The 46,569-nt window shown below is 64.3% G+C and carries 42 protein-coding genes and 1 pseudogene; 26 read left to right on the top strand and 17 right to left on the bottom strand.

Annotated elements, in window-relative coordinates; translation table 11 throughout:
* Nucleotides 1-208: 208 nt before the first annotated feature.
* The 3 genes from QHC67_RS13225 to QHC67_RS13215 are packed head-to-tail and all read right to left on the bottom strand — an operon-like array spanning nt 209 to nt 4,646.
* Nucleotides 209-1,987 carry an IlvD/Edd family dehydratase gene (locus tag QHC67_RS13225; protein ID WP_319295033.1) on the bottom strand — a complete coding sequence of 593 codons (1,779 nt, stop codon included), beginning with the start codon at nt 1,985-1,987 and terminating at the stop codon, nt 209-211.
* Nucleotides 1,988-2,001: 14 nt separating this feature from the next.
* Complete coding sequence (locus QHC67_RS13220) at nt 2,002-3,588, bottom strand: aldehyde dehydrogenase (NADP(+)) (RefSeq protein ID WP_319295031.1); 1,587 nt, start codon at nt 3,586-3,588, stop codon at nt 2,002-2,004.
* A 41-nt stretch (nt 3,589-3,629) separates the two neighbouring features.
* Complete coding sequence (locus QHC67_RS13215) at nt 3,630-4,646, bottom strand: sugar kinase (protein ID WP_319295029.1); 1,017 nt, start codon at nt 4,644-4,646, stop codon at nt 3,630-3,632.
* 118 nt (nt 4,647-4,764) lie between these two features.
* Here QHC67_RS13215 and QHC67_RS13210 point away from each other — a divergent pair, with 118 nt between their 5' ends.
* Genes QHC67_RS13210 through QHC67_RS13195 form a run of 4 tightly spaced genes read left to right on the top strand, consistent with a single transcriptional unit; the run spans nt 4,765 to nt 8,979 of the window.
* The gene (locus tag QHC67_RS13210) at nt 4,765-5,910 is read left to right on the top strand and encodes a fumarylacetoacetate hydrolase family protein (protein ID WP_319295027.1); all 1,146 of its coding nucleotides are present in this window, start codon (nt 4,765-4,767) and stop codon (nt 5,908-5,910) included.
* Nucleotides 5,907-6,668, top strand: coding sequence for an SDR family oxidoreductase (locus QHC67_RS13205; RefSeq protein WP_319295025.1), 762 nt, complete (start codon nt 5,907-5,909; stop codon nt 6,666-6,668). The genes QHC67_RS13210 and QHC67_RS13205 overlap by 4 nt, the downstream gene beginning before the upstream one ends.
* Before the next feature lie 4 nt (nt 6,669-6,672).
* A complete protein-coding gene (locus QHC67_RS13200) occupies nt 6,673-7,545 on the top strand; it encodes an SMP-30/gluconolactonase/LRE family protein (protein ID WP_319295023.1) in 873 nt (290 codons plus the stop codon).
* Between the two features lie 24 nt (nt 7,546-7,569).
* Nucleotides 7,570-8,979, top strand: a complete 1,410-nt coding sequence (locus QHC67_RS13195) for a sugar porter family MFS transporter (RefSeq protein WP_319295021.1) — start codon at nt 7,570-7,572, stop codon at nt 8,977-8,979.
* Between the two features lie 39 nt (nt 8,980-9,018).
* Here QHC67_RS13195 and QHC67_RS13190 read toward each other — a convergent pair whose 3' ends face one another.
* From QHC67_RS13190 to QHC67_RS13180, 3 genes are read right to left on the bottom strand one after another with little or no spacing between them, the layout of a single operon-like run.
* Nucleotides 9,019-10,083: a LacI family DNA-binding transcriptional regulator gene (locus QHC67_RS13190; protein ID WP_319295019.1), complete on the bottom strand. Its 1,065-nt coding sequence runs from the start codon at nt 10,081-10,083 to the stop codon at nt 9,019-9,021.
* A complete protein-coding gene (locus QHC67_RS13185; RefSeq protein ID WP_319295017.1) occupies nt 10,083-10,256 on the bottom strand; it encodes a hypothetical protein in 174 nt (57 codons plus the stop codon). The genes QHC67_RS13190 and QHC67_RS13185 overlap by 1 nt, the downstream gene beginning before the upstream one ends.
* Nucleotides 10,256-12,409, bottom strand: a complete 2,154-nt coding sequence (locus tag QHC67_RS13180) for an alpha-glucuronidase family glycosyl hydrolase (protein WP_319295016.1) — start codon at nt 12,407-12,409, stop codon at nt 10,256-10,258. The genes QHC67_RS13185 and QHC67_RS13180 overlap by 1 nt, the downstream gene beginning before the upstream one ends.
* A 135-nt stretch (nt 12,410-12,544) precedes the next feature.
* On the opposite strand from QHC67_RS13180, the gene QHC67_RS13175 reads away from it, so the two are divergent.
* From QHC67_RS13175 to QHC67_RS13125, 10 genes and pseudogenes are all read left to right on the top strand, one after another.
* Nucleotides 12,545-14,926, top strand: a complete 2,382-nt coding sequence (locus tag QHC67_RS13175) for a glycoside hydrolase family 3 N-terminal domain-containing protein (RefSeq protein WP_319295014.1) — start codon at nt 12,545-12,547, stop codon at nt 14,924-14,926.
* Nucleotides 14,923-17,301: a glycoside hydrolase family 3 N-terminal domain-containing protein gene (locus tag QHC67_RS13170; RefSeq protein WP_319295012.1), complete on the top strand. Its 2,379-nt coding sequence runs from the start codon at nt 14,923-14,925 to the stop codon at nt 17,299-17,301. Before QHC67_RS13175 ends, QHC67_RS13170 begins: the two co-directional genes overlap by 4 nt.
* Nucleotides 17,302-17,314: 13 nt before the next feature.
* Nucleotides 17,315-18,526, top strand: coding sequence for a D-mannonate dehydratase ManD (manD, locus tag QHC67_RS13165; RefSeq protein ID WP_319295009.1), 1,212 nt, complete (start codon nt 17,315-17,317; stop codon nt 18,524-18,526).
* A gap of 101 nt (nt 18,527-18,627) precedes the next feature.
* The gene (locus QHC67_RS13160) at nt 18,628-19,854 is read left to right on the top strand and encodes an MFS transporter (RefSeq protein WP_319295039.1); all 1,227 of its coding nucleotides are present in this window, start codon (nt 18,628-18,630) and stop codon (nt 19,852-19,854) included.
* Complete coding sequence (uxaC, locus tag QHC67_RS13155) at nt 19,851-21,266, top strand: glucuronate isomerase (RefSeq protein ID WP_319295007.1); 1,416 nt, start codon at nt 19,851-19,853, stop codon at nt 21,264-21,266. The genes QHC67_RS13160 and uxaC overlap by 4 nt, the downstream gene beginning before the upstream one ends.
* Nucleotides 21,263-22,738 carry a mannitol dehydrogenase family protein gene (locus tag QHC67_RS13150; RefSeq protein WP_319295005.1) on the top strand — a complete coding sequence of 492 codons (1,476 nt, stop codon included), beginning with the start codon at nt 21,263-21,265 and terminating at the stop codon, nt 22,736-22,738. The genes uxaC and QHC67_RS13150 overlap by 4 nt, the downstream gene beginning before the upstream one ends.
* Nucleotides 22,735-24,368: pseudogene (locus QHC67_RS13145) on the top strand (DUF5597 domain-containing protein). Before QHC67_RS13150 ends, QHC67_RS13145 begins: the two are co-directional and overlap by 4 nt.
* A 12-nt stretch (nt 24,369-24,380) precedes the next feature.
* Entirely contained in the window at nt 24,381-25,625 is a 1,245-nt protein-coding gene (locus QHC67_RS13135; protein ID WP_413818541.1) for an SGNH/GDSL hydrolase family protein, read from the top strand.
* A gap of 133 nt (nt 25,626-25,758) precedes the next feature.
* The gene (locus QHC67_RS13130; protein ID WP_319294999.1) at nt 25,759-25,908 is read left to right on the top strand and encodes a hypothetical protein; all 150 of its coding nucleotides are present in this window, start codon (nt 25,759-25,761) and stop codon (nt 25,906-25,908) included.
* 33 nt (nt 25,909-25,941) lie between these two features.
* The gene (locus tag QHC67_RS13125; RefSeq protein ID WP_319294997.1) at nt 25,942-28,161 is read left to right on the top strand and encodes a fused MFS/spermidine synthase; all 2,220 of its coding nucleotides are present in this window, start codon (nt 25,942-25,944) and stop codon (nt 28,159-28,161) included.
* A gap of 27 nt (nt 28,162-28,188) precedes the next feature.
* On the opposite strand, the gene QHC67_RS13120 is transcribed toward QHC67_RS13125, so the two are convergent.
* The 3 genes from QHC67_RS13120 to QHC67_RS13110 form a co-directional block, all read right to left on the bottom strand.
* Nucleotides 28,189-29,001: a ferredoxin--NADP reductase gene (locus QHC67_RS13120; protein WP_319294995.1), complete on the bottom strand. Its 813-nt coding sequence runs from the start codon at nt 28,999-29,001 to the stop codon at nt 28,189-28,191.
* A gap of 198 nt (nt 29,002-29,199) precedes the next feature.
* The gene (locus QHC67_RS13115; RefSeq protein ID WP_319294993.1) at nt 29,200-30,702 is read right to left on the bottom strand and encodes a hypothetical protein; all 1,503 of its coding nucleotides are present in this window, start codon (nt 30,700-30,702) and stop codon (nt 29,200-29,202) included.
* A gap of 1 nt (nt 30,703) precedes the next feature.
* Nucleotides 30,704-31,873: a mechanosensitive ion channel family protein gene (locus QHC67_RS13110; protein WP_319294991.1), complete on the bottom strand. Its 1,170-nt coding sequence runs from the start codon at nt 31,871-31,873 to the stop codon at nt 30,704-30,706.
* Nucleotides 31,874-32,048: 175 nt separating this feature from the next.
* Here QHC67_RS13110 and QHC67_RS13105 point away from each other — a divergent pair, with 175 nt between their 5' ends.
* Nucleotides 32,049-32,606 (top strand): type 1 glutamine amidotransferase domain-containing protein, encoded by a 558-nt coding sequence (locus tag QHC67_RS13105; RefSeq protein WP_319294989.1) that lies wholly within the window; start codon nt 32,049-32,051, stop codon nt 32,604-32,606.
* On the opposite strand, the gene QHC67_RS13100 is transcribed toward QHC67_RS13105, so the two are convergent.
* From QHC67_RS13100 to QHC67_RS13090, 3 genes are read right to left on the bottom strand one after another with little or no spacing between them, the layout of a single operon-like run.
* On the bottom strand, nt 32,563-33,645 hold the full coding sequence (locus QHC67_RS13100; RefSeq protein WP_319294987.1) for an acyltransferase: 1,083 nt from the start codon (nt 33,643-33,645) through the stop codon (nt 32,563-32,565). The genes QHC67_RS13105 and QHC67_RS13100 overlap by 44 nt on opposite strands.
* The gene (locus tag QHC67_RS13095; protein WP_319294985.1) at nt 33,642-35,003 is read right to left on the bottom strand and encodes a putative O-glycosylation ligase, exosortase A system-associated; all 1,362 of its coding nucleotides are present in this window, start codon (nt 35,001-35,003) and stop codon (nt 33,642-33,644) included. The genes QHC67_RS13100 and QHC67_RS13095 overlap by 4 nt, the downstream gene beginning before the upstream one ends.
* The gene (locus QHC67_RS13090; protein WP_319294984.1) at nt 34,996-35,127 is read right to left on the bottom strand and encodes a hypothetical protein; all 132 of its coding nucleotides are present in this window, start codon (nt 35,125-35,127) and stop codon (nt 34,996-34,998) included. Before QHC67_RS13090 ends, QHC67_RS13095 begins: the two co-directional genes overlap by 8 nt.
* A 93-nt stretch (nt 35,128-35,220) precedes the next feature.
* Between QHC67_RS13090 and QHC67_RS13085 the strand changes: the two genes are divergently transcribed.
* Both QHC67_RS13085 and QHC67_RS13080 read left to right on the top strand, forming a co-directional pair.
* On the top strand, nt 35,221-36,444 hold the full coding sequence (locus QHC67_RS13085) for a TIGR04063 family PEP-CTERM/XrtA system glycosyltransferase (RefSeq protein WP_319294982.1): 1,224 nt from the start codon (nt 35,221-35,223) through the stop codon (nt 36,442-36,444).
* Complete coding sequence (locus QHC67_RS13080) at nt 36,441-37,454, top strand: hypothetical protein (protein WP_319294980.1); 1,014 nt, start codon at nt 36,441-36,443, stop codon at nt 37,452-37,454. Before QHC67_RS13085 ends, QHC67_RS13080 begins: the two co-directional genes overlap by 4 nt.
* Nucleotides 37,455-37,465: 11 nt before the next feature.
* On the opposite strand, the gene QHC67_RS13075 is transcribed toward QHC67_RS13080, so the two are convergent.
* Nucleotides 37,466-37,804, bottom strand: coding sequence for a hypothetical protein (locus QHC67_RS13075; RefSeq protein ID WP_319294978.1), 339 nt, complete (start codon nt 37,802-37,804; stop codon nt 37,466-37,468).
* On the bottom strand, nt 37,801-37,989 hold the full coding sequence (locus QHC67_RS13070; RefSeq protein WP_319294976.1) for a hypothetical protein: 189 nt from the start codon (nt 37,987-37,989) through the stop codon (nt 37,801-37,803). Before QHC67_RS13070 ends, QHC67_RS13075 begins: the two co-directional genes overlap by 4 nt.
* A 128-nt stretch (nt 37,990-38,117) precedes the next feature.
* Between QHC67_RS13070 and QHC67_RS13065 the strand changes: the two genes are divergently transcribed.
* Complete coding sequence (locus tag QHC67_RS13065) at nt 38,118-38,783, top strand: S24 family peptidase (RefSeq protein WP_319294975.1); 666 nt, start codon at nt 38,118-38,120, stop codon at nt 38,781-38,783.
* A gap of 151 nt (nt 38,784-38,934) precedes the next feature.
* On the opposite strand, the gene QHC67_RS13060 is transcribed toward QHC67_RS13065, so the two are convergent.
* The gene (locus tag QHC67_RS13060) at nt 38,935-39,843 is read right to left on the bottom strand and encodes a transposase (RefSeq protein ID WP_319294973.1); all 909 of its coding nucleotides are present in this window, start codon (nt 39,841-39,843) and stop codon (nt 38,935-38,937) included.
* Nucleotides 39,844-40,196: 353 nt separating this feature from the next.
* On the opposite strand from QHC67_RS13060, the gene QHC67_RS13055 reads away from it, so the two are divergent.
* On the top strand, nt 40,197-40,862 hold the full coding sequence (locus QHC67_RS13055) for an MBL fold metallo-hydrolase (protein WP_319294971.1): 666 nt from the start codon (nt 40,197-40,199) through the stop codon (nt 40,860-40,862).
* A 21-nt stretch (nt 40,863-40,883) separates the two neighbouring features.
* Here QHC67_RS13055 and QHC67_RS13050 read toward each other — a convergent pair whose 3' ends face one another.
* Nucleotides 40,884-41,315, bottom strand: a complete 432-nt coding sequence (locus QHC67_RS13050) for an MAPEG family protein (RefSeq protein ID WP_319294969.1) — start codon at nt 41,313-41,315, stop codon at nt 40,884-40,886.
* A gap of 234 nt (nt 41,316-41,549) precedes the next feature.
* Here QHC67_RS13050 and rpmF point away from each other — a divergent pair, with 234 nt between their 5' ends.
* The 6 genes from rpmF to QHC67_RS13020 all read left to right on the top strand — a co-directional run bounded on the left by rpmF (nt 41,550) and on the right by QHC67_RS13020 (nt 45,174).
* Nucleotides 41,550-41,729 carry a 50S ribosomal protein L32 gene (gene rpmF / locus QHC67_RS13045; protein ID WP_319294967.1) on the top strand — a complete coding sequence of 60 codons (180 nt, stop codon included), beginning with the start codon at nt 41,550-41,552 and terminating at the stop codon, nt 41,727-41,729.
* A gap of 36 nt (nt 41,730-41,765) precedes the next feature.
* Nucleotides 41,766-42,851: a phosphate acyltransferase PlsX gene (gene plsX / locus QHC67_RS13040; RefSeq protein WP_413818540.1), complete on the top strand. Its 1,086-nt coding sequence runs from the start codon at nt 41,766-41,768 to the stop codon at nt 42,849-42,851.
* Nucleotides 42,848-43,816 (top strand): beta-ketoacyl-ACP synthase III, encoded by a 969-nt coding sequence (locus QHC67_RS13035; protein ID WP_319294965.1) that lies wholly within the window; start codon nt 42,848-42,850, stop codon nt 43,814-43,816. Before plsX ends, QHC67_RS13035 begins: the two co-directional genes overlap by 4 nt.
* Before the next feature lie 160 nt (nt 43,817-43,976).
* The gene (locus tag QHC67_RS13030; RefSeq protein ID WP_319294963.1) at nt 43,977-44,273 is read left to right on the top strand and encodes an integration host factor subunit alpha; all 297 of its coding nucleotides are present in this window, start codon (nt 43,977-43,979) and stop codon (nt 44,271-44,273) included.
* A 50-nt stretch (nt 44,274-44,323) separates the two neighbouring features.
* Nucleotides 44,324-44,722, top strand: a complete 399-nt coding sequence (locus tag QHC67_RS13025; protein ID WP_319294961.1) for a MerR family transcriptional regulator — start codon at nt 44,324-44,326, stop codon at nt 44,720-44,722.
* Nucleotides 44,723-44,892: 170 nt separating this feature from the next.
* Nucleotides 44,893-45,174 carry a DUF427 domain-containing protein gene (locus QHC67_RS13020; RefSeq protein WP_319294959.1) on the top strand — a complete coding sequence of 94 codons (282 nt, stop codon included), beginning with the start codon at nt 44,893-44,895 and terminating at the stop codon, nt 45,172-45,174.
* Nucleotides 45,175-45,295: 121 nt separating this feature from the next.
* On the opposite strand, the gene QHC67_RS13015 is transcribed toward QHC67_RS13020, so the two are convergent.
* Nucleotides 45,296-45,718, bottom strand: a complete 423-nt coding sequence (locus QHC67_RS13015) for a hypothetical protein (RefSeq protein WP_319294957.1) — start codon at nt 45,716-45,718, stop codon at nt 45,296-45,298.
* A 161-nt stretch (nt 45,719-45,879) separates the two neighbouring features.
* Between QHC67_RS13015 and QHC67_RS13010 the strand changes: the two genes are divergently transcribed.
* Nucleotides 45,880-46,569: transposase (locus QHC67_RS13010; protein WP_319294955.1), on the top strand; the 690-nt coding region annotated here is incomplete at its 3' end.

Below are 46,569 nucleotides of genomic sequence, written 5' to 3'. Positions count from 1 at the left end.
CATCCTCACCTCCCGTCAGCCGCAATGAATCAAATCACGCAGCCATTGGCTAGGGGTTTTTGGAGGTCCCCACCTTTTTTTGGGTTGTCTGGTCTTGAGAGGACGCCAGCGAGTGAGGTGCCAAAGGACCCGCGCTCAGGCAGGAGCGCGGGTCCTTTCAAGAAAGGCTGCAGCAGGGCTTCGCGCCATCGGCTCGGCCACAGGAGCCTTAGTGATTATGGCGCGGCGATTTGCGCGAGATGCCGCGATATTTGACGGCCATCTCCAGCACAGCGCCGGTCGCCATCTGCCCCGTCTTTTCGCGGAACAGCTCTTCCCATGGCGTGTTCGACGCCGGGACTTCCGGCGGAGCCTCCTGCCGTCGCCGGGCGATCTCCGCTTCGTCGACCAGCGCGTCGCACCGCCCGCTGTTGACGTCGATCCGCAGGGTGTCGCCGGTGCGCAGCCACGCCAGCCCGCCGCCTGCCGCGCTTTCCGGCGAGATGTTGAGGATCGAGGGACTGTCTGAAGTCCCCGACTGCCGCCCGTCGCCCAGCGTCGGCAGCCACTGCACGCCGCGCTGGATCAGCGCGTCCGGCGGCTGCATGTTGACGACTTCCGCCGATCCGGGCCAGCCGATCGGACCTGCGCCGCGCATGACGAGGATGCAGTTCTCATCGATTTCAAGCGTCGGATCGTTGATCCGGTGATGATAATCCTCGCCGCCCTCGAAGACGATGGCTCTGCCCTCGAAAATGCCCTCGGCACCGGGGGTGGACAGATAGCGTGCGCGGAATTCCTGGCTGATGACGGACGTCTTCATGATCCCGAAGTCGAAGAGGTTGCCGGAGAGCACGAGGAACCCCGCCTTTTCACGCAACGGCGTGTCAAACGCGCGGATGACATCGCGGTCGCGCGCTTCCCGGCCGGCGAGATTCTCCGCTAGAGAGCGTCCCGTCACGGTCAGGCACTCGCCCGACAGCTTTCCCGCCTGCAACAGTTCCCACAGGATCGCGGGCACGCCGCCCGCCCGATGGAACTTCTCGCCCAGATATCGCCCGGCGGGCTGCATATCCAGCAGCAGCGGCAGGTCGTAGCCATGATCGGTCCAGTCGGAGGGATGCAGCTCGACGCCCGCATGGCGCGCCATCGCCATCACATGCGGCTGCGCATTGCTCGACCCGCCGAGCGCGCTCACCACCCGGATCGCGTTCAGGAAGCTCTCGCGCGTCAGCACATGCGACGGGCGCAAATCCTCATAGGCCATTTCGACGATGCGGCGGCCCGTCTCATACGCCATTTGCCCGCGCTCCCGATACGGCGCCGGGATCGCCGCGCAGCCGGTCAGCGATAGACCCAGCGCTTCGGCCACGGCGTTCATCGTGGAGGCCGTGCCCATCGTATTGCAATGCCCGGCCGATGGCGCGCTGTCGCAGGCGCGCTGCAGGAACTCCTCCTCGTCGATTTCGCCCGCCGCCAGCTTGCGGCGGCTGCGCCAGATCACGGTGCCCGACCCGACAAGCTCGCCCTCATGCCAGCCGTCGAGCATCGGCCCGCCCGACAGCACGATGGCCGGAATGTCGACGGTGCTCGCGGCCATGATCCCCGACGGCGTCGTCTTGTCGCAGCCGGTGGTCAGAACGACCGCGTCGATCGGATAGCCATAGAGAATTTCGACAAGCCCGAGATAAGCGAGATTGCGGTCGAGCGCCGCAGTCGGGCGGCGGCAATTCTCGAAGATCGGATGGACCGGAAATTCCATCGCAATGCCGCCCGCGTCGCGAATCCCGTCCCGCACCCGCTTCGCCAGATCGAGGTGAATGCGGTTGCACGGGCTAAGGTCGCTGCCGGTCTGCGCAATACCGATGATCGGCCGCCCCGATCGCAGTTCGGCGGGCGTGATCCCATAGTTCATGAACCGCTCCAGATAGAGCGCGACCATGTCCGACCGCTCGGGATCGGCGAACCAGTCCTGCGATCGGAAGCGGGGCTTGGCGGGCGAAGTCATGTCCGGTCCTCGGTTCAGGCCGTGGTCGATGGCAGGCGCAAAGCCCCATCGATCCGCTGCGGCACGCCCCACGGATTGCCGTCCGCCAAAGCCTGCGGGAGCAACGCGGTCGGAAAGCTCTGGTAGCATACCGGCCGCAGGAACCGATCGATCGCGAGGGTGCCGACGGAGGTGGTCCGGCCATCCGATGTCGCCGGATAGGGGCCGCCATGCACCATGGCATGGCTGACCTCCACGCCGGTCGGCCAGCCGTTCACCAATATTCGGCCGACTTTCCGCTCCAGCACCGGCACGAGCGCCGCCGCCAGCGGTTCGTCTTCGGGATCGAGGATCAGGGTAGCCGTTAGCTGTCCCTCCAGCGCCGCGATCACCCCAGAGGCTTCGCTCATGTCGCTGACCGTCACCACGATCGAGGAGGAGCCGAAGACTTCATGCGACAGTGCCGCGTCGCTCAGGAATTGCGCGGCGCTGGTGCTGAACAGTGCGCCGCGTGCCTGATTGACGCCCTCGCCGACGCAACCTCGCGCCACGGCCGTTACTGCCTCATGCGATTCCAGTGCGCCGACGCCTTTCTCGAAGCTGGCGTGGATGCCGGGGCTCAGCATCGGCTGCGGCTGGCTTGCCGCCATTGCCTCGCTGGCTGCATCGATGAACGCGTCGAGATCCGGCCCTTCGACCGCGATCAGGAGGCCGGGATTGGTGCAGAACTGGCCCGCGCCCATCGTCAGCGACTGAATGAAAGCGGGAGCCAGCGCAGCCCCCCGCGCCTTGAGCGCCGCAGGGAAGATGATGACGGGGTTGATCGAACTCATCTCGGCATAGACCGGGATCGGCTCGGCGCGGCCAGCCGCGATCCGCACCAGCGCAAGCCCGCCTGCACGCGATCCGGTGAAGCCCACAGCCTTGATGCGCGGATCGGCCACCAGCGCGCCGCCCAGTTCATTGCTCGGACCGGGCACGTAGGAGAAGACGCCCTCGGGCAGACCGCAGGCGGCAACGGCCTTCTGGATGGCGCGGGCGACCAGCTCGCCAGTGCCGGGATGGGCCGGGTGCCCCTTCACGACCACCGGGCAACCGGCGGCAAGCGCTGAGGCCGTGTCGCCGCCCGCCACGGAAAAGGCGAGGGGGAAGTTGCTCGCGCCGAAGACCGCGACCGGGCCGACCGACAGATGGCGGCGGCGCAGGTCGGGGCGAGGCATGGGCTGGCGATCCGGCATGGCGGGATCGATCGTCACCTGCGCCCAGCTTCCTTCCCGCAGCACCTGCGCGAACAGGCGCAATTGGCCAGCCGTGCGGCCCCGTTCGCCCTCCAGCCGCGCGCGCGGCAGGCCGCTTTCCGCCATGGCGCGCTCGATCAACAAGTCGCCGATGGCCACGATTTCGTCCGCAATTCTTTCCAGGAACGTTGCGCGGGCGTCAGGGGAGATGTCGGCAAAGGCGATAGCGGCCGCGTCCGCCAGCGCACATGCCTGCGCCGCTTCATCCGGTCCGGCGCTGCTGAAATCCGGCGTCAGGGTTTCGCCCGTCGCCGGATTGACGGCTTCAAAGCGAGCCGTGCTCTGGATTTCCGCTGCTCCTATGAGCGTGCTGCCGTTGATCATGTCATCGCCTTTTCGTTGAGTGGGGAGGGCAGGATCGGGCGCTATCGCCGCACATCGTAATGACCCTGCCGGAATGTCCGGACGTCGGCAGCGCTGGCCGTGCTGGCGTCGCCTATCGTGAAATGCTTGAGGCAGGCGAGCGCCAGCCCCTGTTCCGCCGCTTCTTCCAGCCCCTGGCCGAGCCCCGAGAGGATGCCCGCGGCAAAGGTGTCGCCTGTGCCGATGCGGTCGATGACGGCGTTCAGTGCAATCTCGCCAGTCTGGTAGAAGTCTTCGCACCCGTCGATGCGCGCCGAAAGGACGTAATTATCCGCGTCGATGGTCGTGCGCGCCGTCGAGGCGATGTGGGAGAGGTTCGGAAAGGCATCGAACAGCGCCATCGACGCGGAGCGGCGGCGATCCGGCCCCTTGCCGTCGAAGTCACGGCCGAGCAGCAGGCTGATGTCGCGATGATTGCCCAGGAACAGGTCCGCCAGCGCCACATAGTCCCGCAGGATCGAGCGCGGATCGCTGTCCCACTGGTCCCACAAGGTCGCGCGATAATTGCCGTCGAACGAAATCGAGAGACCAAGCTCCTTCGCCGCCCGCGCCGCCGCGAGACCGAGGCTGGCGCTGTCTGGACCCAGTGCGGGCGTGATGCCGGACAAATGAAGCCACTGCGCGCCGTCGAGCAGGCGCGGCCAGGCGAAATCCGCAGCGGTGGCGCGGGCGAAGGTCGATCCCGCCCGGTCGTAAAGGATGGACGAAGGGCGGATGCCAGCGCCGGGACTGAGATAATAGACGCCCAGTCGGCCCGGCGCACGGGCTATGCCCGACAGCGCAACGCCATGGCGGCGCAAGTGATCGACGGCGGCGTCACCCATCATGCCTTCGGGCAGGACGGAGATGAACCGGCTGTTGACGCCGACATGCGCAAGGGCAATCGCGACATTGGCCTCGGCTCCGCCAAAGTGCGCCTGCAAGGAAGGCGTATCGAACATGCGCCCATTCTTCGGTCCCGAGAAGCGCATGAGCAATTCGCCGAGGCAGGCTACAGATCCGGTGACAGCATTGGACATATTATACTCCGCATCCTTCCCGTTCTGCCGTATGATCTAGTTGTCTAACCCACTTGACAGCAGGGCCTTATCAATGTTGGTAGCGCTATCAAAGACGAGTGTCGAGTAGGAGTTGACGATGCCGGGGGTTTTTTCCTTACGTGACGATCTGCCGTCGGACTGGCGATCAGGTCGGTTCGTGGGCCGTGTCATGCAAGCAGCGGGGCCTAGCCCCATTTTGGTGGAAGACGGCATAGCTTACGACATGTCGCAAGTTGCGCCAACCGTCTCGATGCTGCTGGACCGGCTGCCGAGTCGGGGCGACACCGGACAGGCTCTGGGTGATCTCGACACGCTCGACCTGCCGTTATTGAGCCCGGTCGACCTCCAGTGCGTGAAAGCCTGCGGCGTGACTTTCGCTCTTTCCGCCATCGAGCGCGTGATCGAGGAACGCGCACGGGGCGACGCCCGCGCAGCGATCGACATTCGCACACGGCTGGAAGGCCGCGTCGGTGGATCGATCCGGGGGGTGGTGCCCGGTTCTCCCGAAGCCGCGGCGCTCAAGCAGGCGTTGATCGAGGACGGCCTGTGGTCGCAATATCTTGAGGTCGCGATCGGCCCCGACGCCGAAGTCTTCACCAAGGCGCCGGTCCTCGCGACAGTCGGCGCAGGCGCGGAGATCGGTATCCGCTCCGACTCGACATGGAATAATCCGGAGCCCGAGATCGTCCTGATCATGGACTCGCGCGGTACGCCGGTCGGCGCGACGCTCGGCAATGACGTCAACCTGCGCGATTTCGAGGGGCGGTCCGCGCTGCTGCTCGGCAAGGCCAAGGACAACAACGCCTCCTGCTCTCTGGGGCCGTTGATCCGCCTGTTCGACGAGGGCTTCAATATGGACGATGTTCGCGCCGCCGATGTGGAGTTGAGGATCGAGGGACCCGAAGGCTATGTGCTGGAAGGCGTCAGCAGCATGGCGCAGATCAGCCGCGATCCGACGGAGCTGGTTCGCCAGACGCTGAGCGAGCATCAGTATCCGGACGGCTTCGCGCTGTTCCTCGGCACGCTGTTCGCGCCGGTGCAGGACCGCGACGAGCCGGGACGCGGCTTCACGCACAAGGTCGGCGACATGGTGTCCATCGCAACGCCGCGCCTTGGACGGCTGGTGAACCGAGTCGTCACGTCGAACGATGCGCCGCCATGGGAGCAGGGGGTGGGCGCCCTGATGACCAACCTTGCGAGCCGCGGCCTTCTGGGCCAGCGCACCGAGGAAAGCGTGGCATGACCGGACGGGCGATCTACCCCAGCCTTGCGGGCAAGCGAGTCTTCATCAGCGGCGGCAGTAGCGGCATCGGCGAAGGGCTGGTCGAGGCATTCGTCCGGCAAGGCGCGCGCGTGGCGTTCGGCGACATCCTGGAAATGGAGGCGCAGGCGCTGATCTCGCGATTGTCGGACGCTACGTTCAAGCCTTCCTTCGATGTCTGTGACCTCACCGATGTTTCCGCCGTGAAGCGGGTGCTGGGCCAGGTGGACGAAGACCTTGGCGGCATCGACATTCTCGTCAATAATGCGGGTAATGACGACCGTCACTCCATCGAGGAGGTGACGCCGGAATATTGGGACGAGCGAATGGCCGTCAATCTGCGCCATATGTTCTTCGCGGCGCAGGCCGTCCTCCCCGCCATGCGCAAGGCTGGCGGCGGCGTCATCCTCAACTTCGGGTCGATAAGCTGGCATCTGGGCCTGCGCGATCTGGTGCTCTACCAGACGGCCAAGGCGGGGATCGAAGGACTGACGCGCAGCCTCGCCCGCGACCTGGGCCGCGACAACATCCGCGTGAACACCATCGTTCCCGGCAATGTGAAGACTCCGCGGCAGATGAAATGGTATACGCCGGAGGGCGAGGCGGAGATCGTCGCCGCCCAGTGCCTCGATGCGCGCATAGCCCCGGTCGATGTCGCCGCGCTCGCTCTGTTCCTGGCTTCGGACGACGCGCGCATGTGTACCGGCCACGACTATTTCGTCGATGCGGGCTGGCGCTGACGCGATGGAGAGCCAACCGCAACCGGTGCTGAAGCTGGGCGCCGCTCTGGGGGAAGGGCCGATCTGGGTAGGCCGCGACCGCGCCTTATGGTTCGTGGATATCAAGGCGCCTGCGATCTATCGTTTCGATCCAGAAACGGAGGATCTGGAGACCTGGGCCGCTCCCGCTCAGGTCGGATGGATCGTCCCGGCAGCGCGCGGCGACTTCATCGTGGGCCTGCAGACGGGCGTCCATCGCTTCGATCCCTCCACTTCGGCCTTCACTTTGCTGCACGATCCCGAAGCGCATTTGCCCGGCAACCGCCTGAACGACGCGACCGTCGATCACCGCGGCCGGATCTGGCTCGGCTCCATGGACGACGCGGAGGAGGCCGTGAGTGGCCGCATCTACCGAATGGACGAAGGGTCCACGACCGACACCGGCCTGTCTCCAGTGACGATCACGAATGGTCCCGCTGTCTCGCCGGACGGCACGATCCTCTATCATGTCGATACTCTGGGCCGGACGATCTGGCAGAGCCGGATAGGCGATGACGGCACGCTGGAAGGCACCGCGCCATTCGTGACGATCGAGGAGGGCGCTGGCCATCCCGATGGACCTGTCGTGGATGCGGAGGGGTGCGTCTGGATCGGCCTGTTCGGCGGATGGGGCGTCAGGCGGTACGACCCGGCCGGAGAGCTCATATCCCATGTCGCATTCCCCGTGGCCAACATCACGAAGATCGCGTTCGGCGGCGGCGACCTGTCGACCGTCTATGCCACGACCGCGCGCAAGGGCCTGAGTGAGGCGGAGCTGCAGGAACAGCCGTATGCGGGGGACCTTTTCGCATTCCGGCCGGGCGTCCGTGGTCTTGCCGCGCACCACGCGCTACTATGATAACATCGGAGAGAAGGACAAAAGATGCACGAGGGGAGCGCTGACAAGGTCAATATGGCTTTTGTCGCTGCAATCGTCGCAGTGGCGACGATCGGCGGTTTCATGTTCGGATATGACTCGGGGGTCATAAACGGCACGCAGGAAGGGCTGGAGCACGCTTTCAACCTGTCGAAGCTGGGCACCGGGTTCAATGTCGGCGCGATATTGATCGGCTGCGCCGTGGGCGCGTTCCTTGCGGGGCGGCTGGCGGACCTGATCGGTCGCCGGACGGTCATGATGATCGCTGCGCTGTTGTTCGTGGCAAGTGCATTGGCCGCGGGCGCCGCGACATCGTCGCTGCTGTTCATCCTTGCGCGACTGATCGGCGGGCTGGGCGTCGGCGCCGCCAGCGTTCTCTCGCCCGTCTATATCAGCGAAGTCACGCCCGCCGCCATTCGCGGTCGCCTGTCCTCGATCCAGCAGATCATGATCATCACCGGCCTTACCGGGGCGTTCGTCGCCAACTATGTGCTGGCGAACTCGGCCGGGGGCTCCATGGCGCCGCTGTGGATGGACCTGCCCGCGTGGCGCTGGATGTTCTGGATGCAGGTCATTCCGGCTGGCATCTACTTCGTCGCCTTGCTGTTCATTCCCGAAAGCCCCCGCTATCTGATGGTGCGCGGACGCGAAGCAGATGCGCGTAAAGTCCTGACGCGCCTCTTCGGCCCGATGGAAGCCGACCGGAAGGTCACGGAGATCAACGCGACCCTGGCCGCCGATCACCACCGGCCCAAATTCTCCGACCTGATCGACAAGACGAACGGCAAGGTGCGACCCATCGTCTGGACCGGCATCGGCCTCGCCATGTTCCAGCAGCTCGTGGGCATCAACATCGTGTTCTATTATGGCGCGGTGCTCTGGCAATCGGTCGGCTTCAGTGAAAACGACGCGCTGTTGATCAACATCCTGTCGGGCTCGCTGTCCATCCTGGCCTGCGTCGCGACGGTGTTCCTGATCGACAAGATCGGACGCAAGCCGCTGCTGTTGACGGGCTCGGCCGGTATGACCGTAACGCTTGCTCTGGTCGCGATCTGCTTCTCGACGGGCTCATTCGTGAACGGCAGCCTCCGCCTGTCCGACCAGATGGGCATGATCGCTCTGATCGCCGCCAATCTCTACGTGATCTTCTTCAATCTCAGCTGGGGCCCGGTCATGTGGGTCATGCTGGGCGAAATGTTTCCCAACCAGATACGCGGATCTGGCCTCGCCATCGCGGGCTTTGCCCAGTGGATGGCGAACTTCCTGATCTCGCTCAGCTTCCCGGCGCTCGCCGCCGGTATCGGGCTGCCCGTAACCTATGGCTTCTACGCCCTTGCCGCATTTCTCTCTTTCTTCTTCGTGCGCAAGATGGTGCACGAGACCAAGGGACGCGAACTGGAGGACATGGTCGGCTAAGCAAGGCCCGCCCTGCGCGAGCCAATGCGCTGTCGGGTGCTACGGCTTGCGCGGGCGTCGCCGGGGTGCGGCGTCCGACTGTCGGCGGACCAGGCTGTAGTCGAGAAGGATGTGGCTCGGAGGACCATCCTTCTCCATCTTGCCGCTCCTGATTTCCCGCACCAGAAGCTCGACTGCAGCGCGCGACATGTCGCTGATAGGCTGGCGAATAGTCGTGAGTTCCGGCCAGATCGTCGTCGCGAGCGGCGTATCGTCGAAGCCGCACACGGTAAGATCGCCCGGAACATCGAGCCCGCGCCGATGCGCGATCGCCACGGTCGCAGCCGCCATGTCGTCGTTGCTCGCGAAGATCGCCGTCGGTGGCTCAGGCAGGTCCAATATCTGCTCGGCCGCGTCTAGACCGGACCGGTACGTAAAGAGGCCCTGCGCAACAAGGCGCTCGTCGCTTTCGATACCCGCTTCCGAAAGGGCCAGCGCATAGCCTTCGAAACGGCGCATACTGGCGCTCTGGTTGGGATTGCCGCGAATGAAGCCGATCCTGCTGTGGCCGAGCGAAATCAGGTGCCGCGTCATTTCATGGGCGGCCTGATGATCGTCGATGCTCACCGCCGACATTCTCTTCGGCGTCCGGCCGGTGGCGACAGCGACGGCTGGGATCATCGCCGCCGCCAGCGCACGCAGCATTTCGAGGGAATCGCAAAGCGGCGGCGGCAGGATCACGCCATCGATGCGGCCGCGCAGCAGATGGTCGATCGCGCCCTTGATCGACATGTCTTCGGCGAACTTTTCGACCACCAGATGCACGTTGCTGCGGCTGGCCTGATCGAGGCTCCCCATCAGGAATTCGCTGAGATAGGAGGAGGACGGGTTGCTGTAGAGCAGGCCGATCCGCGTTTCCTCGCCACCTGCCAGGCTGCGCGCCGCCGCGCTGGGCGCGTAATTGAGCGCCGCGACGGAACGCTCGACCTTCTCCCTGGTCGCCGCTTTCACGATCTGCTCGCCGTTGATGACGCGGGACACCGTCATCGGCGAAACACCCGCATGTTTGGCGACATCGTTGATGGTGGGCGCGTTGCGTTGGCGGCGGGATGTCTTGATTTCCATCAGATCGCCGCGCCGCCCGCCGCGTTAAGTAAATCCTTGTGCATTGCCGAAACGGTAGCGGCAACTCCGGCGAAAGCTAAGGGGAAAAACATAGGATAAGGCGCTTTGGCCGAATTTTTGCGCTCGCGCCGTTTAATGGTGCTTCGGTTGATGCGCAGCCGGTCGGCAGGCATCACGGATTGCCCGGTGCGTGGGGGAAGCTCTGCGCCTTGTACCATAGCAGCGGATGCTCGGGCGCCGCGGCGCCAGCGGGCAGCGGCCTTTTCGAGATCGCTTGGAAATAGGCGATGCACGCGTCGCGCCACCAACGCGCCTCCCGCGCCTGTATCTTCAGGAACGCCTCGGTCTCGGCAAAGCGCACCGGATCGACATAGGGGCGAAGACTGCTCCACGTCGCCTGCATCCCGCCGACATAAGCGACCCCGGCATCGTAATGCTGCACGAGGCTGTTCCAGAGCGTCTCTCCCGAAGCGAGGCGATAGTCCCAGCCGACATGATGAAACCAGAGAAGGTCCCGCTCCGGCGTGGTCTTCGGATCGGCAAGGCGACGGGCTAGTGCAGGCGCATATTGGGCAATGGCATTGCTGCCGGTCTTCGTCCGGTCGAAGCCAATGCCCTCTGCGTCGGCGCGATGATAATAGACCGGGTTCCATTCCGGACGGGCAAGCTCGGACACCCAGGGCGCCGGTCCGTGATGATGGCCGGTGCCCATGATGTGCGAGAGGCCGAGCGGCGTCATGTAATTCACGGCCGCCTCCCGCGATCCCATCATCATCTTCACGACCGGCTCGACGAATTGGGGATCGGCGGTGAAGGTCTGCGCCGTCCATTCGCGCGCCACGGTCTCCGCGGAAGCATCCGGGTCCCACGCGAAACGGCCAAAGGCGTACCAGTCGGCCTGATTGAAGATCGACCCGCTCCAGTCGCGGTCGGCGCCGATATTGGCAACGCCCGCTATGCCGGTCAGCTTGTGCCCGTCCAGACTGCCGTCGATCACCTTCGCCACGGTCGACCCCTTACCCCTGGCGAAAGTGTCGCTCTTCAAAGCCTCCTCAAATAGCGGGCCAAGATAGGTGAGGTGCGTCGACTGCCCCAGATATTCCTTGGTGATCTGGAACTCCATCATCAGCGGGGTCTTTGGCATCGCGCCGAAGAGGGGATGGAAGGGCTCACGCGGCTGGAAATCGATCGCGCCGTTCTTGACCTGCACCAGCACATTGTCAGCGAACTTGCCGTCGAGCGGCTTGAAGTCAGCATAAGCCTGCTTAGCCCGGTCGTCGGGATTGTCATGCGCGTAGACGAAGGCCCGCCACATGACGATGCCGCCATGCGGCTTCACCGCAGCCGCGAGCATGTTCGCGCCATCGGCATGGGTGCGCTTGTAATCCTGCGGTCCGGGCTGGCCTTCGGAATTCGCCTTCACCAGGAAGCCGCCGAAGTCGGGAATGGCCCGATAGATTTCGTCCGCCTTCGCCTTCCACCATGCCGCAACCTGCGGGTCGAGCGGATCGGCGGTCTTCAGCCCGCCAATCTCCATCGGCGCGGTCCAGCGCGCCGAGAGATAGACCTTGATCCCATAAGGGCGGAACACGTCCGCAAGCGCCGCAGACTTGGCGATATAAGGCGCGGTCAGGCTGTCGGAACTGGCGTTCACATTGTTGAGCACGGTGCCATTGATGCCGATAGACGCGTTGGCGCGGGCATAGTCGGCGTAACGCGGACCCTTCCAGTCGGGCAGCCGCCACCAGTCCCAGATCGACTGCCCCGCATAGCCGCGCTCCACGGTGCCGTTCAGATTGTCCCAGTGGTTGAGGAGGCGCAGGCCCATGCGCGGCACGCTGCGAACCGCGATCTTGTCGAGCGGCTGTGCAGTCTGCACCAGCCGCAGATAGCCGAAGACGCCATAGAGCAGCCCCTGATCGGCATCGGCGGCAATGACGGTCACGGCCTTGCCGCCCACCGAAACGCTGCGAATCACATATCCCTCACGGCCCAACTTTCCGAGCCCGAGCGACAGCTTGGCCAGCTCCGGCGAATCGGTTGCCGTTGCCAGCCAGATCGTCCCGCCCTGTATCGCTGTGACGCTCTGGGGCGGGCGTCCGGTCAGGCCCTGAATGCCCCGCACCAGTTCGTCGCGGGCGAGTATCGCCGTGGAAGACTGGCCGGGCGCAAGAAGACTTTCGCTATGGCGGGACAGGCCGGAAAGTGCCACGCCCTGGGCCTTGGGATAGCGCAGCCAGAGGTCGTAGCCATCTTCCGCCTTTGCCCCTGGCGTCAGGACCATAACAAACATGGCCATGATCCAGCAAATCAGCCGTGCCGACATTCAAGCTTCTCCCACCAGTGTGTTGTCAATGCCGCGAGAGGGCATTGACAACCTCATCTTGTCTGCGCAATGGTAACGCTATCAGGCGCGGAACAGCAACAAAAATATCGCCTGACTTCGCAAGTGGAGAGGGAAGTGACGTTGCGATCTTATCAGATTTTGGGCGCGGTCTCGGCATTGGCGCTGCTGGCGTCGGCTCCCGTGTCTTCGGCATCTGCCCGCTCGACTCCGGCAGCAAGCGCAAAGCCGCTCTACAAGGACGCCGCGCAACCCGTCGAGGCGCGCGTCGATGATCTCCTCTCGCGCATGACGCTGGAAGAGAAGATCGCCCAGATCACGACCGCCTGGGACACGAAGGTCACGGTCTTCGACGACAAGCTCCAGCTCGACCCCGCCAAGCTGAAGGCGAATTTCCCTATTGGGCTCGGCCACTTTGCCCGGCCTTCGGATGCCAAGGGTGCCGTCAGCCCGCGCGTCGTGCCAGGCCGCAATCCCCGCCAGACGGTCGCGTTGGTGAACGCCCTTCAGCGCTGGGCCATGACCCAGACTCGGCTCGGCATCCCTATCCTCTTCCATGAAGAAGGACTGCATGGCTACGCCGCAGTGGGCGCGACGAGCTTCCCGCAATCCATTGCCATGGCGTCTGCCTTCGATCTCGATCTGGTTCGGGAAGTGAACATGGTCATTGCCCGCGAAATCCGCTCGCGCGGCGTGAGTCTGGTGCTCTCGCCCGTGGTCGACATTGCCCGCGATCCACGATGGGGCCGGATCGAGGAAACCTTCGGCGAAGACCCTTATCTTGTCGGGGAAATGGGCGTTGCCGCCGTCGAGGGGCTCCAGGGGGCCGGGCGCAGCCGGATGCTACCGCCCGGTCGAGTCTTCGCAACGCTCAAGCATCTGACCGGCCATGGCCAGCCCGAAAGCGGCACCAATGTCGGCCCCGCGCCCGTGTCGGAACGCGAACTGCGCGAGAACTTTTTCCCGCCCTTCGAACAGGTCGTGAAGCGCACTGGCATCGAAGCCGTGATGGCGTCGTATAACGAGATCGACGGTGTTCCCAGCCACGCCAACCGCTGGCTGCTGGGCGACGTGCTGCGCGGCGAATGGGGCTTTCAGGGCGCGGTCGTCAGCGACTATTCCGCCATCGACCAGCTGATGAGCATCCATCATATTGCCGATGATCTGGAGGGTGCCGCCAAGCGTGCGCTCGATGCAGGCGTCGATGCGGATTTGCCCGATGGCGTATCCTACAAGCTGCTGGCGAAGGCCGTGCGCGAAGGCCGCGTCGATCAGGCGAAGGTCGATCTTGCCGCGCGGCGTATGCTGGAACTGAAGTTCCGCGCCGGGCTGTTCGAGAACCCTTATGCCGATGCGACGGCCTCCGAAGCGATCACCAACAACCCGCAGGCGCGCGCCCTGGCGCGGAAGGCGGCGCAGCGGTCGATCACCTTGCTCAAGAATGACGGCATGTTGCCCCTGAAGCCCGGGGGCACGATCGCCGTGATCGGCCCTAGCGCCGCAGTCGCGCGGCTGGGCGGCTATTATGGCCAGCCGCCGCACAGCGTCTCCATCCTGGAAGGCATCAAGGCGAAGGTCGGCACTCGCGCGAACATCGTCTTCGCGCAGGGCGTCAAGATCACCGAGAATGACGACTGGTGGGAAGACAAGGTTACGAAGGCCGACCCTGCCGAAAACCGCCGCCTGATCGCGCAGGCCGTGGAAGCGGCGAAAGGCGTCGACCGTATCATCCTGACCCTGGGCGATACCGAGCAGTCTAGCCGCGAGGGCTGGGCGAACAACCATCTTGGCGACCGCCCGAGCCTCGATCTCGTCGGGGAGCAGCAGGAGCTGTTCGATGCGTTGAAGGCGCTGGGCAAGCCGATCACCGTCGTCCTCATCAACGGCCGTCCGGCGTCCACCGTCAAGATCTCGGAGGAGACCAACGCGCTGATCGAGGGCTGGTATCTGGGCGAGCAGGGCGGGAACGCCATGGCGGACGTGCTGTTCGGCGACGTCAATCCGGGCGGCAAGCTGCCCGTCACAATCCCGCGCTCGGTCGGGCAACTGCCGATGTTCTACAATGCGAAGCCCAGTGCCCGGCGCGGCTATCTGTTCGATACGACTGCGCCGCTGTACCCGTTCGGCTATGGGCTGAGCTACACCAGCTTCGACCTGGGCACGCCGCGTCTGTCCGCGGCGCGCATGGGGAAGGGCGGCTCCGTCACAGTATCGGTGGATGTGCGTAACACCGGCGCGAGGGCGGGCGACGAGACCGTCCAGCTATACGTCCGTGACAAGGTCAGTTCCGTCACGCGGCCCATCAAGGAATTGAAGGGCTTCCAGCGCGTCGCGCTGAACCCCGGAGAGGCCCGGACCGTCAACTTCACGATCAATCCCGCGCATCTGCAGATGTGGAACGACAAAATGGAGCGCGTGGTCGAGCCCGGAGACTTCGATATCATGACCGGCCCAAATTCGGTCGACCTGAAATCCGCGACCCTGACGGTCGTACCATGAAGGCCGCCCATTTTGCCCGTCGGCAAGTGCTCGGCCTGCTCGGCTCGACCTCTCTCGTTGCCGCTGCCCCGGCAATCGGCAAAAGCGGCGGTGGTCCGCTGTACAAGGATGCGTCCGCACCGATTGACCTGCGCGTCCGCGATCTTCTGGGCCGCATGACGCTTGAGGAGAAGGTCGGCCAGATCATCGCGCTTTGGGCGACGAAGGCCGACATCATGGACGATCTGACGTTCTCCCCCGCCAAGGCCAGCGCGGCCTATCCCGCAAGTTTCGGGCAGATCACGCGCCCGTCCGACCGGCGTGGCGCACCTGCAGGTTCGACGCAGGCCGGAGGCACCGGCGCGCGCTGGCGCACGCCTGCCGACACCGTGGCGTTCATCAACGCAGTCCAGCGCTGGGCGACGAAGGAAACGCGGCTCGGCATTCCCGTGCTGTTCCACGAGGAATCGCTGCACGGATACATGGCGACGGACGCCACCATGTTCCCGATGGCGATCGGTCTGGCGGGCAGCTTCGACCGGCAACTGATGCAGGATGTGCAGTCGGTCATCGCCCGTGAAGTCCGCGCCCGCGGCGTTCATCTGGCGCTCTCCCCGGTCGTGGATATCGCCCGCGATCCGCGCTGGGGACGCATCGAGGAAACCTTCGGCGAGGACCCCTATCTCTGTGGCGAGATGGGCGTCGCCGCCGTGCGCGGCCTGCAGGGAGACGGCAAGACCCTGCCTCCGGGCAAGGTGTTCGCAACCCTCAAGCACATGACCGGACACGGCCAGCCGGAGAGCGGCGAGAACATCGCGCCCGCGCCCATCGCCGAACGCGAACTGCGCGAAAACTTCTTCCCGCCCTTCCGCGCCGTGGTGAAGCAGACCGGCATAGCCGCCGTGATGCCGAGCTATAACGAGATCGACGGCGTTCCCAGCCACATGAACCGCTGGCTGCTGGGCGATGTTCTGCGCGGCGAATGGGGCTTCGATGGCGCCATTGTCAGCGACTATGGCGCGGTTCACGAACTCGACACCATTCATCATGTCCAATCCGATCTGGAGGCGGCAGGTCGCGCCGCGCTACGGGCCGGAGTGGACTGCGAGCTGCCCGATGGCATGGCCTATCGGACGCTCGTCAAGCAGGTTCGCGCGGGACAAGTTCCCCTTGAAGCTGTCGACGCTGCCTGCACGCGGATGTTGACGCTGAAGTTCCGCGCGGGCCTGTTTGAAAATCCCTGGCCCGAGAAGGGCTATGGCCGGCTGACCGGCAATGCCGAGGCGCGGGCTTTGGCGCTGAAGGCTGCGCACAAGTCGATTGCGCTGCTGACCAATGACGGCACGCTGCCGCTGACGGCTGGCGCTCACAAGAGGGTGGCGGTGATCGGCCCCAATGCCGCCACCGCCCGGCTGGGCGGCTATTCCAGCATACCGCGTCAGGCCATTTCGCTGCTCGACGCGGTGAAGGCGAAGCTGGCGGGCAAAGCCGATGTGGTCCACGCGCAAGGCGTCTTCATCACCCAGAGCGAGGATCGCTCGGCAGATGAAGTGCTGCTGGCGGACCCCGCGAAAAACCGCGCGCTCATCGCCGAAGCGGTCGAAGTCGCGAAGGGTTCGGACGTCATCATCCTTGCCATTGGCGACACTGAACAGACCAGCCGCGAAGGCTTTGCCGCCAATCATCTTGGCGACCGCACCACTCTCGATCTGGTCGGCGAACAGAATGACCTGTTCGAAGCAATGGCGGCCACTGGCAAGCCGGTCGTCGTCTGCGCCATCAACGGCCGCCCGCCAAGCTATATAACGGTCGCGACGCGGGCAAACGCGCTCCTTGAGTGCTGGTATCCGGGGCAGGAGGGCGGCACGGCCATGGCCGATGCCCTGTTCGGCGACATCAATCCCGGAGCGAAGCTGCCCGTGACGGTTGCGCGCAATGCGGGGCAAATCCCGATCTTCTACAATCGCAAGCCCAGCGCCCGGCGAGGTTATGTGTTCGAGGAGATCGATCCGCTTTTCCCGTTCGGTTTCGGGCTCAGCTACACGACGTTCGAGATGGCCGCGCCGCGCCTGTCGGCTCCGCGGATCGGCACCGGCGGCGAAGTGGTGGTCGAAGTGGAGGTCCGGAACAGCGGATCGAGGGCAGGGGACGAGGTCGTCCAGATCTACGTCCACGACCGCACGGCTTCGGTCACGCGTCCGATCAAGGAGCTGAAGGGCTTCGAGCGCGTGACGCTGCAGCCGGGCGAAAGCCGCACGGTGCGCGTCACCCTTGGCTCCGACGCCTTCGCTTTGTGGAATCAGGAGATGGAGGAAGTGGTCGAACCCGGCCTGTTCGACATCATGGCCGGACCCAATAGCCGCGACCTAAAATCCGTCACGCTCGAAATCATCTGAACAGGACTTATCGATGCCCAAGATCATCAGCGCCAAGGTCATTGTCACCTGTCCCGGCCGCAACTTCGTCACGCTCAAGATCGAGACGGAGGACGGCGTCTATGGCCTTGGCGACGCGACCCTCAACGGGCGGGAACTGTCGGTCGCCAGCTATTTGACGGATCACGTAATCCCCTGCCTGATCGGCCGCGACGCGCACCGGATCGAAGACATCTGGCAGTATCTCTACAAGGGCGCCTATTGGCGGCGCGGCCCGGTGACGATGAGCGCGATTGCCGCGGTCGATACGGCACTGTGGGACATCAAGGGCAAGATCGCGGGCCTGCCCGTTTATCAGCTTCTGGGTGGCGCAAGCCGGGAAGGCGTGATGGTCTATGGCCACGCCAACGGGACCACGATCGAAGATACAATCGAGACGGCAAAAGCCTATCAGGCGGAGGGCTACAAGGCGATCCGCATTCAGTGCGGCGTACCGGGCCTGGCCTCCACTTATGGCGTGTCGAAGGACCGTTATTTCTACGAGCCTGCCGATGCGGACCTGCCAACCGAGAATGTCTGGTCGACCGAAAAATATCTCCGCGTGGTCCCCGAACTGTTCAAGGCGGGGCGGGAGGCGCTCGGGTGGGACGTGCATCTGCTGCACGACATCCACCACCGCCTGACGCCCATCGAGGCGGGTCGCTTGGGCAAGGATCTGGAGCAATATCGCCCCTTCTGGCTGGAGGATGCGACGCCCGCCGAAAATCAGGAAGCGTTCCGGCTCATTCGCCAGCACACGACGACGCCGCTGGCCGTGGGCGAGATCTTCAACTCGATCCATGATTGCCGGGAACTGATCCAGAACCAGCTGATCGACTATATCCGGGCCACGGTCGTCCATGCCGGCGGCATCACGCATCTGCGCCGGATCGCCAGCCTTGCCGATCTGTACCAGGTCCGCACCGGCTGCCATGGCGCGACCGACCTCTCGCCCGTCTGCATGGCCGCCGCGCTGCACTTCGACTTGTCGGTGCCCAATTTCGGCGTGCAGGAATATATGCGCCATACGCCCGAGACGGACGCCGTATTCCCGCACGCCTATACGTTCGAGCGAGGGATGATGCATCCGGGCGACAGGCCGGGCCTTGGCGTCGATCTCGACGAAGTGCTGGCCGCCGATTACCCTTACAAGCGCGCCTTCCTGCCGGTGAACCGGCTGGAAGACGGCACGATGTTCAATTGGTGAGCCAGGTGAGCGACCTCGCGGCGGCCGCACAGGACGCGCCCGAAACGGTCGCCCATGCCGTGCCCAAGCCACGCGGCAGGGTGCGCTGGATCATCTGCGCCATGCTGTTTGCGGCGGTGGTGCTGTCCTACATCGACCGGCTTGTGCTGGGGGTGCTGAAACCGCAGCTCGAGACGCTCTATGGCTGGACGAATTCCGGCTATGGCGACATCACCGGCTATTTTCAGGTCTGCTATGGCTTGGGAATGCTGGGGTTTGGCTGGCTCATCGATCGGATCGGGCCGAAGCTTGGCTATATGCTGGCGATGGGAAGCTGGACCATAGGGCACTTCGCCCAGACGTTGGTCACCAGCACGAGCGGATTCGTTATAGCCCGCATTCCGCTGGCATTGGGAGAGGCCGGAACATTTCCTTCGGCTCTCGCGGCGGTGTCGCAATGGTTCCCCAAGCAGGAGCGGGCGCTGGCGATCGGCATCTTCAACGCGGGCGCGAATGTCGGCGCTATCGTGACGCCGTTGCTGGTGTCGTTCCTCGTCGCCGGGCTGCTGCTGGACTGGCGCTGGGCCTTCATCCTTACCGGAGTGTTCAATCTGGTGTGGCTGGGCGTGTGGTGGCGCTTCTACCGCAAGCCTTCGGACCATGCGACGATCACGACCGAGGAGCGCGCCTGGATCGAGGCGGAACCGCAGGAGGATGTGGGCCGCGCAGGCTTTCGCCGGGTGCTGGGGCATCGTCAGACCTGGGCGTATATGGCGGGCCGCTTTCTGATCGACCCTGTATGGTGGACGTTCCTGTTCTGGCTGCCCGATTTCTTCAGCACGCAGTACGGCTATGACCTCAAAAGCTTCGGACCGCCGCTGGTGGCGATCTACATCCTTGCCGATGTGGGGGCGATCGCGGGTGGCTGGTATTCTTCGCATCTGCTCAAGCGCGGAATGGCGACCGGCCGCGCGCGCAAGCAGGCGATGCTCATCTGCGCCCTGTTTGCGCTGCCGGTGATGTTTGCCGTGCAGGCAAGCGACATCTGGATCGCGGTCGCCTTCATCGGACTTGCCTGCGCCGCGCACCAGGGCTTTTCAACGAACCTCTATTCCATCCCCGGCGACCTGTTCCCGCGTTACGCGCAGGGTACGCTGATCGGGCTTGGCGGGTTCGCGGGAGCGACCGGAGGGTTCATCGCGTCGAAATCGCTGGGCGCGCTGCTCGACAAGGTGGGTAGCTACGAACCTTTCTTCATCGCGTGCGGCATGGCCTATCTGCTGGCGCTGCTTGCGACGCACATCCTCAATCCGCGCTATGCGAAAGTTGCCATGAGCCAGCCTGCATGACCCGTCCGCTTGCCCTGCACCCCGACCGGCTGTTCCCTGCGGAAGCCCGCACCCGCGACATCGCCCGTGCGTTGCATGCTGGCGTCAAGGATCTGCCGATCATCAGTCCGCACGGCCACACCGATCCATCATGGTTCGCCTATGATCACCCCTTCGCCAATCCCGCGGAGTTGCTGGTGATCCCGGATCATTATGTGTTCCGGATGCTGATGAGCCAGGGCGTTCCGCTCGACCGGCTGGGCATTCCGACCGTCGATGGCAGCCCGACCGAGAGCGACCCGCGGGCGATCTGGCGCTGCTTTGCCGATCATTATTATCTCTTCCGCGGCACGCCTTCGCGCATGTGGCTGGACTGGGTATTTGCCGAGGCGTTCGGCATAGATGTCGGGCTGGAAGCGAGCACGGCCGATCACTACTATGATGTGGTCGATGCGGCGCTCAAGACTCCCGCGTTCCGTCCCCGCGCCTTGTTCGAGCGCTTCAACATCGAGGTGATCGCCACGACCGAAGGGCCGCTCGATCCCCTGGACCATCACCGCGCCCTCCGCGCCAGTGGTTGGGAGGGGCGCGTGGTGACGGCCTATCGCCCTGACCCGGTAATCGATCCGCAAGCCATCAACTTCGCCGGCAACCTCCGCGCGTTCGGCGAGATCACCGGCGAAGATATCGCCACCTTCGCCGGCTACCTCCGCGCGCACTGGAAGCGGCGTGCCGATTTCCGGGAAGCCGGGGCCACATCCACCGACCATGGGCATCCGTCCGCCTTCACCGCGAACCTTGCTCCGGCCGATATCGAGACGCTCTATGCGAAGGTCCTGGCCGGTCCGGTCACATCATGGGAAGCGGAGCTTTTCCGCGGCCATATGCTGGTGGAGATGGCGCGCATGTCGGTCGAGGACGGCATGGTGATGCAACTTCACCCAGGCGTCCACCGGAGCCATAACGATGCAGTGCTGGCGCGCTTCGGCCGCGACAAGGGCGGCGACATTCCGACGGCCGGAGAATTCGTGCATGCCCTGAAGCCCCTGCTCGACGCCTATGGCAATGATCCGCGCCTGACGTTGATCCTCTTCACGCTGGACGAGGATGTCTATTCGCGCGAACTTGCTCCCTTGGCGGGGCATTATCCGGCATTGCGCCTTGGTCCGCCTTGGTGGTTCCATGACAGCCCGGAAGGCATGCGGCGCTTCCGCGAGCGGGTGACGGAGACGGCGGGCTTCTACAACACGGTCGGGTTCAACGATGACACCCGCGCCTTCCTGTCCATCCCGGCGCGGCATGACGTGGCGCGGCGGATGGATTGCGCTTTCCTTGCGCGGCTGGTGGCCGAACATCGACTGGATGAAGACGAGGCGCAGGAACTCGCGTATGCGCTTGCCTATGGCCTGGCGAAGCAGGCGTATAAATTGTGAAGCGGCTATCAACTGCTGCTCTCGACACGCTGCCGGCCGGAGTCGGGCGCCCGCGATACGATCGTCGGGCGGTCAGGAGCGGCGTGGTCCATCTGGGCATCGGCGCTTTCCATCGCGCGCATCAGGCGGCAGTGTTCGATGACGTGTTGAACGAGGGCGATTTGCGCTGGGGCATCACTGCCGCATCGCTGCGCTCGCCCACGGTTCGGGACGAGCTGGCGCCGCAGGATGCACTATATACTCTGGTCGAGCGGGATGGCGCGACGGAGCGGCACCGGGTCATCGGCGCAGTGCAGGCCGTGCTGGTCGCGCCGGAACAACCACAGGCATTGCTGGACGCGCTCGCGCATCCGGACACGCATATCGTGACCCTTACGATTACCGAGAAGGGGTACAAGCTGGACCCCGCCACCGGGGGATTGATCCACGACGATCTGCAAGTGAAAGCGGACATGGAGAGCCTCCAGCGTCCGCAGACGGCCCCCGGCTTTCTGGTGGCGGCGCTGGCGATGCGGAGGGCTGCGGGCCGCCCGCCGTTCACGGCCATATCCTGCGACAATCTTCCCCATAACGGCACGCGGCTGCGCAACGCAGTTCTCGATCTGGCGCGCTGGCACGATCCGTCCTTGGCGGACTGGATCGCAGAGCAGGGTGCGTTTCCGGAAACGATGGTGGACCGCATCGTGCCCGCCACGACCGATGATGACATCAGGTCCCTGGCGGACCATCTGGGGTTCGAGGACCGTGCCATGGTCAAGACCGAGCCGTTTTTGCAGTGGGTGATCGAGGATAAGTTCTGCGGCCCCCGGCCGGACTTTGGCGACAGGGTCCAGATCACGCAATCGGTCGCACCATGGGAGGAAGCGAAGTTGCGGCTGCTGAACGGCGCGCATAGCGGGATCGCCTATCTGGGTGGGCTGGCGGGAATCGAGCATGTGCATGAGGTGCTTGCGCTTCCCGCCGCGCGCGCCTTCGTCGAGCAGTTGTGGGATGAGGCGGAGACGACGCTCTCGCCTCCTGCGGAACTGGATGTCGCCGCCTATCGCCGCGAGCTGATGGGGCGCTTCGACAACGCTTCGCTCCAGCATCGCACCCGGCAGATTGCGATGGACGGGTCGCAGAAGCTGCCCCAGCGCCTGTTCGCTCCGATCCTCACGCGGCTGGAACGGGGGCAGGATATCGCGGCACTGTCGCTGGCAGTGGCGGCATGGATACGCTGGCAGGCGGGGTATGATGACAAGGGGCTGGCCTACAAAGTCGAAGACCCCTTGGCGGCAATGATGGCAACGCGCCTGAATGGCGCGGAAGACCCTGCAGCGCGCGTCGAGGCGATACTGAACTTCGAGCAGATCGTACCCGCTGCATTGCGCGACAATCCGATTCTCCGCAGCGCGCTGACGCACTGGCTGACGATCCTTGAGAATGATGGTGCGCTCGCGGCTCTGGCGCAGTTGAAGAGGGATGGAGAATGAGATTTTCGCTCAAAGCGGCGGGCCTGTTCCTGTCGGTCCTCGCCGCGCCTCTGACGGCTGAGCCCACAAAGCTGGTCAAACAGGGCACGGCGACGCAGTTGCACGTGAAGGGCAAGCCGATGCTGTTGATCGCAGGGGAACTCGGCAATAGCAGCGCGTCGAGCGCCAGCTACATGGCGCCGCGCTGGAAGCAGTTGAAGGACATGCACCTCAACACGGTGCTGGCCCCCGTCTCGTGGGAACTGATCGAGCCGCAGGAGGGGCGCTATGACTGGTCCTCGGTCGATAGCCTCATCCGCGATGCGCGGGCGCATGATCTGAAGCTCGTCATCCTGTGGTTCGGCGCGTGGAAGAACAGCATGTCGACCTATGCCCCGGCGTGGGTGAAGCGCGATCAGGTGCGCTTTCCGCGCGCAGCCTTGCCGAACGGGCAGGGCGTGGAGATCCTCTCCGCCATGGCACCGGCGACGCTTGAGGCCGACAGCCGCGCCTTTGCGGCATTGATGGCGCACATCAAGGCGACTGACGACAAGCAGAACACGGTTGTCATGATGCAGGTCGAGAACGAGATCGGCATGTTGCCTGTTGCGCGGGATTATGGCCCACTGGCGGAGGCGGCGTTTCGTCAGCCGGTGCCCGCCGAACTGATGACGTACCTTGCGCAGCATCGCGATACGCTGGTGCCGGAGATGAAGCAGCTTTGGGAGGAGCAAGGCGGCAAGACCAGTGGCACCTGGGCGGAGGTGTTCGGGCCGGGTCATCAGGCGGAGGAAATCTTCACCGCCTGGCATTATGCGCGCTTCGCCGACGCCCTGACGGCGGCGGGCAAGGCGGCCTATCCGCTGCCGATGTACGTCAACGTGGCGCTCAATCGTCCGGGCCGCCTGCCGGGCGAGTATCCGAGCGGCGGGCCGCTGCCGCACCTGATCGACGTGTGGAAGGCAGGAGCGCCCGCCATCGATTTCCTCGCGCCCGACATCTATTTCCCGAACTTCGTGGACATCGTCCATCGTTACAAGCGGTCGGACAATCCGCTGTTCATTCCCGAAGCGAACAACGCCGATCATCCGCAGGTGCCCGCCAACGCATTCTACGCGATCGGCAAGCTGGATGCGATCGGCTTCGGGCCATTCTCCATCGAGTCGGTGGCGGAGAAGCCTGGCGCGCTGGGTGACGCCTATCGAATATTGGCGCAGCTGGAGCCGCAGATCCTCGCGGCGCAAGGGCTTGGACGCATGTCGGCATTCAGGCCGCGCGCACTCTATGATGAGACCATCGTCTATGAGCCCGTAACGGAGACGATCGGCGCTTACCGCTTCACGGTCGCCTTCGCCGACATCCAGAGGCCGGTCGTGACGCCGGAAACCGGCAATGCGGGCGGCATCATCATCAGACCGGGCCGGAGGAGTATCTGATCGCGGGCCAGGGGATCACCGTGACCTTTCGCCCGGTGGGGCAAGGGCCGGGCCTCGCCGGGATCGACAGTGCCTGGGAAGGGCAGTTCGATGCAAGCGGGCAATGGGTATCCGGGCGACTGATGAATGGCGACCAGACTCATCAAGGGCGGCATATTCGGCTCCCCGCGGGCGAGTTCCAGATCCAGAAGGTCCGGTTGTACAGATATCGATAGGGATCGCCGCATATGAGAAATCGACGCTTGATCTGGGCTGTCGCCCCGCTGCTCGCCGCCTTCGGCATGGCCGATGCCGCCGCCGCAAAGAGTTGCTCGTCCGTCTGGATACCGACATGGGCATCGTCGCAGATGCTGCCCACCGGCGAGAATTTGCTGCCCAAGGGGGTGCTCGGCGGCGCGACGTTGCGGCAGGTGGTACGGACATCCGTTGCGGGTCAGCGGTTGCGCGTGCGGCTCTCCAATGTGGCGAGCCCCGATCCGTTGGGGATAAGTGGTGTGACTGTGGCCCAGTCCGCCGATCCTGCGTCTTCTGCGATCAAGGGCGAGACATTGCGACGCGTGCTGTTCGACGGGCGGCGTGAGGTCATGATCCCGGCCGGGGCGGAATATCTGTCCGATCCGGTCGCGCTTGCCCCTGCCGCGCTGGAGAGCCTTGTCGTCAGCATTCACCATCCGGAGGAGCCTGCCGCGCAGACATCGCATCCGGGCTCGCGTGCGACCTCCTACGTGTTGCCCGGCGATCATCTGAACGATCCTGCGATGCCGGGCGCAAAGACCTTCGATCACTGGTTCTCGCTTGCGTCGGTCGAGGCGGAGACATGCGCTCCGGCTGGCGCGATCGTCGCGCTGGGGGACTCCATCACCGATGGGCGGGGGGCGACGACGAACGGCAACGATCGATGGACCGACCGGCTTGCGGCGCGGCTTCAGGGTGAGCCCAGGCTGCGCCATCTGGCGGTGCTCAATCAGGGGATAGGCGGAAATCGCCTGTTGAAGGACGGGCTGGGTCCCAATGCACTGGCGCGGCTGGACCGCGATGTGCTCGCGCAACCGGGCGCGCGCTACCTGATCGTTCTGGAGGGCATCAACGATATCGGGACGTTGACCCGTGAAGCGCCTGTGAGCGAAGCGGCGCATGCGGAGCTGGTCTCGCGGATGATCGGCGCTTACCGCCAGATCGTACAGCGCGCCCATGCCCGCGGCATCAAGGTGATCGGCGCGACGATCCTGCCGTTCGGAAGCAACACTTATTATCATCCAGACGCCCGCAACGAAGCGGACCGGCAGGCGGTCAATCGCTGGATTCGGCAACCGGGCAATTTCGACGCATTCGTCGATCTCGACGCAGTGATGCGGGACCCTGCGCGCCCGGATCGCCTGCGCGCGGAGTATGACGTAGGCGACGGGCTGCATCCTTCGCCTGCCGGGTATCGCGCCATGGCTGACGCCATCCCCTTGAAGCTGTTCCAATAATAGCTCCGGTGGCGCGGTTAAACGACAGGTGCGCCGCATCGTTCGTGAAAATCGACGGAGCCATTAACTTGACCATACGTTGATCGGGCGGCACTCGCGCTAGGTGCGGGATGAACTTTCGAGGCGACGGACAATGACGATAGACAAGCCACTTGGGAAAAGCATGGCAAAGGCAGCCGCCATCGGTGCGGTGATCGCTATCCCGATACCCTTCATCGGCCCACTGGTGGGCGCTGCCGCAGGCGCGGGCTATGTTTACCTGAAGGCCAGCAAGCGACCATAATCGCCGGTGGGGAGCGGGGCCAGCACTGAACCTTTGAGCGACTCCGCGCCTGTCGGAGCGACGGCTGGCCGATGGCGCTTTGCGGCGACCATCTGCGTCGGCTCCTTCCTGCTGTTTCTCGTCCAGCCGATGGTGGCGAAGATGGCGCTGCCGCGGGTCGGCGGCGCGCCTTCGCTGTGGAACTCGGCGATGCTGGTGTATCAGGCGCTGCTGCTGGGCGGGTATACTTACGCGCATTTCGTGACGCGGCTGAGGCCGGTTGCGCAGGCGCGCGTCCATCTGGCGCTGTTCGCGCTCGCTGCGCTGACGCTGCCGATTTCGCTTATGGCGGGCGACATACCCGCCGATGTGAACCCGATCTTCTGGGTGCCGTGGCTGCTGATCGCGTCCATTGGCCCCTTGTTCTTCGTCGTGGCGGCACAGGCCCCGCTGATGCAGCGGTGGTTCACCCTGACCGGCGGAGGCGACCCCTATCCGCTCTACGCGGCGTCCAATCTCGGCAGCTTTAGCGGGCTGATCGCCTATCCGCTGCTGGTCGAGCCGTTCATGCCGCTGGCCCAGCAAAGCTGGCTGTGGACATGCGGATACATATTGCTGTTCGCGTTAATGGCGTGGTGTGCGTGGATGTTGCAGCGCGGCGTGCCCGTTGTGGAAGCATCCCATGCCGCCGAGCCTTTGCAGGCAGGGCAGGTCGCGCGCTGGATCATACTCGCCGCCATTCCGTCCGGGCTGATGCTCTCGACCAGCCTGCATCTGACGACCGACATCGTCGCAATGCCATTGCTGTGGGTGATACCGCTCGGGCTGTACCTGTTGAGCTTTTCCGTGGCGTTTGCGACCGGCCGGGCGCTGGCCAATGCGATCACGGCCGTCGCGCCCCTGGTCCTGATCATCGGCGGCTGTGCGGCTCTGGCTGGTGTCAGGGGCTTTCCGCTGACGATGGCGGTCGCGGCGCTGTTGACGCTCTTCGTCGTCGCGGTCGCCCTTCATACGCGCATGTACGACACGCGGCCCGCACCGGCGCAACTGACGGGCTTCTATCTTGCGATGTCGGTGGGCGGCGTGCTGGGCGGCGTGTTCTGCGCGATCATCGCACCGCTGCTGTTCGACTGGACCTATGAGCATCCGCTGCTGCTGGTGGCAGCGGCGTTGTGCATCGGACGGAAACCGCTGTTCGGCTGGGCGGAGCGGCTTTGGGCGGGTTCGCGGCGGTATGTCCTGACGGCCGCTTTGCTGGTCATCGGGCTCCTCGTGTCGATGGCGGGGGAGGGCGTCATTCTGCCGTCCCTGAAGTCCGAAGGCTTGCGGGCTGCGGCGTTCGTATTCCTGTGCGCGGTTGCTGTGGTCGCGATCGGCAATCGGCTGCTGCTCGCCGGTATGCTCGCTTATCTGATGCTGTGCCTTGGCGGATGGAACAAGCTGGCGCTGAGTGCGCAGGACGGTGCTCTGACGCGCAGCTATTTCGGCGTGTATCAGGTTCGCAACCGCGGTTCCGATGTGCGCGTGCTGGTGCATGGCACGACGCTCCACGGGATGCAGAACCGCACGCCGGGGCTGGAGGCGATGCCGACGAGCTATTATGCGCCGCGCTCGGGCGTTGGCCTCGCGATGCGCGCCGCTCCACGCTTGTATGGGCCGGACGCGCGGATCGGCGTGGTGGGGCTCGGCACCGGAACACTCGGTTGTTACCGGCAGCCGGGGCAGTCCTGGCGCTTCTATGAGATTGATCCGGTGATGATCCGGCTCGCGCGGGATTCCGGGGCGTTCACCTTCCTCGCGCGGTGTCAGCCTCGGCCCGATATCGCCTTGGGCGATGCGCGGATCATGCTGTCGCAGGAGAAGGGGCCGCCGCTCGATATATTAGCGGTCGACGCCTTCTCCTCGGACTCCGTACCGATGCACCTGCTGACGCGCGAAGCCTTTGCGACCTATGCCAAACGGCTGAACCCGGAGGGGTTGCTGCTGGTGCATATCTCGAACCGCTATCTCGACCTGGAGCCAGTGATTGCCGCCGCGGCCAAGGAAGGCGGATGGGACGCGCGGATGCGATTCTACCAGCCGGCGATCAAGGATGCGCGCTATCATTACTCGGCATCGAACTGGATCGCGATGTCGCGCAGCCGCGCGACGCTGGCGCGGCTGACGGCGACGACCGGGGAGGACCTTTGGCAGGACCCCACCGGGCGACCGGGCTTCCGCGCATGGACGGACGATTACGGCAGCATATTGCCGATCATCAAATCCTTGCGATAGACGCCCCAGATAAGGCGCGTGCCCGGCTCAGCCGACGAAGGCGCGCTCGATCACATATTGGCCGGGCTGCGCGTTCGATCCTTCGGTGAAGCCTTCGCGCTCGAACAGGGCGGCAAGGTCGCGGATCATGTCCATGCTGCCGCACATCATGATGCGGTCGGTCTCGGGATCGAACTTGTGCGGTCCGCCGACGCCCTCGAACAGCTTGCCGTTTGCGATCAGGGCGTCGATGCGGCCCTGCGTGCGGAACTCTTCGCGCGTGACGGTGGGCAGGTAATGGAGCTGCGCCTTCGCCTCGTCCTCGACCAGCGGATCGCCTGCGAGTTTCGATTCCAGCTCATCGTGGAAAGCCAGGTCGCTGACGCGGCGGACGCTGTGGACGACCACGATCTGCTCGAAGCGGTCGTAGATTTCCGGGTCGCGGATGATGCTGAGGAAGGGCGCGAGGCCTGTGCCGGTGGACAGCAGGAACAGGCGGCTGCCGGGGATCAACGCATCGGCGACCAGCGTGCCGGTCGGCTTGCGGCCAAGGTAGATCTCGTCACCCGACTGGATCTTCTGCAATTCGGAGGTCAGCGGGCCGTCGGGCACCTTGATCGAGAGGAACTCCAGCTCCTCGGCATAAGCGGGGCTGGCGATCGAGTAGGCGCGCAGCAGCGGCTTCTTCTCGCCCTGCAGGCCCAGCATCACGAACTCGCCCGAGCGGAAGCGGAAGCTGGAGGGGCGCGTCGTCGTGAAGCTGAACAGATGTTCGTTCCAGTGGCGCACGCTCTGCACCGTCTCGACGGTCAGGCTGGCGGAAGGCTCTAGGCGGGGCAGCATTTCGATGCGGTCACTCATGTTGCGAATATCCTGGGTCTGCATGGTAGGCCGTGTGGTCCGGGAACAAACCCGGCAGCCCGAAGATGCAGCGCGTCGATGTGAGCGCCGCAACCAGCGTGCAAGTGGCGTCCTCCAGCACAACAAGCGCGCCGCTGCCCCCTATCCGGTCGGGCCGCCAATCGCAAGCGGGGTGGGGGAAATGGATTCTTCTCGCCGTCAAAAGCTGCCTATTTTGGTGGGGCCGTCGAGGTGCGAGATTGCGAGCGCCAGGTCCGGACCCACGGAGATTTCGGCAATGTCGAGCGAGGGCCCCTGGCAATCCTGCTCCTGCTCCCGGACGATGGTGCCTGCGGAGGTGTCGAAGCAGGTGATGCGGTAGCGGCCCGGCTCCATGTCCGGCACGCGCAGGCTGGTGGTGATAGGCGGAATGTCGTCGGGGATCATGCGCGTCCTTGGCCGCTTGTCGGTGCGGAGCAGCCACAGCACGGCCTGCTTTCCATCCGCGCAGCCGAAGGTCGCGACCGAGGGATGCGAGGCTGTGATCTCCTCGTTCAGGTTGCGGCGTTTGAAGCTCGTCCAGTCGATCAGCGGCAGGAACTCCGCGAGTGCCCGCTGCGCCCGCCGCATACCCGGCGTCAGGACATGGGGATGGCGGTTCGGCCAGCGCATCCCGCCGCCCGCGCCGCCGCTCGCCAGATGCGCCCATTGGATGTGGCGGAAATACTGGTCATCGAACTCTTCTGGGAGCGTGGTCTTCTTGTCCTTGAAGCGATGGATCGGACCATGTTCGGAATCGAAGACGGGGCGGCCGTCGCTGGCGTCCTGAACCGCGGCGCGCATCAGGCGGCCCACTGCCAGAGCGGGCGCTACGGTGTCCTTCGGATCGTCGATGGTGCCATGTTCGTACAGGTGCGTATTGGCGAAATCGAGAGCGGGGTGGCGGAAGATCGGCTCGACCAGCGTGGGATGCTTGATGAGTTCCGGGCCGAAGATCGACACGGTGTGCAGGTGGGCGCGGCCGTGCCGCTCGATCTCGCGGGCGCGGAGCCAGGGGCCGATGTCCTCGATGAACGGGGCGAAGACGGAGGGATCGTCGCCGCCATGCGCCGGGTGCATTTCGTTCCACAGGTCCCAGGCGAAGATCGCCGGACTGCCGCCCCAGCGGTCGCTGGTGAAGGCGAGCCGCGCCTTGATCGCGTCGCGCGTGGCGGGGCAGGTGAGAAGCTGGCGGCGGCTGGCGCAGGGGCCGCCATTCTGCGTGTTATAGGGGTGATGCCGCCACCTGACCCAGGTGAAGAACGTGTCGAAAGGCGTAAGCAGAACGTGCAGCCCGACCTTCTCCAGCAAGGCGAACATGTCGTCCCACAGCCGCACCATGTTCGGAGGAAAGCGCCCCGCAGGCCGCTCGATATAGCGATGCTCGCCATGGCAATATTCCAGCATCAGGCGCAGGCAGGTGACGCCATGGTCTTTCAACCAGTGCAGATGCCGCTCGACGGCGGGCAAGTCGCGGCGGCGGAACAGCCCCGCCAGTTCGGGCCAGGTCACGGCGTCGTTCTGGCCGATGGGGGTCCAGCTTTCGCCCTGCTCGGTCAGGAAATAGGGGACGCCCGTCCGCGTCGTGATCCACGGCAGGGCGGGCGCTGCATCGGGCGCTATATCCTGTGCAAGGTCGACCACGTCATAGTCGGTCAGCCTGTCGAGCGAGCCCGTCGTCATCTCACCCCGACACGTCGCTGACGGGCATGACCTTGGGATAGGGCATGATGAACTTGCCGGTGGGGTCTGCCGTGAAACTGGTCTGTGTGGGATAGGCGAAGTCCAGCCCTTCCGCCTGGAAGCGCTTCAGCATGGCGATGGCCACATGATGCCGGACCTTGTAGATCTCGTCCCAGTTCGGCAGGAACACGTCGAACTCGACTTCATAGTCGATGCTGCTGGCGCCGAAGTTGACGAGGCCGCAGCGAATGAAGACGCCGCCCAGAGCTTCGACGATGTCCTTCATGATGTCGGGCACGCGCTCGGCCAGCGCCGGGTCGGTCTGGTAGATCAGGCCGAAAGCGAACTTGATGCGGCGATGGTCGAGATGCTGGTAGTTGGTGATTTCCTTCTGCAGTAGATTGGCGTTGGAGATCACCTTGCGCTCGCCCGTCACGGCGCGCAGGCGGGTGCTCTTGAGGCCGATCTTCTCGACGGTCGCGGTGGTCTGGTCGTAGTTGATCGTCTCGCCGCGGCGGAACGGCTTGTCGAAGATGATCGAGAGGGCGGCGAACAGGTCGGAGAATATGCCCTGCGCCGCCAGACCGATGGCGATGCCGCCGACACCGAGACCAGCGACGAGACCGGTGACGTTGACGCCGAGGTTGTCGAGCACGACGATGATCGCGATGGAAAACAGGGCGACGGTGACGAGGATGCGGATGATGCCCATCGCATTGGCCAGCGTGTCGCTGCCATTATCGTCCGATGTGCGGCGCTCGATCAGGCCAAGGATGATCTCCCGCAGCCAGATCGCCCCCTGAAAGACCGTCGCGACCGTGAAGAGGAACTGGATGGTGCGGAGCAGCAGTTCGGGCGGATTGGCGTAGCCCGCGACCAGACGCGCCGAGACCATGATCATGAAGAAATGCGTGGTCTTGGAAAAGGCGCGGCCGACGACCGACATCAGGCTGGCGGTGTCGCCCGGCTCGCCGCGCAGGCGTTGGGCGAGGTGCTTGATGCCGTTCAGCGCCAGATAGATTATGAAGCCCGCGCCTGCCGCGATCAGGATCTCAAGCCCGTGCAGGTCGAACCAATGTGCGGTGCTGCGCCACATTTGGTCCAGGTCCGGCGGCTGTGCGTTGATCTTCACGAGCGGTTCTTTGGGCGCGGACTTGGCGGCGGCGGACATGAAGTTCCTTCAAATGGTGAGGGCCGCGACGATAGCGCGCTTGTGCAGCGGATGCCAGCGGACGCGGCCCATTCGGCATGTCGCGTTGAACCCGCGTTCCGTCGCTTCGTTCCGCAACCTTCCATGAGGCGACCTGTTGATGCGGCAACTCCCCTCAGTGCCACAGGAGGTTGTCATGCCTGACATAGCCGACACGCGTTTCCTGATCATCGCCACGGACGGCTTCGAGCAATCGGAGCTGTTCGAACCCCGCGCCCGCCTGCTGGAGGACGGCGCGCAAGTGACGCTCGCCTCGCCGAAGCTCGACCCTATCCAGGGGATGGAGCATGACGAGAAGGGCGACACGATCCGGCCCGACATGACGTTGGATGATGTCGATCCGGACCAGTATGATGCGCTGATCCTGCCGGGCGGGGTCGCCAATCCCGACACGCTTCGGATGAACGAGAAGGCCGTCGATATCGTCGAGAGCTTCATGGAGAGCGGGAAGACCGTCGCGGCGATCTGCCATGGGCCGTGGCTGCTGGTGGAGGCCGATGTGGTGGACGGGAGGACGGTCACGGGCTGGCCTTCGGTGCGGACCGACCTGTTCAATGCGGGCGCCAATGTCGTGGATCAGGAGGTGGTCGTGGACGGCAACCTGATCACCAGCCGCAAGCCCGATGACATCCCGGCCTTCGTCGAGGCCATCAAGAAGGCCGTGACGCAAGCCGAGGCTGTGCCCGCTTCGTAAGGCCCTGTACCCAGAGCCGCCCCGGCTTCTCTATCCCGTGATGGAGCAGGAACGAGGCGGCAAGGGTGAGGGCGAGGAAGGCGAGCATCAGCATCGGCGGGACCGAGCCGGGGTCCTGCACGAAGGCGATCTTGAACCAGATGTAGAGCATGAAATGGGAGAGGTAGGTGGCGTAGCTTATCTCTCCCAGTGCCTGAAAACCGTGCCAGTGCAACGGGTTACGGCGGAAGGCCGAGGCGTGGGCCAGCGCCAGGATGAGGCAGGCGGCGCCCGCCGGGAAGGCCCATATCTCGCCACTGAGACCGGCGAGCCACAGGCCCCAGAACATCGCGACGCCCGCCATCGATATCGCGAAGGCATGCACTTCACCATCCGGCCCGCGCAGCCAGAAGGCGCAGAGCATCGCGCCGCACGCAAATTCGGTGAGGCAGCGGATCAGGCCGAATTGGGGGATATATCCGCCCAGCGTGCTCTCGCCATTGCCGGTCAGGATCAGGCCGAGGAGACCCAGCGTCAGGATCATCGCGCCGAGCAGGCTGGTGCGGTTCGCGCGGGCTATCGGCGTGCGCAGGACGAGCAGGGGGAAGAGCAGATAGGCGGCGCTCTCCGCACTGATCGACCAGGCAGGATGGTTCCAGGCAAGCAGCTCGGTGAGGCCCCAATTCTGCATCATCGCGATATGCAGCGGGAGTTCGCGCCATGGATAGCCCTCGGTCGAGCCGCCGGTCAGCTGGAGGGCGAGGACGAACAGCACGGTCAGGGCCAGCATGAAGCCATAGAGCGGATAGATGCGGGCGAAGCGGCGGCCGAGGAACGGCAGGATCGCGGCCTGCCCCTCGCGCAGCATCGTGCGATGCGCGGAGAGGTAGATCACGAAGCCGGACAGCAGAAAGAAGAAATCGACGGCCAGATAGCCCTTGCTGGCGGCCTCCAGCAGCCAGAGCGGCGCCCAGTCCGCGCCGCTGCGGATGTGGTAGAGGACGACCAGCCATGCCGCGAGGCCGCGAGCGGCGGTGAGGCTGCGCAGTTCGCCGGTCATGCAGTCGCGGCCCTGGCCGTCGGGCGGGTGAAGATGGGGACGGCTTCCTCATGGCTGCGCTGGCGAGCGAGATAGGTCGACAGGCCGATCTGAAGGGCCAGCAGCATGAACACGAACGGCTGATAGGCGATGCCGATGAACAGCGCGCCGAGCAGATAGACGAGGTGGCCCTGCTGGAGCGCCAGCGCCAGCGGCGCGATCCACGCCTTGGCCGGGTCCTCGCTGCGGCGGTAGTGGCGGCGCAGCCATTCGGTGCGGCCAAGCGAGATCAGGTGGATCAGCGCCCAGATCATGAGGCCGGGATAGCCCTGTTCGCCCAGCATCTCGAAATAGGCGCTGTGATAGGCGCGGCCCCTGTCGATGACTTCGGTGCGTTGCAGGGTCTGCGCGCCGGGCGGGCCGTCCATCTGCATCTTCTCGTAGCGGAAGCTGTTGCCGAGATACGCGTCGAAGCCGCCGCCCAGCGGATGCTCCCTGGCGTATTCGATTGTCCATTGCCACACGGCGACGCGAGTCGAGGCGCTCTCGTCGGTCTGGTAATTCTCGATGGTGTCCATGCGCGTCGTGAAGCTGGACGGCAGGAACGGGACGGCGGCGATGGCGGCCATGGCGATCAGCGCGCCATAGAGCAGGCGGCGCTTCATGTGCAGCATCATCATCCCCGCGAGCAGCAGGATGCACAGGAGGCCGGTGCGCGTCTCCGTGCCGATGGGGATCAGCAGGCAGGCGAAAGAGAGCGCCCAGCCGAAGATCTTCACCCGGCGGTCGCGCGGGAAGATGGTGCCGTGATCTGTGAGCCACAGGATCAGCGGGATGATCGCGATGGCGACGGTGGAGATGGTGCTGCCTTCGTAGAGGCCGCTATTGTCGCTGACCATCAGGTTGAGCAGCCCATAGCCGCCGCCCGACAGCAAAGTCTTGATGCCCCCGGTGATGACGATGGAGCTGGCGCATAGGACGAGAGTCAGCGCCAGCGCCTCGATCCGCAACTTGGTGCGCAGAGTGAGGGGCAGGAAGATCGCGAAGATCAGCGCCTTCCACACCCAATCCCACTTGGTCGCGGCCTCCAGCGGGAAGTCCGCGTGCAGCGTCGTGTAGCCGCACCACATCAGCAGCGCGACGATCAGCATCTGGCGCAGGGAGATTCGCATCTCCCCCTTATCGTCCGCGATCAGCCAGCCGAGCACGGCCAAGCCGAAGGCGATGGCGGAAATGGGGATGCTGTTCAGCAGGAAATAGGAAAGCCGCTGCGGCGAGACGACGTCGATATAGACATAGACCAGGACGAGCAGGAACGAACGGCGCAGGCCGGTGAGGAAGAACAGCCCGAGAAAGGCGACGAAGAACAGGTCACGCATCGGGCGTGTTGCCTTTCGCGCCGGTCTCATCCGATTCGCGGTCGAGATCGTCGCGCGACATCAGGCGCCACAAGGCGATCAGGATCAGGCCATGGCTGACCAGCAGGGAAAAAGTGTCGATCACTTAAGGCTGAATGTTCGTTGCCATGGCTGAGGGAATGACTAGCGGATCGCGGTTGACGCGAAGTTAATCCTTTTCCGGCAGATCGGGTTCGACATGACCCGGATACTCCACGTCCTCGATCACAGCCTGCCGCTGCACAGTGGCTACACCTTCCGCACGCGGGCGATCCTGCGGGCGCAGATGGCGCAGGGGTGGAGCGTGTGCGGCGTCACCGGGCGGCGGCACACCGCTGCCGGGCCGATGGTCGAGACCGTCGATGGCCTGACCTTTCATCGTACTCCGGGCGAGATTACGTCCGGCCATGGCATCATCCGCGAGTGGCGGGAGATCGCCGCGCTGACCGACGCCACCGAGAATGTGGTGAGCCAGTGGCGGCCGGACCTGATCCACGCCCACTCGCCGGTGCTGAATGCGCTGGCGGGGCTGCGCGTGGCGCGGCGGCATGGACTGCCCTTCGTCTATGAGATCCGCGCCTTTTGGGAAGATGCGGCGGTCGGCAATGGCACGGGTACCGAGAACAGCACGCGCTACTGGCTGACCAAGCAGATCGAGAGCCGCGTCGTGCGCGCCGCCGATGCAGTGATCGTCATCTGCCAGGGATTGAAGGACGACCTGATCGCGCGCGGCGTCGATCCGGCGAAGATCGCCGTTTCGCCCAATGGCGTGGACATGGAGATGTTCGGGACGCCGGTGCCTGCCGATCCGATGCTGCGGTCGCGGCTGGGGCTGGATGGCGCGGATGTGGTGGGATTCATCGGCAGCTTCTACGATTATGAGGGGCTGGACGACCTGATCGGGGCGATGCCTGCGCTGGTGGCGGCGCGGCCTGCGGCGAAGCTGTTGCTGGTCGGCGGCGGGCCGCGTGAGGCGGCGTTGCGGGAACAGACTGCGGCATCGCCGGTGGCGGATCATATCGTCTTCGTCGGCCGGGTGCCGCACGGTGAAGTGGAGAATTACTACAGCCTGATCGATGTGCTGGCTTATCCGCGCAAGGCGATGCGGCTCACCGACCTGGTGACGCCGTTGAAGCCGCTGGAGGCGATGGCGCAGGGGCGTCTGGTCGCCGCGTCGAGCGTGGGCGGGCATCGCGAACTGATCGAGGACGGCGTGACGGGCACGCTGTTCGCGCCCGATGATCCGCAGGCGATTGCGCGGGCGCTGGATCGCGTGTTCGGCGAGCGGGCGCGGTGGGATGAGCGTCGTGCCGTCGCGCGCAGCTTCGTGGAGCGGGAGCGCAACTGGGCGAGCAACATCATGCGCTATGAGCCAGTCTATCACCGGCTGCTGGCGGATCATCGCAGGGCGAAGGCAGCATGAGCGTGCGGCGGGAACAGGCGCGGGAAACGCGCAGGCGGCGGCTGATGGCGCTGTTTGCGGCGAGCGCCTGTGCGCTGGCGATGCTGTCCGTGCCGATTCCGCTGATCGAGCTGGTGGTGGCGTCCACCGGGCTTTCGGAGATCGTGCCCGCTGCCGCGCCGCCGCTCGGCTTTTCGGCGCGGGCGATACTGGCGGGCTTTGCCGCGCTGGCGGGCATGGGGGTGTCGCTGACGCTCGACCCGCGTGGACATCATCGAGACGAGGCCGGTGCGCCGGTCGGGAATTTGACAGAGGGAAGAGGCGCTATGGGTTTTGCACTGGGCAAGCTGACGTCGTTCACGCGGAGTCGGCGCAGTAAAGGAGCGGACGAGGCGGAGGCCATGCCGGTCCTGCGCCGGGCGGACGCGCATCCCGATGCGCCTGCGCGGCGTCCGATCTTCGCCAGCCGGGACTTTGAGGGAGCGGAGATCCTTGCCGGGCCCGCGCCGTTCCCGGCCGCCGATGTCTATGAGCCGCAGGCGATCACGGACATGGCCGATGCGCTGGATTTTGCGGAAGAGATCGTGGAGGCTCCGGTCACAGAGAGCATCGAGGCCGAGCCTGTCACGTTCAGCCCATTCGGTGACACGTCCGCGCCGCGCGCGCCCGAGCCGATGGAGGATCGCGCGATCCTGACCGAAGCGATCATGGCCTTACCTGTGGAGGAAGAGCCCGTTCAGGTCCCGCGGGCGCCGCTGGAGAGCCTCAGCATCTCCGAACTGGTCGATCGGTTCGAGCATGGCATCGCACGGCGCAAGGCGCTGGCGCAATCTGCGGCGGCCGTGAAGCAGGTTGGCGATGTGCTGGCGGAGACGGGCCGCAACCGCGCCGGTGAAGCGCCTGCCGAGCCGCGCGTGCTGGCCGATATCCCGCCCATGCCCCGCGTCGATGTGCGGGCAGGCGTGGACGCGGATATCGACGAAGCGCTGCGCCAGGCGCTGGGCACGTTGCAGCAGATCACGACGCGCTGAGCCTTCGCGCCTCAGGCGTCGGCTATGGTGAGGACTGAGAGGTCGAGGCGGTGGCGCTGCGCGTCGAGCACGACATGCTCGTCTACCGCCAGATCCGCGACGATGTTCCCCATGATGAGGAATTCGGCGTTCGGTAGAAGCTGCGCCAGCGCCTCTGCGCGCAGGGCCGCGTCCTCGCCCGTGAGTTCCAGTTCGATCAGGTGCCGGGTGCCGTCATAGAGGGCGCTGGCCCAGGGCGTGGTCTCCCTGCAATGCGCCAGCACGTCGGGGCCCGTCAGGTCGAGCAGCGAGCGGAGCAGGCGGCGGGTCGATAGCGGCTGCGCGGCGCGAACGGGTGTGTGGCGGCTCAAGGCTTTGCCCCTTCCTTGTATTTGTTCATGAAATGTTCTACACGGGATTTCATCCGTTGCCCCGGTTCGCGACCATTGCGCATGTCGAGCACGAGGCGCGGATCGCGCACGGATTCCCGCCCGAACCGCGTCGGCGGGATATCATGCTCCCTGATGAAGACTTCGATGCGGCGCAGCAGATGCATGGTTCTCGTTCCTTCCCTTCGTTCGCTCCCGACCGTTCCGCATTTTGAGTCGAACCGGATAGGGTTTTTCCTATTTCAAACTCATTTTCCTACTTGTCTAGGGAAAATCCTATTTCTATAAGAGTGGCATGAACGATGTTTCCGCACGTCATGCGCTGGACCGACTGATCGCCGAACGGCGTGAGCGGTATGAGGCGCTCTCGCGCCTGATCGGGCGCAATCCGGCCTATATCCAGCAATATATCAAGCGCGGTACCCCCCGGAAGCTGGACGAGGCGGACCGGCGGACGCTGGCGCGGTACTTCGGCGTCGACGAGCGGCTGCTGGGCGGGCCGGAGGAGGGGCGCGCGCAGGTGCCGGTGAAGAAGCGGTCGTTGCCGATCGTGACCGTGCCGCGTCTGTCGCTTGGAGCTTCGGCGGGTGTGGGGTCGTTGGACGACGATGAGCGGGCTTCGGGGGCGATGGCATTCGATGCCGCATGGCTGCGCGACATGGGCGTGAAGGGCGATGCGTTGTCGATCATCCGGGTGGACGGCGAATCGATGGCCCCGACTCTGAACGATGGCGACGACATCATGGTCGACGGCGCGGACGGCGCGGCGCGGCTGCGCGACGGCATCTATGTGTTGCGGCTGGACGACGTGCTGATGGTGAAGCGCGTGGCGATGGGGCCGAAGCGCGGGCGCTTTTCGGTGCGGAGCGACAATCCGCATTTTCCGAACTGGGACGACATCGATCCGGGGCTGGTGGATATCGTTGGGCGCGTGATTTGGACCGGGCGGCGGGTAGGATGAGGGATGGTGTTTTGTCCCGATGCCGTTCGTCCTGAGTAGCCAATGCGCTTGTCGAAATGGCGTGTCGAAGGATTGAAGCTTGGCGCAGATGCTTCGATACGAGCCCCTTCGGCTGATTGCCAAGGCAGTCGCTCAGCAACCGTATTGAGTGTCAAGCGGGATTGGCCCATGGTTTATCTTGTTGGACGATGGCGTTTGCGATGATGAGGAGTTTTCGCATGGCGGCGGTGATGGCGAGTTTTGGCGCTTTGCCTTCGGCGCGGAGGCGTTGATAGAAGTCGCGGATGGTTGGATTGAAGCGGATTGCGGGCAGGGTTGCCATATAGAGCGCGCATCTAACGGAGAGCCTGCCGCCGGTAATATGCGCCTGACCGCGCCACTGTCCGCTATCGCGGTTCATGGGAGCGACGCCGGCAAGGGCTGCGATCTGCTTTTTGTCGGCGATGCCGAGTTCCGGGAGTTCGGCGATCAGTACAGCGGCCGTTGTGGCGCCAATGCCTGGAATGGTTTCCAGCAGAACAGCTTTGCGCGCAAGCGTATCATCGGCCGAAATCTCCGCCTTTATGCGCGTATCACACTGGCCGATCTGACCTTGTAGGAAGGCGATATGCTCGCGGATCGAAGCCAGCGTGTCGGCGTCATCGAGACCTGAGAGACGCTGTTTTTCGGTAGCCAGCATTTCGACCAGTTGCCGCCTTCTGCGCACCTGTTCGGCGAGACGCGCCTGATTTTCCGGTGTTGGCGGTGTTAGGGCGGGCTGCATCGCATTAGCGAAGCGCAGGATGATGCCAGCGTCAAGCGCATCAGTCTTGGCGAGTTGGCCCGTTGCTCGCGCAAAATCGCGAACCTGCCTGGGGTTGACGATACTCATGGGAATGTGAGCTTTCCCCATCTGCCGGGCGAGCAACCGTCCGTAGCGGCCCGTTGCCTCGCAGACGACATGGGGCTGTTCCAAGATCCCGAGCCGCTTTCTGAAAGCCGCGATACCGGACAGCGTATTGGCGCTGCGCCAGACCCGGTTCGCACCAGGCATGGCAATATCGAGCGCCGCCTTCGACACATCGACCGCAACATATTGGCTGTTGTTTGACATCATGTTTCTCCACCTTGCATGCGAGCTCAAGGCTCTGGCAACCGTTCGAGACGAGCATAGATGGAGCGGACGGCTTTGCTGAGAATCGCGAGCTTTATGCCCAAGGACAGGCACAGCCTGTCCGCTCCAATATATCCGGGGTCATGACCCCGGATATATTGGCATCAATTCAGCCAACGCTGAAATGAATGCCAGCACCAATATGCAAGGACAGGCTTCGACAAGCTCAGTCTCTACTCAGCACGAACGGAGAGGAGGGTGGCCGTGATCGTCATGCTCTATACCTTGCGCATTCGCCAAAGCTTCGCCACATCCGGGCGATGAGCAATCCGCCCCTTAAAGCCGTCCTGATCCCCGTCACGCCCTTGCAGCAGAATTGCACGCTGCTCTGGTGTACCGCCACCAACAGGGGGGCGTTCGTCGATCCGGGTGGCGATCTGGCGCGGCTGAAGGCGGCGGCGCAGCAGCAGGGCGTGACGATCGAGAAGATCCTGATCACCCACGGCCATATCGATCATTGCGGCGAGGCGGGGACGCTGGCGAAGGCGCTTGGCGTGCACATCGAGGGGCCGCAGGAGGCAGATCGCTTCTGGATCTCGCGGCTGGAGGAGGACGGGCGGAAATATGGCGTCGACGGGCGCGTGTTCGAGCCTGACCGCTGGCTGGAGAATGGCGACACGGTGACGGTCGGCGATCTGGTGCTGGACGTCTATCATTGCCCTGGCCACACGCCCGGCCATGTGGTGTTCCACCATGCGCCCTCCAAGCTGGCGATCGTGGGCGACGTGCTGTTCCAGGGATCGATCGGGCGGACGGACTTTCCGATGGGCAATCATCAGGACCTGATCGACGCGATCACCGGCAGGCTGTGGCCGCTGGGCGGTGATACGGCATTCGTGCCGGGGCATGGCGCGATGAGCACCTTTGCCCATGAGCGGCGGTCCAATCCGTTCGTGGCCGATCAGGTTACGGGGATTGGGGCTTAGGAGTGACGGGGAAGAGGCGCTCTAGACGGTGGCGCTAATCGTATCCGGGACGACGTGTTCTTCGGTTCCCGCGTAAACGGTGTAGAGCGCCGCGCCCGAGAGCGTCAGGACGACCAGCCAGGTCACGATGATGCCGAATATGCGCGTCTTCGCCGGGTGGTCCGCGTCCATGCCGAACGGATGGGCGATTCGGGCGACGATATAAACGAGCGAAACGATCCACAGCCAGGTCGGGCTATTCCAGGCCAATTCGAGCAGCGCCGTCAGGATGAGGATGAAGGGCGTGTATTCCACGTAGTTGGCCTGCGCTCGCATTCGCTTCGTGAGCGCGGAATTGCCCCCGTCGCCATACAGCACGTTCTCCGACCTGCGCATGCGGCTGATGCGCATGGCCAGCCAGAAGTTCAGCAATGCGGCGGCCGCGGCGAAGGTCAGCGTGATAGGCAAGAACATGACGTGTTTCCCCCGAGGTAAGCAGCGATAGTGCCTCTTCATGCCAGCCGGGGCAAGGCCGGGCAGCGCAATGGATCAGCAAGGAACCTCTTGCACGTCATGCAAAAAGCGCTATAGGCGCAGGGCTTCGCGATATTCCGGGCCGCATGGGTCTGCGGCTCGATTGGCCGTCAGCATCTGGTTTGCGTTCCGGCCGTTCGCATCGAACTTTAACATACGGAAACAGGTGCCGACATGGCTGTCCCCAAGAGGAAAACGTCCCCTTCAAAGCGTGGTATGCGTCGCAGCCACGATACGCTGAAGGTCGCAGCATTTCAGGAATGCACCAACTGTGGTGAACTGAAGCGCCCGCATAACCTGTGCGTTGCGTGCGGCCATTATAATGGCCGCGAAGTCGTCGCAGCCGGCGCGTAAAGCACCCATAACTCTCTCCGTTCCAGGGGGATTTCAGTGAGCCAGCAGCCGCGAATCGCCATCGACGCGATGGGCGGCGACGAAGGCGTGCGCGTGATGATCGCGGGCGCCGCGCTGGCGCGCCACCGGCACGAGGGTTTGCGCTTCACGCTGTTCGGCGATGAGGCGCAGATCAACGCCGCTCTCGAAAAGCACCCGAACCTGCGCGCGGCATCCGATGTGGTGCACGCGCCGAACGTCGTTGCCGCGACCGACAAGCCGAGCCAGGCGATGCGCAAGTCCAAGGACACGTCCATGGGCCTTGCCATTCAGGCGGTGAAAGCGGGCAAGGCGGGGGCGGCGGTCTCTGCGGGCAATACCGGCGCGCTGATGGCGATGGCGAAGCTCGCGCTGCGCACGATGCCGGGGATCGACCGGCCCGCCCTGGCGGCGCTGCTGCCGACGCTAGGCGACAACGATGTCGTGATGCTGGACCTGGGCGCGAACACCGAATCGGATGCGCGCAATCTGGTGCAGTTCGCGGTGATGGGCGCGGCCTATGCCCGCAGCGTGCTGGACCTTGAGAAGCCGCGTGTGCGCCTGCTGAACATCGGCACCGAGGAGATGAAAGGCACGGACGAGATTCGCGATGCTGCGGCTATGCTGCGCGACGCGACGGCCCTGCCGCTCTCCTTCGACGGCTTTATCGAGGGCGACAAGATCAGCACCGGCGAGACCGACGTGGTCGTGACCGAAGGCTTTGCCGGGAACATCGCGCTGAAGACCGCCGAGGGCACGGCGCGGTTCGTGACGGATGTGCTGCGGAACGCCTTTACCAGCTCGATCCGGTCGAAGATCGGCTTCCTGATCTCGAAGCCCGCCATGTACCTGCTGAAGCATCATCTCGATCCGAACAACCACAATGGGGCGGTTTTCCTGGGCCTCAACGGCGTGGTCGTGAAGAGCCATGGCAGCGCCAACGAGAAGGGCGTCGCCAATGCAGTGCATGTCGCCGCGCGCCTGCTGGAAGAAGACATCACCCGGCGCATTGCCGAGGATCTGGCGAATATCGAGGGGCTCTCCGCGAGCCCTCCCGCCGCCCGCAAGGGTCCGGCGCGGCCCAAGGAGCAGCCCGCGAAATGATCTGCCGTTCCGTCCTGCTGGGCACCGGGTCCGCGCTGCCGCGCCGCGCCGTGAGCAACGCCGAACTGGCGGAGACCGTCGACACGTCCGACGAATGGATCGTGGAGCGGACCGGCATCCGCAACCGGCACATTGCTGGCGACGATGAGACGACGGCGACGCTGGCGACCGAGGCGGCGCGCAATGCGCTGCAGGCGGCGGGCGTCGAGGCGAGCGAGATCGGCCTGATCGTGCTGGCGACGGCGACCCCGGACCAGACTTTCCCTGCGACGGCGACCAAGGTTCAGGCGGCGCTGGGCATCGATGACTGCGTGGCGTTCGATGTGGCGGCGGTGTGCTCGGGCTTCCTCTATGCGGTGTCGGTCGCCGACAGCATGATCCGGGGCGGCAGCGCGACCAAGGCGCTGGTGATCGGATCGGAGACCTTCAGCCGCATCATGGACTGGGAGGACCGCACGACCTGCGTCCTGTTCGGCGACGGCGCGGGCGCGGTGGTGCTGGGCGCGGAGCGTAGCGAAGACGGCGAGCGCGGCATTTTGGCGACGAAGCTGCACGCGGACGGACGGCACAACGGCATGCTGTATGTCGATGGCGGCGTGTCGACTACGGGCACGGTCGGCAAGCTGCGCATGAAGGGCAAGGAAGTGTTCCGCCACGCGGTCGTCAACCTGGCGGCGGTGATGGGCGAGACACTGGAAGAAGTTGGGCTGACGAGCGCCGATGTAGACTGGGTCGTGCCACATCAGGCGAATGCCCGCATATTGGATGCAACTGCCCGGAAACTAGGGCTTCCGGCCGAGAAAGTCGTGGTGACGGTGGACCGTCACGCGAACACATCGGCGGCTTCGGTACCGCTGGCGCTGGACGTGGCGGTGCGCGACGGGCGCGTGAAGCGCGGCGATCTGGTGGTGCTGGAAGCGATGGGCGGCGGCTTTACCTGGGGAGCATGCGTCCTTCGTATGTAATACGGCCCGACCGTGCACCGTCCCTGTCCGGGACAGCGCCCGGAATGGCTCTTGTTTATCGATCGTATAGCTTGCCAAGGCACTGAAAATCCGCCACATCAAGCGGGTCGTTACGGGTTCTCCCGTGTGACTTTGGGGGTTTGCATCGGGTGGGGATTTGATGACGAACAATGCTACTTTGACACGAGCCGATCTAGCGGAATCGCTGAACCGGCATATAGGATTGTCGCGCGCGGACTCCGCGGCAATGGTGGAATCGATCCTGGCCATGATGTGCAGCGCACTTGCCGAGGGCGAGAATGTGAAGATCTCAGGCTTTGGCACATTCGTGCTGCGCGACAAGAACGAGCGCGTCGGCCGCAACCCGAAGACGGGCGTGGAAGTGCCAATTGCGCCGCGGCGCGTGCTCACGTTCCGGGCCAGCCAGTCCATGCGCGAACGGATCGCCCGCGCCTGATCTCAGGTGAGCGGCTAATCGGTTGACGGCCTGCACCTGCGCGGTGCAACATGATCGTCATGAAAGCCGAAGGTGCATTTCTGACTATCGGAGAGCTGTCGGCGGAGCTTGGCGTACCGCAGCATATCCTGCGCTATTGGGAAAGCCGCTTTCCGCAACTGCGGCCGCTGCAGCGATCGGGAAACCGGCGCTATTATCGCCCGGCGGACGTGGAACTGGCGCGGCGAATACACCGACTGTTGAATGTGCAGGGCTTTACCGTTCGCGGCGCCCAGAAGGCGCTGGTGGAAGGGCCCGGACAAGGTCCGGCGGAAGTGCGGGCGTTGCCTGTGGCTGTCGTGCCTCCGCCCGAAGAAGCCGCCACTCCCGCGCCGCAGCATAGCGACCAAGTCGCGCTGATTTCCAGGCTTGAAGCGATACGGAACCAGTTGGTCTCCGCGCTCGGCTGAGGGCGGGCTTTTGGGGTTCTGGGTAGAGCGGAGGTTGCGCTATTGCCCTCTCTCGCCCTTGCGGGAAGGAAGGCCCACGCCTGGCTGATGCTGCTCTTCACGAAGAGTTACGGCTGAGCCTTGAATTGGACCGGCCCGTGCCCGACCTGTTGGTCTTCAAGGAGAACATCATGGTTGAAGCACGTTGGAATGGCACCCTGATCGCTAGCAGCGACGACACAGTTGTCGTTGAAGGCAACCACTATTTCCCGGCTGATGCCGTCGATCCTTCGGTGCTGCGGCCGAGCGACACGACGACGATCTGCCCCTGGAAAGGCACCGCGCATTACTACAGCCTGCATGTTGCGGGCTCCGAGAACCGCGACGCCGCATGGTACTATCCCGATCCCAAGCCCAAAGCGGAGAATATCCGCGACCATATTGCGTTCTGGAAGGGTGTGGAGGTCGGTTAAGGGTGGTTAGGCGACCGTCCGTTATAGGGCTCAAATCGAGGAAAGCTGCCCCAAGGACTCGCGCAACAATCGAACGAGGCAGACGGCCGAGCCAGTGCGCTTACCTAAAGGCGACCGCAACTTATTTGTTCATAGACCTCGTTTCCAACATGATAGGCTGTACTCCACCTTCGCCGTCGTGAGCTAAGATTTCCCAGGCGGTGGAAGTCAGTTTTTTGCCGGAGCGGGTGAACGCTGTCATGGTATAGAAGCATCGCCAATAAGTCCGCGCCCGGTAACGTGACGGTTCTGTGCAGTTAACATTCTCATACGTGCTGAACCTAAGGCCTTGGCGATCTTCTATAGGAAGACCACGAAAACGAAACTGCCGGTCAGGATTAGGCGTGCCGCCCTTGAGGAGATAGGCAATCACCTTTTCCGCAGTCGGCGGAGCTTCGAGCGGGGTATCCGCTGGAGCCTGTGCCTTGGTGGGTACACTAGCGGTAGCAAGAATCGCTCCACACAGTATTTTTACAAGGTCAGACAGGTTTGCCTTGTTCTTCAAGTCGCTCGATCCTTAAATGTTGATTTCACCATTGGTTTAGGCGGGGGTGCGGATGTCCGCAACCAAGTGCAGCCTCAGCCCCTCGCAATGGCAATTTCTGGTCCAGACTGTGTGGAAACGCGTTAAATATGCTATGATGAGGCGACAGTCTGGAGGGTCAAATGGGTCGCTTCATCACCGGTGCGGATCGTAGCCAAACGACACTTTTCCCGCCGTGTGTTGATGATTGGATCGCAGAGGACAATCCGGTTCGGGCGGTTGATGCCTTTGTCGCAGTGCTCGATCTTGGAGAGCTCGGCTTTGCCGGTGTCGAGCCTGCTGCGACGGGCCGACCCGCTTATCATCCCTCGGTTTTGCTCAAGCTCTATATTTACGGCTATCTGAACCGGGTCCAGTCGAGCCGCCGCCTGGAGCGTGAGGCCGACCGGAACGTCGAACTGATGTGGTTGATCGGGCGGCTCGTGCCCGACCACAAGACGATCGCTGACTTTCGCCGCGATAATGGCGAAGCGATCCGGCAGGTCTGCGGGCGCTTCGTCCTGCTCTGCCGCCAAATGGGGCTGCTGGCAGGTGGAAGCGTCGCCATTGACGGCAGCAAGTTCAAGGCGGTGAACAACCGGGACCGCAACTTTACCAAAGCCAAACTGGAGCGACGACGTCAGCAGATCGAGGAAAGCGTTGCTCGCTATCTGGCCCAGTTGGATACTGCCGACCGGCAGGAGCCGACGGATGCGCTGGTGGCCAAGACGGACAGGCTCAAGGAGAAAATCACGAGGCTCGAACAGGAGATGGAGCGCCTCGATGGACTGGAGGCGCAGATGCTGGCGTCACCAGACCGCCAAATATCGCTG

The sequence above is a fragment of the Sphingobium sp. genome (genome assembly GCF_033795625.1).
GTDB lineage: Bacteria > Pseudomonadota > Alphaproteobacteria > Sphingomonadales > Sphingomonadaceae > Sphingobium.
This window is presented reverse-complemented; position numbering and strand designations above follow the sequence as displayed.

Coding starts and splice junctions, on each gene's coding strand:
- QHC67_RS13225 (WP_319295033.1), bottom strand. CDS start 1,987: ATGACTTCGCCCGCCAAGCCCCGCTTCCGATCGCAGGACTGGTTCGCC.
- QHC67_RS13220 (WP_319295031.1), bottom strand. CDS start 3,588: ATGATCAACGGCAGCACGCTCATAGGAGCAGCGGAAATCCAGAGCACG.
- QHC67_RS13215 (WP_319295029.1), bottom strand. CDS start 4,646: ATGTCCAATGCTGTCACCGGATCTGTAGCCTGCCTCGGCGAATTGCTC.
- QHC67_RS13210 (WP_319295027.1), top strand. CDS start 4,765: ATGCCGGGGGTTTTTTCCTTACGTGACGATCTGCCGTCGGACTGGCGA.
- QHC67_RS13205 (WP_319295025.1), top strand. CDS start 5,907: ATGACCGGACGGGCGATCTACCCCAGCCTTGCGGGCAAGCGAGTCTTC.
- QHC67_RS13200 (WP_319295023.1), top strand. CDS start 6,673: ATGGAGAGCCAACCGCAACCGGTGCTGAAGCTGGGCGCCGCTCTGGGG.
- QHC67_RS13195 (WP_319295021.1), top strand. CDS start 7,570: ATGCACGAGGGGAGCGCTGACAAGGTCAATATGGCTTTTGTCGCTGCA.
- QHC67_RS13190 (WP_319295019.1), bottom strand. CDS start 10,083: ATGGAAATCAAGACATCCCGCCGCCAACGCAACGCGCCCACCATCAAC.
- QHC67_RS13185 (WP_319295017.1), bottom strand. CDS start 10,256: ATGCCTGCCGACCGGCTGCGCATCAACCGAAGCACCATTAAACGGCGC.
- QHC67_RS13180 (WP_319295016.1), bottom strand. CDS start 12,409: ATGTCGGCACGGCTGATTTGCTGGATCATGGCCATGTTTGTTATGGTC.
- QHC67_RS13170 (WP_319295012.1), top strand. CDS start 14,923: ATGAAGGCCGCCCATTTTGCCCGTCGGCAAGTGCTCGGCCTGCTCGGC.
- manD (WP_319295009.1), top strand. CDS start 17,315: ATGCCCAAGATCATCAGCGCCAAGGTCATTGTCACCTGTCCCGGCCGC.
- QHC67_RS13160 (WP_319295039.1), top strand. CDS start 18,628: ATGCTGTTTGCGGCGGTGGTGCTGTCCTACATCGACCGGCTTGTGCTG.
- uxaC (WP_319295007.1), top strand. CDS start 19,851: ATGACCCGTCCGCTTGCCCTGCACCCCGACCGGCTGTTCCCTGCGGAA.
- QHC67_RS13135 (WP_413818541.1), top strand. CDS start 24,381: ATGAGAAATCGACGCTTGATCTGGGCTGTCGCCCCGCTGCTCGCCGCC.
- QHC67_RS13130 (WP_319294999.1), top strand. CDS start 25,759: ATGACGATAGACAAGCCACTTGGGAAAAGCATGGCAAAGGCAGCCGCC.
- QHC67_RS13120 (WP_319294995.1), bottom strand. CDS start 29,001: ATGAGTGACCGCATCGAAATGCTGCCCCGCCTAGAGCCTTCCGCCAGC.
- QHC67_RS13115 (WP_319294993.1), bottom strand. CDS start 30,702: ATGACGACGGGCTCGCTCGACAGGCTGACCGACTATGACGTGGTCGAC.
- QHC67_RS13110 (WP_319294991.1), bottom strand. CDS start 31,873: ATGTCCGCCGCCGCCAAGTCCGCGCCCAAAGAACCGCTCGTGAAGATC.
- QHC67_RS13105 (WP_319294989.1), top strand. CDS start 32,049: ATGCCTGACATAGCCGACACGCGTTTCCTGATCATCGCCACGGACGGC.
- QHC67_RS13100 (WP_319294987.1), bottom strand. CDS start 33,645: ATGACCGGCGAACTGCGCAGCCTCACCGCCGCTCGCGGCCTCGCGGCA.
- QHC67_RS13095 (WP_319294985.1), bottom strand. CDS start 35,003: ATGCGTGACCTGTTCTTCGTCGCCTTTCTCGGGCTGTTCTTCCTCACC.
- QHC67_RS13085 (WP_319294982.1), top strand. CDS start 35,221: ATGACCCGGATACTCCACGTCCTCGATCACAGCCTGCCGCTGCACAGT.
- QHC67_RS13080 (WP_319294980.1), top strand. CDS start 36,441: ATGAGCGTGCGGCGGGAACAGGCGCGGGAAACGCGCAGGCGGCGGCTG.
- QHC67_RS13070 (WP_319294976.1), bottom strand. CDS start 37,989: ATGCATCTGCTGCGCCGCATCGAAGTCTTCATCAGGGAGCATGATATC.
- QHC67_RS13065 (WP_319294975.1), top strand. CDS start 38,118: ATGAACGATGTTTCCGCACGTCATGCGCTGGACCGACTGATCGCCGAA.
- QHC67_RS13055 (WP_319294971.1), top strand. CDS start 40,197: ATGAGCAATCCGCCCCTTAAAGCCGTCCTGATCCCCGTCACGCCCTTG.
- QHC67_RS13050 (WP_319294969.1), bottom strand. CDS start 41,315: ATGTTCTTGCCTATCACGCTGACCTTCGCCGCGGCCGCCGCATTGCTG.
- rpmF (WP_319294967.1), top strand. CDS start 41,550: ATGGCTGTCCCCAAGAGGAAAACGTCCCCTTCAAAGCGTGGTATGCGT.
- QHC67_RS13035 (WP_319294965.1), top strand. CDS start 42,848: ATGATCTGCCGTTCCGTCCTGCTGGGCACCGGGTCCGCGCTGCCGCGC.
- QHC67_RS13030 (WP_319294963.1), top strand. CDS start 43,977: ATGACGAACAATGCTACTTTGACACGAGCCGATCTAGCGGAATCGCTG.
- QHC67_RS13025 (WP_319294961.1), top strand. CDS start 44,324: ATGATCGTCATGAAAGCCGAAGGTGCATTTCTGACTATCGGAGAGCTG.
- QHC67_RS13020 (WP_319294959.1), top strand. CDS start 44,893: ATGGTTGAAGCACGTTGGAATGGCACCCTGATCGCTAGCAGCGACGAC.